At 69.6% G+C, this 55,097-nt stretch carries 51 protein-coding genes and 1 pseudogene (1 of these 52 running past the window's edge); 21 read left to right on the top strand and 31 right to left on the bottom strand.

Annotated features, from left to right (window positions below; genetic code table 11):
* The 5 genes in view from KAK06_RS12670 to KAK06_RS12650 are tightly spaced (at most 47 nt apart) and all read left to right on the top strand, a layout consistent with a single transcriptional unit that may run on beyond the window.
* A protein-coding gene (locus KAK06_RS12670) for an acyl--CoA ligase (RefSeq protein WP_210802477.1) crosses the window boundary here: on the top strand, positions 1-1,359 show its 3' portion. Its footprint begins 165 nt before the window's first position; only the last 1,359 of its 1,524 coding nucleotides appear in the window; the start codon falls outside the window, past its left edge; it ends in the stop codon at positions 1,357-1,359.
* Positions 1,360-1,406: 47 nt separating this feature from the next.
* Positions 1,407-2,417 carry a Bug family tripartite tricarboxylate transporter substrate binding protein gene (locus tag KAK06_RS12665; protein WP_210802476.1) on the top strand — a complete coding sequence of 337 codons (1,011 nt, stop codon included), beginning with the start codon at positions 1,407-1,409 and terminating at the stop codon, positions 2,415-2,417.
* Between the two features lie 40 nt (positions 2,418-2,457).
* Entirely contained in the window at positions 2,458-2,967 is a 510-nt protein-coding gene (locus tag KAK06_RS12660; RefSeq protein WP_210802475.1) for a tripartite tricarboxylate transporter TctB family protein, read from the top strand.
* Positions 2,968-2,976: 9 nt separating this feature from the next.
* The gene (locus KAK06_RS12655; protein ID WP_210802474.1) at positions 2,977-4,488 is read left to right on the top strand and encodes a tripartite tricarboxylate transporter permease; all 1,512 of its coding nucleotides are present in this window, start codon (positions 2,977-2,979) and stop codon (positions 4,486-4,488) included.
* A 10-nt stretch (positions 4,489-4,498) separates the two neighbouring features.
* Positions 4,499-5,509 (top strand): 2-dehydropantoate 2-reductase, encoded by a 1,011-nt coding sequence (locus KAK06_RS12650; RefSeq protein ID WP_210802473.1) that lies wholly within the window; start codon positions 4,499-4,501, stop codon positions 5,507-5,509.
* Here KAK06_RS12650 and KAK06_RS12645 read toward each other — a convergent pair whose 3' ends face one another.
* Positions 5,510-6,274 carry a fumarylacetoacetate hydrolase family protein gene (locus KAK06_RS12645; RefSeq protein ID WP_210802472.1) on the bottom strand — a complete coding sequence of 255 codons (765 nt, stop codon included), beginning with the start codon at positions 6,272-6,274 and terminating at the stop codon, positions 5,510-5,512.
* A 45-nt stretch (positions 6,275-6,319) separates the two neighbouring features.
* Complete coding sequence (locus KAK06_RS12640) at positions 6,320-8,506, bottom strand: prolyl oligopeptidase family serine peptidase (protein WP_210802471.1); 2,187 nt, start codon at positions 8,504-8,506, stop codon at positions 6,320-6,322.
* Between the two features lie 210 nt (positions 8,507-8,716).
* On the opposite strand from KAK06_RS12640, the gene KAK06_RS12635 reads away from it, so the two are divergent.
* Complete coding sequence (locus KAK06_RS12635) at positions 8,717-9,661, top strand: CysB family HTH-type transcriptional regulator (RefSeq protein WP_210802470.1); 945 nt, start codon at positions 8,717-8,719, stop codon at positions 9,659-9,661.
* A gap of 6 nt (positions 9,662-9,667) precedes the next feature.
* Here the strand turns inward: KAK06_RS12635 and KAK06_RS12630 are convergent, their stop codons facing one another.
* From KAK06_RS12630 to KAK06_RS12620, 3 genes are all read right to left on the bottom strand, one after another.
* Positions 9,668-10,363 carry a hypothetical protein gene (locus KAK06_RS12630; RefSeq protein WP_210802469.1) on the bottom strand — a complete coding sequence of 232 codons (696 nt, stop codon included), beginning with the start codon at positions 10,361-10,363 and terminating at the stop codon, positions 9,668-9,670.
* A 61-nt stretch (positions 10,364-10,424) separates the two neighbouring features.
* A complete protein-coding gene (locus tag KAK06_RS12625) occupies positions 10,425-11,174 on the bottom strand; it encodes an MBL fold metallo-hydrolase (protein WP_210802468.1) in 750 nt (249 codons plus the stop codon).
* Positions 11,175-11,194: 20 nt separating this feature from the next.
* Complete coding sequence (locus KAK06_RS12620; RefSeq protein ID WP_210802467.1) at positions 11,195-12,484, bottom strand: O-acetylhomoserine aminocarboxypropyltransferase/cysteine synthase family protein; 1,290 nt, start codon at positions 12,482-12,484, stop codon at positions 11,195-11,197.
* A gap of 144 nt (positions 12,485-12,628) precedes the next feature.
* Here KAK06_RS12620 and KAK06_RS12615 point away from each other — a divergent pair, with 144 nt between their 5' ends.
* Positions 12,629-13,213 carry a nitroreductase family protein gene (locus KAK06_RS12615; protein WP_210802466.1) on the top strand — a complete coding sequence of 195 codons (585 nt, stop codon included), beginning with the start codon at positions 12,629-12,631 and terminating at the stop codon, positions 13,211-13,213.
* A 10-nt stretch (positions 13,214-13,223) separates the two neighbouring features.
* Positions 13,224-14,072: an alpha/beta fold hydrolase gene (locus KAK06_RS12610; RefSeq protein WP_210802465.1), complete on the top strand. Its 849-nt coding sequence runs from the start codon at positions 13,224-13,226 to the stop codon at positions 14,070-14,072.
* Here the strand turns inward: KAK06_RS12610 and KAK06_RS12605 are convergent, their stop codons facing one another.
* Both KAK06_RS12605 and KAK06_RS12600 read right to left on the bottom strand, forming a co-directional pair.
* Positions 14,073-14,834, bottom strand: coding sequence for an alpha/beta fold hydrolase (locus tag KAK06_RS12605; protein WP_210802464.1), 762 nt, complete (start codon positions 14,832-14,834; stop codon positions 14,073-14,075).
* The gene (locus KAK06_RS12600) at positions 14,831-15,856 is read right to left on the bottom strand and encodes a M14 family zinc carboxypeptidase (protein ID WP_210802463.1); all 1,026 of its coding nucleotides are present in this window, start codon (positions 15,854-15,856) and stop codon (positions 14,831-14,833) included. Before KAK06_RS12600 ends, KAK06_RS12605 begins: the two co-directional genes overlap by 4 nt.
* A 33-nt stretch (positions 15,857-15,889) precedes the next feature.
* On the opposite strand from KAK06_RS12600, the gene KAK06_RS24400 reads away from it, so the two are divergent.
* A complete protein-coding gene (locus KAK06_RS24400; protein ID WP_259373621.1) occupies positions 15,890-16,024 on the top strand; it encodes a hypothetical protein in 135 nt (44 codons plus the stop codon).
* A 159-nt stretch (positions 16,025-16,183) separates the two neighbouring features.
* Positions 16,184-16,951, top strand: a complete 768-nt coding sequence (locus tag KAK06_RS12595) for a hypothetical protein (RefSeq protein ID WP_210802462.1) — start codon at positions 16,184-16,186, stop codon at positions 16,949-16,951.
* A gap of 20 nt (positions 16,952-16,971) precedes the next feature.
* Here KAK06_RS12595 and KAK06_RS12585 read toward each other — a convergent pair.
* The 6 genes and pseudogenes from KAK06_RS12585 to KAK06_RS12560 all read right to left on the bottom strand — a co-directional run bounded on the left by KAK06_RS12585 (position 16,972) and on the right by KAK06_RS12560 (position 21,311).
* Positions 16,972-17,997, bottom strand: a pseudogene (locus tag KAK06_RS12585) (sulfate/molybdate ABC transporter ATP-binding protein).
* Between the two features lie 3 nt (positions 17,998-18,000).
* Entirely contained in the window at positions 18,001-18,900 is a 900-nt protein-coding gene (cysW, locus tag KAK06_RS12580) for a sulfate ABC transporter permease subunit CysW (protein WP_210802459.1), read from the bottom strand.
* Between the two features lies 1 nt (position 18,901).
* The gene (gene cysT, locus KAK06_RS12575; RefSeq protein WP_210802458.1) at positions 18,902-19,735 is read right to left on the bottom strand and encodes a sulfate ABC transporter permease subunit CysT; all 834 of its coding nucleotides are present in this window, start codon (positions 19,733-19,735) and stop codon (positions 18,902-18,904) included.
* 7 nt (positions 19,736-19,742) lie between these two features.
* A complete protein-coding gene (locus KAK06_RS12570) occupies positions 19,743-20,765 on the bottom strand; it encodes a sulfate ABC transporter substrate-binding protein (RefSeq protein ID WP_210802457.1) in 1,023 nt (340 codons plus the stop codon).
* Positions 20,766-20,775: 10 nt separating this feature from the next.
* On the bottom strand, positions 20,776-20,994 hold the full coding sequence (locus KAK06_RS12565; protein WP_210802456.1) for a TOBE domain-containing protein: 219 nt from the start codon (positions 20,992-20,994) through the stop codon (positions 20,776-20,778).
* Positions 20,995-21,029: 35 nt separating this feature from the next.
* Positions 21,030-21,311: a hypothetical protein gene (locus tag KAK06_RS12560; RefSeq protein WP_210802455.1), complete on the bottom strand. Its 282-nt coding sequence runs from the start codon at positions 21,309-21,311 to the stop codon at positions 21,030-21,032.
* A gap of 136 nt (positions 21,312-21,447) precedes the next feature.
* Here KAK06_RS12560 and KAK06_RS12555 point away from each other — a divergent pair, with 136 nt between their 5' ends.
* Both KAK06_RS12555 and KAK06_RS12550 read left to right on the top strand, forming a co-directional pair.
* On the top strand, positions 21,448-22,224 hold the full coding sequence (locus KAK06_RS12555; protein ID WP_210802454.1) for a metallophosphoesterase: 777 nt from the start codon (positions 21,448-21,450) through the stop codon (positions 22,222-22,224).
* A 100-nt stretch (positions 22,225-22,324) separates the two neighbouring features.
* Positions 22,325-22,747 (top strand): universal stress protein, encoded by a 423-nt coding sequence (locus KAK06_RS12550; RefSeq protein ID WP_210802453.1) that lies wholly within the window; start codon positions 22,325-22,327, stop codon positions 22,745-22,747.
* On the opposite strand, the gene KAK06_RS12545 is transcribed toward KAK06_RS12550, so the two are convergent.
* Positions 22,748-22,936, bottom strand: coding sequence for a hypothetical protein (locus tag KAK06_RS12545; RefSeq protein WP_210802452.1), 189 nt, complete (start codon positions 22,934-22,936; stop codon positions 22,748-22,750). It lies immediately after the preceding gene.
* Between the two features lie 214 nt (positions 22,937-23,150).
* Between KAK06_RS12545 and KAK06_RS12540 the strand changes: the two genes are divergently transcribed.
* Complete coding sequence (locus KAK06_RS12540; protein ID WP_210802451.1) at positions 23,151-24,482, top strand: D-amino acid dehydrogenase; 1,332 nt, start codon at positions 23,151-23,153, stop codon at positions 24,480-24,482.
* A 61-nt stretch (positions 24,483-24,543) separates the two neighbouring features.
* On the top strand, positions 24,544-25,827 hold the full coding sequence (locus KAK06_RS12535) for an Hsp70 family protein (protein ID WP_210802450.1): 1,284 nt from the start codon (positions 24,544-24,546) through the stop codon (positions 25,825-25,827).
* Between the two features lie 22 nt (positions 25,828-25,849).
* On the opposite strand, the gene KAK06_RS12530 is transcribed toward KAK06_RS12535, so the two are convergent.
* A complete protein-coding gene (locus tag KAK06_RS12530; protein ID WP_210802449.1) occupies positions 25,850-26,542 on the bottom strand; it encodes a YecA/YgfB family protein in 693 nt (230 codons plus the stop codon).
* Positions 26,543-26,754: 212 nt separating this feature from the next.
* Positions 26,755-27,738 carry a LysR family transcriptional regulator gene (locus KAK06_RS12525; protein WP_210802448.1) on the bottom strand — a complete coding sequence of 328 codons (984 nt, stop codon included), beginning with the start codon at positions 27,736-27,738 and terminating at the stop codon, positions 26,755-26,757.
* 127 nt (positions 27,739-27,865) lie between these two features.
* Here KAK06_RS12525 and KAK06_RS12520 point away from each other — a divergent pair, with 127 nt between their 5' ends.
* The 4 genes from KAK06_RS12520 to KAK06_RS12505 all read left to right on the top strand — a co-directional run bounded on the left by KAK06_RS12520 (position 27,866) and on the right by KAK06_RS12505 (position 33,096).
* Positions 27,866-29,389 (top strand): CoA-acylating methylmalonate-semialdehyde dehydrogenase, encoded by a 1,524-nt coding sequence (locus KAK06_RS12520; protein WP_210802447.1) that lies wholly within the window; start codon positions 27,866-27,868, stop codon positions 29,387-29,389.
* A 107-nt stretch (positions 29,390-29,496) separates the two neighbouring features.
* The gene (locus KAK06_RS12515) at positions 29,497-30,558 is read left to right on the top strand and encodes a LacI family DNA-binding transcriptional regulator (protein WP_247652831.1); all 1,062 of its coding nucleotides are present in this window, start codon (positions 29,497-29,499) and stop codon (positions 30,556-30,558) included.
* A 115-nt stretch (positions 30,559-30,673) separates the two neighbouring features.
* Positions 30,674-31,669, top strand: coding sequence for a sensor domain-containing diguanylate cyclase (locus KAK06_RS12510; protein WP_210802446.1), 996 nt, complete (start codon positions 30,674-30,676; stop codon positions 31,667-31,669).
* Positions 31,670-31,779: 110 nt separating this feature from the next.
* Positions 31,780-33,096, top strand: a complete 1,317-nt coding sequence (locus tag KAK06_RS12505) for an MFS transporter (protein ID WP_210802445.1) — start codon at positions 31,780-31,782, stop codon at positions 33,094-33,096.
* On the opposite strand, the gene KAK06_RS12500 is transcribed toward KAK06_RS12505, so the two are convergent.
* From KAK06_RS12500 to KAK06_RS12470, 7 genes are read right to left on the bottom strand one after another with little or no spacing between them, the layout of a single operon-like run.
* The gene (locus tag KAK06_RS12500; protein WP_210802444.1) at positions 33,097-33,732 is read right to left on the bottom strand and encodes a LysE family translocator; all 636 of its coding nucleotides are present in this window, start codon (positions 33,730-33,732) and stop codon (positions 33,097-33,099) included.
* 48 nt (positions 33,733-33,780) lie between these two features.
* The gene (locus tag KAK06_RS12495; RefSeq protein ID WP_247652830.1) at positions 33,781-34,851 is read right to left on the bottom strand and encodes a LacI family DNA-binding transcriptional regulator; all 1,071 of its coding nucleotides are present in this window, start codon (positions 34,849-34,851) and stop codon (positions 33,781-33,783) included.
* A 33-nt stretch (positions 34,852-34,884) separates the two neighbouring features.
* Positions 34,885-35,904, bottom strand: coding sequence for a UDP-glucose 4-epimerase GalE (gene galE / locus KAK06_RS12490; protein WP_210802443.1), 1,020 nt, complete (start codon positions 35,902-35,904; stop codon positions 34,885-34,887).
* A 9-nt stretch (positions 35,905-35,913) separates the two neighbouring features.
* The gene (gene galK, locus KAK06_RS12485; RefSeq protein ID WP_210802442.1) at positions 35,914-37,080 is read right to left on the bottom strand and encodes a galactokinase; all 1,167 of its coding nucleotides are present in this window, start codon (positions 37,078-37,080) and stop codon (positions 35,914-35,916) included.
* A complete protein-coding gene (locus KAK06_RS12480; RefSeq protein ID WP_210802441.1) occupies positions 37,077-38,126 on the bottom strand; it encodes a UDP-glucose--hexose-1-phosphate uridylyltransferase in 1,050 nt (349 codons plus the stop codon). Before KAK06_RS12480 ends, galK begins: the two co-directional genes overlap by 4 nt.
* Positions 38,127-38,129: 3 nt before the next feature.
* Positions 38,130-40,301: an alpha-galactosidase gene (locus KAK06_RS12475; RefSeq protein ID WP_210802440.1), complete on the bottom strand. Its 2,172-nt coding sequence runs from the start codon at positions 40,299-40,301 to the stop codon at positions 38,130-38,132.
* Positions 40,302-40,326: 25 nt separating this feature from the next.
* A complete protein-coding gene (locus tag KAK06_RS12470; RefSeq protein WP_210802439.1) occupies positions 40,327-41,478 on the bottom strand; it encodes an ABC transporter ATP-binding protein in 1,152 nt (383 codons plus the stop codon).
* Positions 41,479-41,648: 170 nt separating this feature from the next.
* On the opposite strand from KAK06_RS12470, the gene KAK06_RS12465 reads away from it, so the two are divergent.
* The 3 genes from KAK06_RS12465 to KAK06_RS12455 are packed head-to-tail and all read left to right on the top strand — an operon-like array spanning position 41,649 to position 44,793.
* Positions 41,649-42,563: a carbohydrate ABC transporter permease gene (locus KAK06_RS12465; RefSeq protein ID WP_247652829.1), complete on the top strand. Its 915-nt coding sequence runs from the start codon at positions 41,649-41,651 to the stop codon at positions 42,561-42,563.
* Positions 42,564-42,566: 3 nt separating this feature from the next.
* Entirely contained in the window at positions 42,567-43,463 is an 897-nt protein-coding gene (locus KAK06_RS12460; protein WP_210802437.1) for a carbohydrate ABC transporter permease, read from the top strand.
* Positions 43,464-43,470: 7 nt separating this feature from the next.
* Positions 43,471-44,793, top strand: coding sequence for an ABC transporter substrate-binding protein (locus tag KAK06_RS12455; protein ID WP_210802436.1), 1,323 nt, complete (start codon positions 43,471-43,473; stop codon positions 44,791-44,793).
* A gap of 1 nt (position 44,794) precedes the next feature.
* On the opposite strand, the gene KAK06_RS12450 is transcribed toward KAK06_RS12455, so the two are convergent.
* The 8 genes from KAK06_RS12450 to KAK06_RS12415 all read right to left on the bottom strand — a co-directional run.
* Positions 44,795-46,270: a glycoside hydrolase family 32 protein gene (locus KAK06_RS12450; RefSeq protein WP_210802435.1), complete on the bottom strand. Its 1,476-nt coding sequence runs from the start codon at positions 46,268-46,270 to the stop codon at positions 44,795-44,797.
* 70 nt (positions 46,271-46,340) lie between these two features.
* Positions 46,341-47,867, bottom strand: a complete 1,527-nt coding sequence (locus KAK06_RS12445; protein WP_210802434.1) for a tryptophan halogenase family protein — start codon at positions 47,865-47,867, stop codon at positions 46,341-46,343.
* A 154-nt stretch (positions 47,868-48,021) separates the two neighbouring features.
* Positions 48,022-50,562: a TonB-dependent receptor domain-containing protein gene (locus KAK06_RS12440; RefSeq protein ID WP_210802433.1), complete on the bottom strand. Its 2,541-nt coding sequence runs from the start codon at positions 50,560-50,562 to the stop codon at positions 48,022-48,024.
* A 215-nt stretch (positions 50,563-50,777) separates the two neighbouring features.
* Positions 50,778-52,238, bottom strand: coding sequence for a sucrose phosphorylase (gene gtfA, locus KAK06_RS12435; protein WP_210802432.1), 1,461 nt, complete (start codon positions 52,236-52,238; stop codon positions 50,778-50,780).
* A gap of 19 nt (positions 52,239-52,257) precedes the next feature.
* Positions 52,258-53,466: a tetratricopeptide repeat protein gene (locus KAK06_RS12430; RefSeq protein ID WP_210802431.1), complete on the bottom strand. Its 1,209-nt coding sequence runs from the start codon at positions 53,464-53,466 to the stop codon at positions 52,258-52,260.
* Positions 53,467-53,474: 8 nt separating this feature from the next.
* Positions 53,475-53,894: an ExbD/TolR family protein gene (locus KAK06_RS12425; RefSeq protein WP_210802430.1), complete on the bottom strand. Its 420-nt coding sequence runs from the start codon at positions 53,892-53,894 to the stop codon at positions 53,475-53,477.
* 12 nt (positions 53,895-53,906) lie between these two features.
* A complete protein-coding gene (locus KAK06_RS12420) occupies positions 53,907-54,338 on the bottom strand; it encodes an ExbD/TolR family protein (RefSeq protein ID WP_210802429.1) in 432 nt (143 codons plus the stop codon).
* A 10-nt stretch (positions 54,339-54,348) separates the two neighbouring features.
* Positions 54,349-55,097, bottom strand: a 749-nt coding sequence (locus tag KAK06_RS12415) for a MotA/TolQ/ExbB proton channel family protein (RefSeq protein WP_247652828.1), incomplete at its 5' end; no start/stop codon positions are given.

Here is a 55,097-nt window from a genome sequence, read left to right as displayed (position 1 = left end):
ATCGTGCTGGACAACGGCCCGGAGATGGCTACGTGCTTCATCGCCTGCGCCAGCGGCGTGGCCAGCGCGCCGCTGAACCCGGCCTACCGCGCCGACGAGTTCGAGTTCTACCTGTCCGACCTGAACGCCAAGGCGCTGATCGTGGCGCGCGGCAGCACCTCGCCCGCGGTGGAGGTGGCCGTCAAGCTGGGCGTGCCGGTGCTGGACATGATCAGCGACCCCGCCCAGCCCGCGGGCCTGTTCACACTGGAGCCGCGCGAGGCCCGCGCCGCCGCAGCCAGCGCCAACGGCGGCTATGCCCAGCCCGAGGACATCTCGATGGTGCTGCACACCTCGGGCACCACCTCGCGGCCCAAGATCGTGCCGCTGTCGCAGGGCAACCTGGCGGCGTCGGCGGTGCACATCGCGCGCACGCTGCAGTTCACGGCGCAGGACTGCGGCCTGAACATCATGCCGCTGTTCCACATCCACGGCCTGATCGCCGGCGTGCTGGCGCCGCTGTCGGCGGGCTCGCAGGTGTTCTGCACGCCGGGCTTCAATGCGCTTAAGTTCTTTGGCTGGATGGACGAGGCCAAGCCCACCTGGTACACCGCCGTGCCCACGATGCACCAGGCCATCCTGGGCCGCGCGTCGAAGAACGCCGACGTGATCGCGCGGCATCCGCTGCGCTTCCTGCGCTCGTCCTCGTCGTCGATCCCGCCGCAGGTGATCCGCGAGCTGGAAGACGTGTTCAAGGCGCCGCTGATCGAGGCCTACGGCATGACCGAGGCCACCCACCAGATGTGCTCCAACCCGCTGCCGCCCGCAGTGCGCAAGCCGGGCACAGTGGGCCCGGCGGGCGGCCCCGAGGTGGCCATCATGGCCCAGGACGGCACGCTGCTGGCCGCCGGCCAGACCGGCGAGATCGTCATCCGCGGCCCCAACGTCACTGCCGGCTACGAGAGCAACCCCACCGCCAATGCCGAGGCCTTTGTGGGCGGCTGGTTCCGCACCGGCGACCAGGGCGTGATGGACGCCGACGGCTATGTGTCGATCACCGGCCGGCTGAAGGAAATCATCAACCGCGGCGGCGAGAAGATCAGCCCGCGCGAGGTGGACGAGATCCTGATGGACCACCCCGCCGTGGCGCAGGTGGTGTGCTTTGGCATGCCGCACCCCAAGCTGGGCGAAGAGGTGGCCGCGGTGGTGGTGCTGCGCGAGGGCCACGAAGCCACCGAGCGTGACTTGCAGGCCTTCGTGGCCAGCCGCGCGGCCGATTTCAAGGTGCCCAAGAAGGTGCTGTTCATGGCCGAGATCCCCAAGGGCGCCACCGGCAAGCTGCAACGCATCGGCCTGGCCGCCAAGCTTGGCCTGGGCTGAGCGCTCTTGCTTCCCCCGGATTCGTTCTCCTACTTGAGAGAGGTTCCATGAAGACGACACGACAGACCTTGAAGCGGTGGCAGGCCGGCGCGGTGGCGCTGGCGGGTGCGTGCATCAGCCTGGCGGCGTCCGCCTGGGAGCCCAGCAAGCCGATTGAGTTCGTGGTGCCGGCGGGCACCGGGGGCGGCGCCGACCAGATGGCGCGCTTCATCCAGGGCGTGGCCGCCAAGAACAAGCTCACCACGCAGCCCATCGTGGTCGTCAACAAGTCCGGCGGCGCGGGCGCCGAGGGCTTTCTGGATGTGAAGAACGACAAGGGCAACCCGCACAAGATCGTCATCACGCTGTCCAACCTGTTCACCACCCCGCTGGCCACCGGCGTGCCCTTCAACTGGCGCGACCTGACGCCGGTGCAGATGCTGGCCCTCGACCAGTTCGTGCTGTGGGTCAACGAGGAGTCGCCGCACAAGACCGCCAAGGCCTACTTCGACGCGCTCAAGGCTGGCACGCCCAACCAGTTCAAGATGGGCGGCACCGGCTCGAAGCAGGAAGACCAGATCATCACCGTGATGATGGAAAAGGCCGCCGGCAAGAAGATGACCTACGTGCCCTTCAAGGGCGGCGGCGACGTGGCGGTGCAGCTGGTGGGCAAGCACATCGACTCCACGGTGAACAACCCGATTGAGGCCGAGTCGCACTGGCGCGCCGGCAAGCTGCGCGCGCTGTGCGTGTTCGACAAGGACAAGCTGCCCTACAACGACAAGGTCACCGCCACCCAGTCCTGGGGCGACCTGCCACCCTGCGCCAGCGCCGGCATCCCGGTGGAGTACGTGATGCTGCGCGGCATCTTCATGCCGCCGGGCGTCACCCCCGAGCAGACCAAGTACTACCTGGACCTGTTTGCCAAGGTGCGTGCGCTGCCCGAGTGGAAGGAGTTCATGAACAAGGGCGCCTTCCGCCAGACCGCGCTCAGCGGCCAGGCCTTCTTCGACTGGCTGGGCCAGAACGAGCAGATGCACCGGGTGCTGATGAAGGAAGCGGGCTTCCTGGCCCAGTGATCCCCAGCCGCCCGGCACTGCGCCGGGCCGAGGAGACAAGATGACGGACGCAACGGAGTCCGACGGCGAACGCGTCGTCGGCGTCCGCGGGCCGGAGGTCGGCGTGGCCGCGCTCCTGTTCGCCGTGGGCGCGCTGGTGGTGACCGACAGCCTGCGCGTGGGCATTGGCTGGGCCGACGATGGTCCGCGCTCAGGCTACTTCCCGTTCTACGTGGGCCTGCTGCTGATGGGCGCCAGCGCCTGGACCATGCTGCGCGGCTTGATGGGCAGGAGCCCGCTCAAGCCGGTGTTCGCCCGCCGCACCGAGCTGGGCCAGGTGCTGGCGGTGCTGCTGCCCATGGCGCTGTACGTGGGGCTGATCGCGGTGCTGGGCATCTATGTGGCCTCGTTGCTGCTGATCGCCTACTTCATGAAGCGCCATGGCGGCTACGGCTGGGCGCTCACGGTGGCGGTGGCGGCCGGCGTGCCTGTCGCCTTCTTCCTGCTCTTCGAGCGCTGGTTCCTCGTGCTGCTGCCCAAGGGCCCGCTCGAGGCGGCGCTGGGTTTCTGAGGCACGGCCATGGACGACTTCAGCAACCTGATGGGCGGCTTTGCGGTCGCCATGACCGGGCCCAACCTGCTGTACATGCTGGTGGGCATTCTGCTGGGCGTGCTGATCGGCGTGCTGCCGGGGCTGGGCGGCGCCAATGGCGTGGCCATCCTGCTGCCGCTGACCTTCAGCATGAACCCGACCTCGGCGATCATCATGCTGAGCTGCATCTACTGGGGTGCGCTGTTCGGCGGGGCGATCACCTCGATCCTGTTCAACATCCCGGGCGAGCCCTGGTCGGTGGCCACCACCTTTGATGGCTTCCCGATGGCCCAGCAGGGCCGCGCCGCGCAGGCGCTCACCGCGGCCTTCACCTCGTCCTTTGTGGGCGCCTTCTTTGCGGTGCTGCTGATCACCTTCCTGGCGCCCTGGCTGGCCAAGTTTGCGCTGAAGTTCGGACCGGCCGAGTTCTTTGCGGTGCAGTTGCTCACCTTCTGCAGCTTCGTGGGCATGAGCAAGGAGCCCCCGATGAAGACCATCGCCGCGATGATGCTGGGCTTCGCGCTGGCCGCGGTGGGCATGGACACGGTGACCGGCCAGCTGCGCATGACCTTTGGCGTGCCCGAGCTGCTCAAGGGCTTTGACTTCCTGATCGCGGTGATCGGCCTGTTCGGCATTGGCGAGATCCTGCTGACCATGGAAGAAGGCCTGGCCTTCAAGGGCAAGAGCGCGCGCATCAGCCCCAAGGTGGTGTGGCAGACCTGGGCCGAGATCGCCAAGCACTGGAAGGTCTTCCTGCGCTCCACCGCCATCGGCTGCTGGATGGGCATCACGCCGGGCGGCGCCACACCCGCGTCCTTCATGGGCTATGGCGTGGCGCAGCGCTTCTCTAAGAACCCGCAGCAGTTCGGCAAGGGCGCAATCGAGGGCGTGGTGGCGCCCGAGACCGCCGCGCACGCTGCCGGCACCTCGGCGCTGCTGCCGATGCTGACGCTGGGCATCCCCGGCTCGCCCACCGCCGCGGTGCTGCTGGGCGGTCTGCTGATCTGGGGCCTGCAGCCCGGGCCGATGCTGTTCGTCGAGCAAAAGGACTTTGTCTGGGGCCTGATCGCCAGCATGTACCTGGGCAACCTGGTGGGCCTGCTGGTGGTGCTGACCACCGTGCCCTGGTGGGCGGCGCTGCTGCGCATTCCGTTCTCGGTGATCGCGCCGGTGATCATCGTGATCTGCGCCATCGGCGCCTACACCGTGCACAGCTCGATGTTCGACGTGGTGCTGATGCTGGTGTTTGGCGTGCTGGGCTACTTCTTCAAGAAGCTGAAGTACCCGCTGGCGCCGCTGGTGCTGGCGCTGGTGCTGGGCGACATGGCCGAGGCCAGCTTTCGCCAGGCGATGCTGCTGTCGCAGGGCAGCCTCGGCATCTTCTGGTCCAACGGCCTGGTGGGCTCGATCGTGGCGCTGGCGCTGGCGATGCTGGTGTGGCCGCTGCTGAGCTTTGCGCGGCAGACGCTGCGGCGGCGAGAATTGCGCCCCGCGGCATGAGGACCCTGAGATGAAGATCGCTGTTGTCGGCGCCGGTGCGATCGGCGGCTACCTGGGCGCCAAGCTGGCCATGGCCGGCGAGGACGTCACCTTCATCGCCCGCAACCGCAACCTCGAGGCGATCCGCGCGAATGGCTTTCGCCTGATCCTGGAAGACGGCACCGAGGAACACGCCCCCACCGCCAAGGCCGTGCAATCGATGGCCGAGGCCGGCCCGCAGGACGCGGTGCTGCTGACGCTCAAGGCCCACCAGGTGCGCGACGTGCTGCCCGATCTGCGCGCGCTGTTCGGTCCGCAGACCATGGTGGTCACGATGATCAACGGCATCCCCTGGTGGTACTTCCACAAGCTGGGTGGCGCCTATGAAGGCCGGCAGCTGGAGAGTGTGGATCCGGGCGGCCTGATCGACACCCACATCGAGCGCGAGCGCCTGATCGGCAGCGTGGTCTACCCGGCCAGCGAGTTGGTCGAGCCCGGCGTGGTGCGGGTGATCGAGGGCAACCGCTTCACGCTGGGCGAGCTCGATGGCGAGCGCACGCCGCGCATCGAGGCGCTGTCGCAGGCGCTGATGCGCGCCGGCTTCAAGGCGCCGGTCAGCCGCGACATCCGCTCGGAGCTGTGGATCAAGCTGTGGGGCAACCTGAGCTTCAACCCGATCTCGGCGCTGACCCACGCCACGCTGGAGCAGATCTGCCGCTTCGAGCCCACGCGCGCGCTGGCCGCCGCGATGATGCGCGAGGCGCAAACCGTGGCCGAGGCGCTGGGCGTGCGCTTCAAGATCTCGTTGGAGCAGCGCATTGCCGGCGCCGAGGCGGTGGGCGCACACAAGACCTCGATGCTGCAAGACGTGGAGCAGGGCCGCGCGCTCGAGCTGGAGGCGCTGGTGGGCTCGGTGGTGGAGCTGGGCCGCATCACCGGCACGCCCACGCCCACGATCGAGGCCATCTACGCCACCACGCGCCTCCTGGCGCAGTCGCTGGCCACGCAGCGTGGCCGCCTGCAGCTGCAGCCGCTGGGCTGATCAGCCAAAGGTGTTGACCAGGCGGCCGATGCCGTCGATCTCCACCGCCACCTCGGTGCCCGGCTTCATCGGCAGCACGCCCAGCGAGGTGCCGCACAGGATCACGTCGCCCGGCTCCAGCGTCATGTCCTGCGACAGCCGGGCCACCAGCTCGTGCGGCGGAAAAATCATGTCGGCCAGCGGGTAGTTCTGCCGCTCGCGCCCGCCCACCAGCGTGCGCACCGACGCGCTGGCAGCGTCGAAGTCGGTCTCGATCACCGGCCCGAACACCCCAAAGCCATCAAAGCCCTTGGCCCGCGTCCACTGCGCAAAGGCCGGGTCGCGGTGCAGCAGCTCGATCGCCGTCAGGTCATTGGCGCAGGCGTAGCCGAAGATGTGCTCGCGCGCCTGCTCCGCCGTGACGCCGCGCGCCCGGCGCCCGATCACCACCGCCAGTTCGCCCTCATAGGCCACGCGCCCCACCTCGGGCGGCGGCGCAGCAATCGCCTGGCCATGCGCCGCATAGCTGTTGGGCGTCTTCACAAAGTACAGCGGCTCGGCGGGCACCGCCCAGCCGTTCTTCTCGGCCGCCGCACGGAAGTTGTTCCACAGCGCCAGCATCTTGCCGGGCCGGCAGGGCGTGAGCCACTGCAGATCCGTCAGCGGCAGGCGCTGGCCGGTGGGGCGGTGCTCGCCGAACAGCTCGCCCTCAAACACCAGCAGGGCATCACCATCGAGCGTGCCAAATAGCTCCTGGCCGTTCAGGCGGGCGCGCATCCACTTCATCGGTTCTTCTCCAGCGGTGGCTCTGGGTCTCAATGCGGGGTGGGGTCAGCGCAGCACGGGCCCCTGCACCTCGCCCATCTGCCACCACAGAAAGCTGAACATGTCGGCCACCTGCTGGTCGAACTGGTTGGCGGTGCTGCCGATGCCGTGGCCGGCCTGGGCGTCCAGGCGCAGCAGCACCGGCTTGCCGTTCGGATTGGCGGCCTGCAGGCGGGCGGCGGTCTTGCTGCTGTTCCACACCTCCACGCGCGGGTCGTTCAGGCCGTGGATCAGCAGCACCGCGGGGTAGGCCACGCCGTCCCGGATCTGGTGGTAGGTGCTCATCTCGAGCAGGGCCTTGAACTCGGCCGGGTCCTTGACGGTGCCGAACTCCGAGATGTTGGTGATGCCGTTGGCGGTGAACTCGGCGCGCACGTTGTCAAGGCTGCCCACCTCGTAGACGGCGGCCGCGAACAGCTCGGGCGCCTCTGTGGTGGCGCGGCCCACAAAGATGCCACCGGCGCTGCCCCCGCTGATGGCCAGCTTGGCGGGGCGGGTGATGCCCTGACCGATCAGGTACTTCGCCGCGGCGATGCCGTCCTTCCAGGTGTTGGGCTTGGTGGTCTTGAAGCCGGCGCGGTGCCAGGTGTCGCCAAAGGCGCCGCTGCCGCGCGCGTTGACGAAGGCCAGCACGCCGCCCTTTTCCAGCCAGGCCAGGTTGCGGCGGCCGTAGTGGGCTTCGATGGAGAAGCCGTAGGCGGCGTAGCCCTCCAGCAGCGTGGGGCGCTGGCCGTCCAGGGCCAGGTCGGCGCGGTGGACGATGGCCAGCGGCACTTGCACGCCGTCGTGGCTGGGCACCATCACCTCGCGCGCCACCAGGGCGGGCGCGCCCTTGGGCAGGCGCGCGGGCAGCAGGCCGGTGTCCAGCGGCGGGCCGTCGGCCTGGGTGCGCAGGATGCGCGGCGGCGCGGTCCATTCGCTGGTGCGCAGCCAGATGTCGTCGGCGCGGCCCAGGTCGGTCACGGCCTCGTGGTAGCCGCTCAGGCCGGGCGTGAGGGGTGCGGCCACGGTGCCGTCGGCGCCCACGCGCATCAGTTGCTGCGAGAAGCCTTGGCTCACGGTCACCAGCAGGCCGTCGGGGCGCGGCAGCAGGCGCTGGAGCACGCCCTGGTCCGGCGCGGTGACGGCGGTGCGGGCGTCGGCCAGGGTGTCGCCGCGCGCCAGATCGAGCGCCAGCCAGCGGCCGCGCGGGGCGTTCTTGCGGGTGCGCAGGTAGAGCCGGTCGCCGTCCAGCGCCAGGTCGGTGACCTGGTCAGCGGCGGTGACCAGGGCGCGCCAGCGCGCGCGCGGGCGGCCCAGGTCGGACAGCGGGGCCACGAAGATGCGGCCCTCGGGCACCGTGGTGTCGGTGGTGCGGGCCACCATGAAACGGCTGCCGGCCTGGAACTGCACGCCGGCCACGTCCAGCCGGTCGATGCCCAGGTCGTGGCGCAGCAGGCGGCCGAAGATGGGCTGCGGCTTGGCCTCGCCCAGGCGCTGCAGGTAGACCGTGCTGTCCAGGTAGAACTCGGTGGGGTCGGCAGAGGGCGGCAGGCGGCGCAGCTGGTTGTAGGTGAGGGCGCGGCTGTCGGGGGTCCAGTGGACCAGGGCCTCTTGTACGCGCGGCACCGGGCGGATGCGCTCGCGGGCGGTGTCGGTGTCGATGACGTGCAGCCAGGCGTCCTCGGAGCCGGCGGCCGACAGGCCGTAGGCCACCAGGCGGCCATCCCAGGACGGCATCATGTAGTTGATGGCGTGCGGCACGCCGCCCTTGCGGCGGGCAATGCTGTCGGGGTCGACCAGCACGCGCTCGGCGCCGCTGAGGCGGTCGCGCACCATCAGCTTGAACTGGCTGCTGCCCTCGGGGCGCTTGAGGTAGAACACGCGGCCGCCGCGCACACGCACCATGGCGCTGATGGCGTCGCCGCCGCTCTGGGTGAGCTCCGCGATGCGCGCGGCCAGGGCGTCGCGGCCGGCGATGGCGGCCAGGGTCTGGGTGGCGTACTCGCTCTGCGCCTTCAGCCAGGCCTGGGTGGCAGGGTTCTTCAGATCCTCCAGGTCGCGGTAGGGGTCGTGCACCGCCACGCCGTGGTAGGTGTCCACCACGTCGCGCACGGGGGCGGCGGGTGGGCGGGCGTCAGCCACGGTGCTCCCGGTGGCCAGCAGAAGCAGGGTGTAGCACGCGGCGCGGCTGAAGAGTGCAGTGCATGTCATGAGGCTCCCTTGTGCCGGGTCAGTGGCCCGGTCGGCCGACGATGCTAGGACAAGGCCCGTGCCGATGCATCACCTAGAACCCGCGACGCTGAGCGTGTCTGGTTATGCGCTGACGGTATAGCGATAGGCTGATTTCGTTGTTGGGATGCGCGCCAGAGCTTTTGATAATGCGCTTTCCGATGAACGCGCCCCGTCCAGGCGTTTGCCCGCATGAACTTTCAGCAGCTGCGCTCCGTGCGTGAAGCCCACCGCCGCGCCTTCAACCTGACCGATGTGGCCGCTGCGCTGCACACCTCGCAGCCCGGGGTGAGCCGGCAGATCCGCGAGCTGGAGGACGAGCTGGGCGTGGAGATCTTCGTGCGCGCCGGCAAGCGCCTGACCGGGCTGACGGCCGCCGGCGAGCGCGTGCTGCCCTGGGTGGAGAAGCTGCTGCTGGACGCCGAGAACCTGCAGCGCGCGGGCGATGATTTCCGCCTGGGCGATGCCGGCGTGCTGAGCATTGCCGCCACCCACTCGCAGGCGCGTTTTGCGCTGCCGTCGGCGGTGCATGATTTCCGCGCCACCCACCCGCAGGTGCAGCTGCAGATGCACCAGGGCTCGCCGGCCCAGGTGGCGCAGATGCTGCTGTCGGGCGTGGCCGACATCGGCATTGCGTCGCACTACCTGGCCGAGGCGCCCGAGCTGGCGGCCCTGCCCTGCTACCGCTGGAGCCACGCGGTGGTGGTGCCGCCGGGGCACGCGCTGCTGGACGCACCGCTGACGCTGGAGCGCCTGGCCGCCTACCCGGTGATCACCTACGAGGCCGGCTACACCGGCCGCGGCAGCATCGACGACGCCTTCACCCGTGCCGGTCTGCGGCCGCAGGTGGTGCTCAGCGCGATGGACGCCGACGTCATCAAGACCTATGTGGAGCTGGGCCTGGGCGTGGGCATCATCGCCGCGATCGCGTTTGATGAGCAGCGCGACACCCACCTGCGCGCCATCGACGCGCGCCAGCTGTTCGCGATCAACACCACGATGGTGGGCGTGCGCCGCGGCAGCCTGCTGCGCCGCTACGCCTATGACTTCATCACCGTCTTTGCGCCGCACCTGACGCGCGAGGTGGTGGAGCAGGCGCAGGCGGCGCCGGCGGGCGCCACGCCGGCGCCGCTGTGAGCCCGATCAGAGGCAGAAGCCGGCGGGCACGTCGCGCACGTAGGCGTCCACCGACAGCGTGCCGTTGGCTGCGGTGATCAGGTTCAGCCCGGTCTCCAGAAACACCGGCACGCTGATGCGGGTGGTGCCGTTGAGCTGGGTGAGCGGCACGCCGTTGACCGACACATTCAGCAGCCAGGTGCCGGCGTCAAACAGGTTGACGAACGCCTGGGTGCGGCCGGTGAGCGGGTTGCGCGCGCAGCCCGGCTGCACCACCGCATACGACTTGCCCGAGGCAGCGGTCTCAACATTGCCGGCCACGACATTGGCGCTGGTGTCAGGAATGCAGGCGTTGGGCTGGTTGGGGTAGGTCAGCGCAGCGTCAAAGGCAAAGGCGTCGTTGTTCTTCTTGTTGATCTTCACGCCCACGCTGTTCAGGCCGTTGGCCAGCCACACCGTGGCCGACGGCGCGGCGGCATCCACCCGCGCCACCCGCTGGCCATTGAGCAGCACCTTGGCGCTGGCGGTGGGCGCGGGCTGGTACAGGCCAGCCACCACCTGCGGCGCGTAGCCGCGCGTGGGGTGCAGTGCGCAGGCCCAGGCATCGGACGCAAAGGTCTTGCCGCTGGCGCCGATCTGGGTGCCAGCCGACGCGGCGAGCGGCGCCGCCAGCAGGGCGCCCAGCAGCAGGGCGAGGGCGGGGGTCGGGTGGCGGGCGGGCATGGCAGTCCTTTAAATGTGCAGGGCGCACATTATTAACGCACAGCGCCCGGCTGTCCAGCGCTCAGCCCTGCGGACTCTCCGTCATGCGGCCACAGTAGGCCTGCAGCTGGGTGGGCAGGTCATCGGGGCAGCGGCCGCAGTCGCGGTTGCCGGGCACGGCGTGGTCGATGAACTTCGGGTAAGGCAGGTTCAGCGCGGCCATCAGCGCCTCAAACTCAGCCGCGCTGCGGCCCTGGCCCAGGCGCGGGTTGCGCGCCTTTTCCTGGCCGATGGACGAGACCTGGCGGCCCTGGTAATCGTGGCCGGGGTAGACCAGGGTCTCATCGGGCAGGGTGAACAGGCGCTGGTGGATGCTGCGGTACAGATCGGCCGCACTGCCGCCCTGGAAATCGGTGCGGCCGCAGCCTTCGATCAGCAGGGCGTCACCGGTGAACAGCCGCCCAGCGCCTGCAAAAGCCAGGTGGTGCGCGGTGTGGCCGGGGGTGTGGATGGGCAGCAGGCTCAGCTCACCCAGGGTCAGCGGCACGCCGTCCTGCAGGCCCAGGTCGGCGCAGGGCAGCGCATCCAGCGCCGCCACCGCGATGCGCGAGCCCACCCGCTCCTTCAGGTGGCGCGCACCGGTGATGTGGTCGGCATGGATGTGGGTCTCGACGGTCCAGGCCAGCCGCAGCCCCAGTTGCTGCAGCAGTGCCAGGTCACGGTCGATGGCATTGACCACCGGGTCGATCAGCAGCGCCTGCCCGGTCTGCTCGCAGCCGAGCAGGTAGGTGTAGGTGCAAGACAGGGGCTCGAAGAGCTGGCGGAAGATCATGGTCGTCGGGTCCCGTGGCGTCAGACGGCGGCCAGCGCCTCGCCCAGATCGGCCAGCAGGTCGTCGATGTGCTCGATGCCGATCGACAGCCGCACCGTGTCTTCGCTCACCCCGGCCTTGACCAGTTCCTCCGGCCCCAGCTGGCGGTGCGTGGTGCTGGCCGGGTGGGTGGCCAGCGACTTGGCGTCGCCGATGTTGACCAGGCGGGTGAACAGCTGCAGCGCGTCCAGGAAGCGGGCACCGCGCTCGCGGCCGCCGCCGGCCGGGCCCTTCAGGCCGAAGGTCAGCAGGCCCGAGGCCTGGCCGGACAGGTACTTTTGCACCAGCGCGTGGTCGGGGTGATCGGGCAGGCCGGCGTAGTTGACCCAGTCGACCTTGGGGTGCTGCTGCAGGAACTTGGCCACTGCCAGCGCGTTGGCGCTGATGCGGTCCATGCGCAGCGCCAGTGTTTCCAGGCCCTGCAGGATCAGGAAGGCGTTGAACGGTGACAGCGCGGCACCGGTGTTGCGCAGCGGCACCACACGGGCGCGGCCGATGTAGGCGGCCGGGCCCAGGGCCTCGGTGTAGACCACGCCGTGGTAGCTCACATCCGGCGTGTTCAGGCGCGGGAAGCGCTCCTTGTGCTGCGCCCACGGGAACTTGCCCGAGTCGACGATCGCGCCCGCCAGGCTGTTGCCGTGGCCACCGCAGTACTTGGTCAGCGAGTGCACCACGATGTCGGCGCCATGCTCGAAGGGCCGGCACAGGTAGGGGCTGGGCACGGTGTTGTCGACGATCAGCGGCACGCCGTGGCGGTGGGCGATCTCGGCGATCTGGCCGATGTCGGTGATGTTGCCCTGCGGGTTGCCCAGCGACTCGACGAAGACCGCCTTGGTCTTGCCATCGATCAGCGCCTCGAAGCTGGCCGGGTCGCGGTAGTTGGCAAAGCGCGTGGCCACCCCGAACTGCGGCAGCGTGTGGGCCAGCAGGTTGTAGGTGCCGCCGTACAGCGCACTGGAGGCGACGATGTTGTCGCCGGCCTCGGTGATGGTCTGGATGGCGTAGGTCACCGCCGCCTGACCCGAGGCCAGCACCAGCGCGGCGATGCCGCCTTCCAGGGCCGCGATGCGCTGCTCCAGCACATCGTTGGTCGGGTTCATGATGCGGGTGTAGATGTTGCCCGGCACCTTCAGGTCGAACAGGTCGGCGCCGTGCTGGGCGCTGTCAAAGGCATAGGCCACGGTCTGGTAGATGGGCACCGCCACCGACTTGGTGGTGGGGTCGGGCGAGTAGCCGCCATGGACGGACACGGTCTCAAAGCGCCAGGTCATGCGTGAGTCTCCTCGGTGATGTTCGGATGGGACGGCGCGAAGGATAGGTCCGCCAGGGCGGCGCTGCCAAGCGACATCCCTGCATCAGCATCCTCGCCGCAACACCGCCACAATGGCGCGCTCGTCCACCTCACACCCACGCCCATGCCCCGCCAAGCCGCCCACCCCGTCGCCGAACTGTTCACCGCCCGCTGGTCGCCGCGCTCCTTCACCGGCGAGGCCATGCCCCAGGCCGACCTGGACACGCTGCTGGAGGCCGCCCGCTGGTCGCCGTCGGCGTCGAACATCCAGCCCTGGCGCTTCGTCTACGGCCACGCCGGCAGCGGCGCCTTCGCCGGCATCCTGGCCGGCCTGGTGCCCTTCAACCAGGGCTGGGCAAACAAGGCCTCGGTGCTGCTGGTCGTGGCCTCGAAGAAGACCTCGGTCGCCCCCGGCGCCACCGACGCCAAGCCCAACCCCTGGCACGCCTTTGATGCCGGCGCCGCCTGGATGAGCCTGGCGGTGCAGGCCCACCTGATGGGCTACATCACCCACGGCATGGGCGGCTTTGATGCTGCCGTGCTGAGCACCGCGCTGGGCCTGCCCGACGATGCACAGATCCACGCCGTGGTGGCCATCGGCAAGCGGGGCCCGAAGGAAGCCCTGCCCGAAGGCCTGAAGGCCCGCGAGGAGCCGAACGACCGCCTGCCGCTGTCGGCCATCGCTGCCGAGGGCCGCTGGACCTTCTGAGCGGTCGGCCATGCGCATCGAGATCGAACCCGGCGTCCGCCTCTTCGTCGACATCGAGGGCCCGGGCCTGGTACCTGATGGCCCGTCGATGCGCGAGAAGCCCACGCTGATCCTGCTGCACGGCGGCCCCGGCTACGACCACAGCGGCTTCAAGCCGGCCTTTTCGCGCCTGGCCGACGTGGCGCAGATCGTCTACTACGACCACCGCGGCCACGGCCGCAGCGACCGCCGGCCGGCCGACGAGTGGACGCTGGACACCTTCGCCGACGACGTGGTGCGGCTGAGCGATGCGCTGGGCCTCACCCGCCCCCTCGTGCTGGGCCAGAGCTTTGGCGGCTTCGTCGCCCAGCGCTATCTGGCGCGGCACCCGGGCCATGCCGCCAAGGTGATCCTCTCCAGCACCTCGCCGCACCTGGGGCTGGCGCGCAAGCTGGCGATGTTCGAGCGCCTGGGCGGCGCGGCAGCGCGCGCGGTGGCCGAGGCCTTCTGGCGCCAGCCCTCCGAGGCCACCTGGGCGCCCTACCGCCAGGTCTGCCTGCCGCTGTACAACACCACGCCCGCGCGCAGCGACGAGGCGACACGCCGCATCGTCTTCAACGAGGCCATCCTGTTCGCTTCGGCCAGCGGCGAGCAGCAGAGCATGGACCTGCTGCCCGGTCTGGCGCGCGCGCAGTGCCCGGTGCTGGTGATGGCCGGCGCGCAGGACCCGGTGTGCCCGCTGGCCGACAGCCAGGACATCGCCGCGGCGCTGCCACCCGGCCTGGCCGAGCTGGCGGTGTTCGAGGGCTCCGGCCACGGCGCCTGGCGCGACGAACCCGATGCCGCCTTCGCTGCCCTGCGGCGCTTCATTCTGGCCTGATCAGGCACCGGCCGCCCAGCGCGCCACCGCCTGCGCCAGCCACTGCGGATCGTCCAGCGCCAGGTCGTGGCCAGCGCGGGGGTGCTCCCACAGCGGGCAGTCCCAATGCCGCGCCAGCGCGGCCGAGCAGGCGGGCGAGACCATCGCATCGCCCAGGCTGCACAGCACCAGCACCGGCATCGCCGGTCGGCCGGGCGGCAGGCGGTAGCGCGCCGCGGCCCACAGCTGGCGCAGCGCGTTGCCGCGGCTGACAGGCCGCTGGCGTTGGATCGCGGTCCAGTGGGCCAGCCACTCGGGCGGCAGCGGGCGGCGACCGCTGCTCAGGCCCAGCACCTGCGCCTCAGCGGCCGCGCTGCCCCAGCCCAGGGCCAGCGCCGGCAGCCGCGGCCAGTGGCCCGGGCGCAGACGGTGGTGCAGCGGGCTCAGGCCCGCCACGCTGCTGTTGACCAGCACCGCCGTCTGCACCTCGCTCGGATGGCGCAGCAGCCAGTCGGCGGCCACCATGCCGCCCATCGACAGCCCGAGCAGACCCAGCGGCCCGGTCGCGCCGGCGGCCTGGGCCGCGGCGCGGCAGTGCGCGGTGATCGCCGCGATCGTGGGCGGACAGGCCTGCCGGTGCGCGGTGCCGGCGCCCGGCAGATCCACACACAGCAGGCGGGCGTGCGGCAGCGCGGCCTGCAGGGCCGGCACGAAATCGCCCCAGTGTGCGGCCTCGCGGGTCAGACCGCGCAACAGCACCCAGGTGCGCGGCGCGGGCGTCATGGGCGTGCCCCGTACCAATGCCGCCACGCGGCCTCGCGGGCGGCCTCGCGTGCCGGCGCTGCGGGCCGCCAGCGGTGCTGGCTGGCGGCGGCGCGCATCAGGTGATCGAGCAGCGCCAGATGGCGGCGCAGCACGCGCTGCTGGCGGTGGGCGATCAGCGGGTTGAAGATGCCGTGGCGGCTGAAGGCCTGGCGCGGGTTCTTCTTGACCCACAGCCAGGAGCCCATCTCCAGCGTCAGCGGGAGCAGCGTGGTGCCGGCCTGCTGCTGCGCGCGCAGGTACAGGTGGTCCCACAGGTCACCATGCGCCAGGTACTGCAGGCTTTGCGGCTCACAGCGGTAGCGGTGGTGCGGCAGCGCGCCGTCCAACAGCTGCGACAGCACGTGCAGCTCGGGCAGGTGCTCGATGGGGGTGGGCGTGTGGGCGTGCGGAAACCACAGCCGATCCTCCAGCCCAAAGCCCGAGTGGCAGTCGATGCTGATCGCCAGCGGCCGGCCGATCAGCTCGCGCTCGACCACGTTGCACAGCGCCTGCGCCTCGGGCTGCATCGGTGCGTCGGCCGGGCCGCGGTACCAGGGCAGGCGGGCGCTCATGCGCTGGCCGCCCACGCCCCAGGGCGCGCCGTGGCGGCAGTCCACCGGCGCGTTGCGCATCAGGTCCACGCCCGCCGGATTGGCGCGCGTGCCGTGCAGCAGGCCGCCCGGGTTGACCAGCGGCACCACCACCAGCCGCACGCGGCTCAGCAGGTCGTGCAGCGAGACATCCCAGGCCCAGCGCGCCAGCACAGCACGCAGGAAGGCCAGCACCACCTCGACGCCAATGCGCTCCAGGCCATGCACGCCGCCGAACACGCCGAAGGCCGGCAGCGCCGGGTCGCTGGGGCCGGCGCTGAAGCTCAGCACGGCACAGCGCCGGCCGCGCGCATCGATCTCGCACAGCGTCTGCACCTGCATCCCGGGCGGGCACTGGGCGGCCAGGCCGTCGATCTCGTCGAGCACCGAGGCGCCGCTGCGGCCTGCCATCAATCCGTCATCTCCTGTCGCCAGACTCGGCGCATGCACGATCTCACCCACCTCCGCGCCGCCCCTCGTACCAGCCTGGCCTGGTGGTTGCTGGCCCTGGCTGTCGGCGCGCTGGAATGCCTGGCTCTGGCGCGCAGCCGCCTGCAGGAATCGCGGCGCAGCCGCTGATCCTGGCCGGCCACGGTGACAAGGGTGTGACCGCCCGGCCGCAACTCCACCGATCTGTGGATGCGCTCCGCGCGACCCCTGGATAGCCTGTCAGCGCTCCTTGCCGACCGGATCTCGCTGGATCACGGCGGGAAGCAGCATCTGACCAGGAGTTCACGCATGTCCCACCGTTCTTGTCTGCGCCTGCTGGCCGCCGCCTCGGCCGCGGGCTGCCTCATGGGCCTGTCTGCGCCCGCGCAGGCCAACCCCTCCACCTACCGATACGGCAACGCCCAGACCTATGGCTGCGACGGAGTCGCCGACACCCAGCCCGAGGACTTCGACTTCGATCCGATCAAGGGCGAGCGAAAGAAACTCAAGCTTGCCGCGCTGGCGCCCAGCGGCAGCCAGGCCCTGGTGTCGGGAGGCATCGCGCTGGGACACCTGCCGCGGATGAACCTCAAGGCGTTGGCCGCCGAGATCCCGCCCGACTGCCGTGTCTCTGCGGCGAGCGCCGAAGGCATCGTCTTCTTCAAGGACGACATCGAGGTCAAGGCCGGCGATCTGCCGGCCGGCACGCCAGTGACCTACACCGCCAACGTCGACATCGCGCTCGACATGCCGCGCGAGGGCAACGGCTGCAACTCCGTGCCCTTTTTCCGCGCGTACCTCAACCTGTCGGGTCCCTTCACCATCTGGAGCCCGAGTGCGCCGTTCAACGGAACCTACCGCATGTCACTGACGAAGACGACGGTCGTGGGTGATACGCTGTCCCTGGACGTTGAAATCAGAGGCTACGTCGATGCGCTCCGCGTCCTGGGATCCAACACCTTCTGCGCCGAGAACACACTGCGCATGCTGGACAGTGCGCGCGTCTCGCTGACCACCGACGTGCCGGGCGCCAACACGACCAGCCTCAAGGGCGTGCGCTACGGCGCGGCGCGCTGAGCGCGCTGTTGACCAGCCTCTCAGATGGCCGAGGCCGGATCGACAGGCTGATCGCCAAAGCGCGTGATGCGCCGCGGCTTCAGGTGCACCCGGCTGCCGTCCTGCAGCGCGTGCTGCTGGCGCAGCGCGTGCCAGCGCTCGCGCGGCAGCTCGACATCCACATAGGCGCCGTCGTCGCGCAGGAACTAGACCCGCGTGTTCGGGCCCACGGTCAGCGCCTGCGAGAAGGTCACCGACCAGGTGCCGTCGTCGGCCGCGGGCACGATGTCCAGCTCATGCGGGCGCACGTAGCTGACGTCGTCCTGGGCGCGGCCGTGGAACAGGTTGACGTCGCCCAGGAACTTCAGCACGAAGGGCGTGGCCGGGTGGTCGTAGACCTCGTCGGGGCTGCCGACCTGCTCGATGCGGCCTTCGTTCATCACCACGATGCGGTCAGCCACTTCCATCGCCTCTTCCTGGTCGTGGGTGACGAAGACGCTGGTCACATGCACCTCGTCGTGCAGGCGGCGCAGCCAGCGGCGCAGTTCCTTGCGCACCTTGGCATCCAGCGCGCCGAAGGGCTCGTCGAGCAGCAGCACCTTGGGCTCCACCGCCAGTGCCCGCGCCAGGGCCACGCGCTGGCGCTGGCCGCCGGAGAGCTGGTGCGGGTAGCGGTCGGCCAGCCAGTCGAGCTGCACCAGCTTGAGCAGCTCGCTGACCTTGGCGCGGATCGCGCCATCGCTGGGCCGCGTCGCCTTGGGGCGCACGCGCAGGCCGAAGGCGATGTTTTCGAAGATCGTCATGTGGCCGAACAGCGCGTAGTGCTGGAAGACGAAGCCCACATGGCGCTCGCGCACATCCGAGAAGGTCGCGTCCTCACCGTGGAACAGCACCTGGCCGCTGTCGGGCTGCTCCAGGCCGGCGATCATGCGCAGCAGCGTGGTCTTGCCCGAGCCCGACGGGCCCAGCAGCGCGACCAGCTCACCCGAAGGAATGGTCAGGTTCAGGTGGTTGCACACCGCCAGCGGGCCGTAGTGCTTGACCAGGTTCTTGACTTCGATGGACATGGCTTATTCGCTCTCTTGATCTGCGCGGGCGGCGTGCTTGACCTGCTTGACGCGTTGTTCGACGATGTATTTCAGGACCAGGGTCACCAGGGCGAGGCCGGCCAGCAGCGAGGCCACGGCGAAGGCCGCCGCGAACTGGTACTCGTTGTAGAGGATCTCGATGTGCAGCGGCATGGTGTTGGTCTGGCCGCGGATGTGGCCTGAGACCACGCTGACCGCGCCGAACTCGCCCATCGCCCGCGCGTTGCACAGGATCACCCCGTACAGCAGGGCCCATTTGACGTTGGGCAGCGTGACGCGCCAGAAGATCTGCCAGCCGCTGGCGCCCAGCACCCGCGCGGCCTCTTCCTGTTCCTGGCCCTGGGCCTGCATCAGCGGAATCAGCTCACGGGCGATGAACGGGAAGGTCACGAAGACGGTGGCCAGCACGATGCCGGGCACCGCGAAGATCACCTTCAGGTCGTGGTCGCGCAGCCACTCGCCCAGCCAGCCCTGCAGGCCGAAGACCAGCACATAGATCAGGCCGGCGATCACCGGGCTGACCGAGAAGGGCAGGTCGATCAGGGTGAGCAGCAGGTTCTTGCCGCGGAACTCGAACTTGGCGATGGCCCAGGCCGCGGCGATGCCGAAGACCAGGTTCAGCGGCACCGAGATGCCGGCGGCGATCAGCGTGAGCTTGACCGCCGACAGCGCGTCGGGCTCGACGATCGCCGCCAGGTAGACCTCCCAGCCTTTCTTCAGCGCTTCGTGGAACACCGCGAACAGCGGCACGAACAGGAAGAAGGACAGGAAGGCCAGGGCGGTGAGGATCAGCGCGATCCGCACCCAGGCGGGTTCGCTGGTGGCGGACAGCGGGCTGCGCGGGGCGACCACGCCCGGTGAGGCAAGGACGGTGGTGTTCATCTCAGCGGCCCTGGCGCTGACGCGCCCACGATTGAATCATGTTGATGCCCAGCAGCAGCACGAAGGCGATCGTCAGCATCACCACCGCGATCGCGGTGGCGCCGGCGTAGTCGTATTGCTCGAGCTTGGTGATGATCAGCAGCGGCGTGATCTCGCTGACCATCGGCATGTTGCCGGCGATGAAGATCACCGAGCCGTACTCGCCCAGCGCCCGGGCAAAGGCCAGCGCGAAGCCGGTCAGCAGCGCCGGCGTCAGCGTGGGCAGGATCACCAGGCGGAAGGTCTGGCCACGGCTGGCGCCCAGCGTGGCGGCGGCTTCTTCCAGCTCCTTCTGCAGGTCCTCGAGCACCGGCTGCACCGTGCGCACGACGAAGGGCAGGCCGATGAAGGTCAGCGCCACGAAGACACCCGTGGGCGTGAAGGCCACCTTGAACGGCAGCCAACTGCCGATCCAGCCGTTCTCGGCATACAGCGCCGTCAGCGCGATGCCGGCCACGGCCGTTGGCAGCGCGAAGGGCAGGTCGACCAGCGCGTCGACCACGCGCTTGAACGGAAAGTGGTAGCGCACCAGCACCCAGGCCACCAGCAGCCCGAAGACCGCATTGATCAGGGCCGCCGCCAGCGAGGCGCCGAAGGTCAGCTGGTACGAGGCCACCACCCGCGGCGAGCTGACCGTGTCCCAGAAGCTGGCCCAGCTGAGGGTGAAGGTCTTCAGGAACACCGCCGACAGCGGCAGCAGCACGATCAGACCGAGGTAGAGCAGCGCGAAGCCCAGCGCCAGGTCGAAACCGGGCAAGACGGTGTGGCGCTTGAGCAGGGTGCGGGACAGCAGCACGGGGCACTCACTTGCGCAGGTAGATCGTGTCGAACACGCCACCGTCGGCGAAGTGCGTCTTCTGCGCCTTGGCCCAGCCGCCGAAGACCTCGTCGATCGTGAAGAGATTGATCTTCGGGAACTGCTTGGCGAACTTCTCGGCGACCTTGGGGTCGGTCGGTCGGTAGTAGTTTTCGCCGGCAATGCGCTGGCCGTCAGGCGTGTAGAGGTAGTCCAGGTAGGCCTTGGCCACCTCGCGGGTGCCGCGCTTGTCGACCACCTTGTCCACCACCGTCACCGGCGGCTCGGCCAGGATGCTGAGCGAGGGCACGATGATCTCGAACTTGTCCGGACCCAGTTCCTTGACCGCCAGGAAGGCCTCGTTCTCCCACGAGATGAAGACATCGCCGATGCCGCGCTCGACGAAGGTGGTGGTGGAGCCGCGCGCGCCGCTGTCGAGCACCGGCACGTTCTTGAAGAGGGCGGTGACGAAGTCCCGGGCCTTGGCCTCATTGCCGCCCGGCTGCTTCAGGGCATAGCCCCACGCGGCCAGGTAGTTCCAGCGCGCACCGCCCGAGGTCTTGGGGTTGGGCGTGATGACCGAGATGCCCGGCTTGACCAGGTCGCCCCAGTCCTTGATGCCCTTGGGGTTGCCCTTGCGCACCAGGAACACGATGGTCGAGGTGTAGGGGCTGCTGTTGTGCGCCAGGCGCTTTTGCCAGTCGGCGGGGATCAGCTTGCCCTTGTCGGCCAGCTCGTCGATGTCATAGGCCAGCGCCAGCGTGACCACGTCGGCCTCCAGGCCGTCGATCACCGAGCGGGCCTGCTTGCCCGAGCCGCCGTGCGACTGCTTGATGGTGACGGTGTCACCGGTCTTGGCCTTCCACTGGGCGGCGAAGGCCTTGTTGAAGTCCTGGTACAGCTCACGCGTCGGGTCATACGAGACATTGAGCAGCGTGATGTCCTTGGCGTGCGCGGCGCCGGCCAGGCTCAGCAGCAGGGCGGCGCCGATGGCGCTGATGGCGCCCAGGCGAAAGGGGAGGCGATGCATGGTGTTCCTGTTACAAGGTGGCGATCGAGACCTCGGTGGACTTGACCAGGGCCACCACGTCGCGGCCGACCTGCAGGCCCAGCTCATGCACCGAGCGGGTGGTGATGACCGAGGTGACGACCAGGCCGGACGGCGTTTCCACGTCGACTTCGGAGACGACCGGGCCTTCGATGATTTCGCGGACCTTGCCGCGGAACTGGTTGCGTGCGTTGACGGCGAGGATGCTCATTGGGGTGACCTGTGTGAGGTGAGACAGAGGGGACATCAGTCGGCGATGCGGAACGGGACCCGCTGGTCGACCTGCTGGCGTGGCAGGGCCGGCGGCACGCGCACCTGCAGTGGCACGCGCTGGTCAAAGGCGTCGGTGATCCAGGCGCAGCCGTTGCTGAGCAGTTCGTTGACCACGGTCTGCGTGTCGCCGCGGTAGCCGGCCACGCGCAGCTGGGCCGCCATGGCGTGCAGGCGGGGGATGTCACGGGCCTCGACGGCCTGGCGCAGCGCCTGCCCGGTGAACGGCAGTTCAAGGTGATGTGCGGTGATGCTCATGACGGGGACCTCGTTGGCGGGGTGGTGTGGGGGAATGATCGGCGCCGCCCCGCCCCTGGACAACGAAGGCCTTCGCGATTGCTTGCTCGCGCAGCGCATAAGCGAGCCGTGCTGTGCGCTCTGCGATGATCTGGCGATGCGCCTGCAACTGCTATCTGACCTGCACCTGGAAACCGAGCCCTGGGAGCCCCAGGCCGCCCCCGGCGCCGAGCTGCTGGTGCTGGCGGGCGACATCGACAGCGCCTGGCAGGGTCTGTCACGCTTTGCCGACTGGCCGGTGCCGGTGCTGATGGTGGCTGGCAACCACGAGTACGACGGGCGTGACGTGGACGAAGCGCTGCCGGCGCTGCGCGCGCAGGCGGCGGCGCTGGGCATCCAGTTGCTGGAGCGCGAGTCGCTGCTGCTGACGGGCGACGATGGCCGCCGCATCCGCGTGCTGGGCACGACGCGCTGGAGCGATTTCGATGTCTTCGGCGCCGCACAGCGCGAGCGCGCCATGCGTGCCGGCGAGTACTTCGCGCGCGTGCAGCGCAGCACCCGCGCCGGCCAGATCTTCGACGCCGCCGCGGTGCGCGCCGAGGCCCAGGTCTGCCGCGACTGGCTGGAGCAGGCGCTGGCCGAGCCGGCCCAGGGCCGCTGGGACGCGACCCTGGTCATCACCCACTTCGCGCCCAGCCTGCGCAGCGCCGACCCGCGCTACGGCCGCCAGCCCGGCACGGCCAGCTTCTGCAATGACGACGAGGACCTGGTCACCCGCGCCGACCTGTGGCTGCACGGCCATGTGCACTGCCGCCATGCCTATGCGCTGCCGCGGCCGGGCCGGGCGCCAGCGCGGGTGGTCTGTCAGGCGCGCGGCCTGGTGTCCAAGGGCGAGGACGAGGGCTGGGATGCGCTGCGCCTGATCGAGGTCTGAGCACCGCCCTGACGAGGCTCAGCATGTGGCAATTGCGCATGCGCTCCACTGCGGCTGCGTGCGACACTGACCCCATCGATTCCACCGCGGAGTACCCCCCATGAAGATCCTCGTCGCCGTCGATGGCAGTTCCTTTACCAAGCGCATGCTGGCCTACCTGGCGGCCCACGACGAGTGGCTGGTGCGCGGCAACAGCTTTACCGTCGTGAATGCCGTCAGCCCGGTGCCGCCGCGCGCGTCGGCCGTGCTGGACAAGGCCCTGCTCAAGGGCTACTACGACGACGAGGCCGAGAAGGTCTTCAAGCCCATCCGCGCCTTCTTCAAGCGCCAGAGCATCGAGGCCACCTACGTCTCCAAGGTGGGCTCGGCGGCCGAGGTCATCGCCGCCACCGCCGACAAGGGCGATTTCGACCTGCTGGTGATGGGCTCACACGGCCACTCGTCGCTGGGCAACCTGGTCATGGGCTCGGTGGCCACCAAGGTGATGGCCCACTGCAAGACGCCGGTCCTGCTGGTGCGCTGATCACGCCCGCGGCGGGGCCTGCACCTCGTCGGCCACCTGCCAGGGCATCGGCACCGGCACCTCGTCCAGCACATAGTCCAGGCCAAAGGCAGTGCCCAGGCCGGCTGCGTCGTCGTCGTCCTCGGCACGCGGTGCAGTGCTGCGCGCGAACAGGCGGTTCCACAGGCTGGGGCGGGCGGGGGCGGGCATGGGGTCTCCGGCGGGCTGGGTTCTTGGCCTTGACTTCGGCCGGCGGCGGTCGAAATCAAGCCCGAGGCACGGCCACCGGACATCTATTAGTCGCCCTAATGAATATTGATTTTGGCGAATTTCCCTTCATGAACTAGGCCCGGCTGCCGAGAATGCGCTCACTGCCCCGCGCTCCCCGTCGCGGAGGTCCACAACCCCCCACGAGGTGAGCGTCATGAAGTCGCAGTCGAACCAGCATGTGATCGTCCTTGGTGCCGGCATCATCGGCATCAGCACCGCCTGGTACCTGGCCCGCCAGGGCCACCGCGTCACGGTGGTCGACCGACAGGACGACGCCGCGCTGGAAACCAGCTTCGCCAACGGCGCGCAAATCTCGGTCAGCTTCTGCGAGCCCTGGGCCAATGCCGGCGCGCCGCTGAAGGTGGCCAAGTGGCTGCTGCGCGAGGACTCGCCGCTGCTGTTCCGCCCCCGCCTGGACCCGCACCAGTGGCGCTGGGGCCTGAAGTTCCTGACCCAGTGCACCGACGCGGCCTTCGCCCGCAACGTGCAGCAGCTGGTGGCGCTGGGCGCCTACAGCCATGAGTCGCTCAAGGCCCTGGTGGCCGAGACCGGCATCGCCTACCAGCGGCTGGAGCGCGGCATCCTGCACTTCTTCTCGTCGGCCGCCGACGCCGAGGCCGGCTTTGCCGCCGCCGAGCTGATGCGCCGCCACGGCGTGGACCGCAAGATCCTGACGCGCGAGGAGGTGCTGAAGGTCGAGCCCGCGCTGGCCACCTTCGGCCCCAACATCCAAGGCGGCACCTTCACCGCCAGCGATGAATCGGGCGACGCCCGCGTCTTCACCCAGGAGCTGGCGCGCCGCTGCGCCGAGCGCGGCGTGCAGTTCCTGTGGGGCCACGACGTGCTGGGCTTCGAGACCGCCGCCGGCCAGGTCAGCGGCGTGCGCGTGGCCGAGCGGGCCAATGGCCTGGCCCGCACGATCGACGGCGAGCAGGTGGTGGTGGCCATGGGCTCGTACAGCGCCCCGCTGCTGCGCCGCCTGGGCGTCAGCCTGGACATCTACCCGGCCAAGGGCTACTCGGCCACGCTCAAGCTCAAGCGCCCGCAGGACGCCAGCGTGGTCAGCCTGATGGACGACACCCGCAAGCTGGCGATCTCGCGCCTGGGCGACACCATCCGCATCGCCGGCACCGCCGAGCTCTCGGGCTACGACACCAGCCTGGACGGCCACACCGCCCGCGTGCGCTGCCAGGCCCTGGTGACCCGCTACGAGGAGCTGTTCCCCGGCGTGGCCGATACCACCGAAACCAACTTCTGGGCCGGCCTGCGCCCCAGCACGCCGACCAACATTCCCTACATCGGCCGCGCGCCCAAGTGGGGCAACCTGTGGCTCAACACCGGCCACGGCACGCTGGGCTGGACCCACGGCGCCGGCTCGGGCCGCGCGCTGGCCGAGCTGATCGCCGGCCGCCAGCCGCAGCTGGACTTCGGCTTCTGCGGTCCGGTCGAGACCGGCCGCCGCGCGCCGGTCACCGCCGCCGCCTGAGCCCGCTGCCGCCGCTGCGCGGCTCGCGTATCATCCGCGCCCTTTTCCTGACGGGCGCGGCATGACGCATTCCTTCTGCGCGATCGACTTCGGCACCTCCAACTCGGCCATCGCCGTGCCCGCCGCCGACGGCCGCATGGGCTTGGTGCCGGTGGAAGACGGCCAGCCGACCATGCCCACCGCGGTGTTCTACGCGCTGGAGGGCCTGGCCGCCCACGAGGAGCCGCGCCGCCTGTTCGGCCGCGCCGCGCTGGCCGCCTATGTGGAGGGCCAGGAAGGCCGGCTGATGCGCTCGATGAAGAGCGTGCTGGGCTCGGCGCTGATGGACCAGGCCACCGACGTGGGCGCTGGCCGCGCGGTGCGTTATGCCGACGTGATCGGCGGCTACCTGCGCCACCTGAAGTCGCTGGCCGAGGCGCAGGTGGGCGCACCGCTGCGCCGTGCGGTGCTGGGCCGGCCGGTCTACTTCGTCGACGACGACCCCGAGCGCGACGCCCAGGCCCAGGCCGCGCTGGAGGCCGCGGCGCGCAGCGTGGGCTTCGACGAGGTGGCCTTCCAGTTCGAGCCCATCGCCGCCGCGCTGGACTACGAGGCCACGGTGGACCATGAGCAGCTGGTGCTGGTGGCCGACATCGGCGGCGGCACCTCGGACTTCTCGGTGGTGCGGGTGGGGCCGGCGCGGCGCGGCCGCACCGAGCGCGCCGACGACATCCTGGCCAGCCACGGCGTGCACGTGGCCGGCACCGATTTCGACCGCCATGTGGAGCTGGCTGCCATCCTGCCGCTGGCCGGCTACAAGGCGCGCGGCCCCAAGCCGGTGGAGCGCGAGGTGCCCAGCAAGGTCTACTTCGACCTGGCCACCTGGCACCTGATCAACACCGTCTACCTGCCGCAGCGGGTGATGGAGCTGCGCCGCATGAAGACCTTCTACGCCGACTGGGGCCTGCATGCGCGGCTGATGGCCATCATCGACCAGCGCCTGGGCCACGGCCTGATGGCGGCGGCCGAGGCGGCCAAGATCGCGGTGGCCGAGGGGCAGGCGGCGCCGATCGATCTGGATGCGGTGGAGCCCGGCCTGGCCAGCCATCTGGACGAGGCGCAGGCGCTGGACGCGCTGGAAACCGACCTCGAGCGCATCGTGCAGGCCGGGCTGGAGACGGTGCGCCGGGCGGGCGTGGCGCCGGCGGCGATCGAGGCGGTTTACCTGACCGGCGGCTCCACCGGCCTGGCGCCGCTCAGCACCCGCATCGCTGCACCGTATGTGAGCGCCCGCTGCGTGCGGGGCGACCGGCTGGCCAGCGTGGCCCAGGGTCTGGGCCTGCACGCGGCGCGGGTATTTGGCTGATCAGCGGCTGATCAGCGGCTGATCAACGACGGCCGCGCGGTGGGCCGGAGCGGGGCTTGCCGCCACCGCCACCCGGTCGCCGCGGCGTGCGCGCGCCAGCGCGCGCAGCGCTCTGGCCGTGCTGCGGCCGGCTCACGTCGGCAATCAGCAGGCTGGAGCTGACCAGCGCCTCCACCGCATCGGCCAGATCGGCCGGCGGCTCCAGCTCCTCGATCAGCGCCAGCAGCTCGTCGGCGTCTTCCAGATCCTCGGGGTCGAAGCTGCGGTACAGCACGGCCAGCGGCTCCAGCAGCTCGGCGCTGTCGATGCGGGTGAGCGCCGGGAAATGCTCCATCGCGATGGCAAAGCCGGCCACCCAGGGCAGCACGGTCTCCAGCGGGTCGGCCTCGTCATCGAGCTCGAAGACCCAGGGGTCGAACCACTGGCGGTGGTGGATGGCGCGGTTGAGCTCGGCGTGGCGGCGGCGCAGCAGTGCGGCGATCGGCTCGGGGTCGATGTCGCAGGGCGGTACCCGGCCGTCAGCATCCAGCACGTAACGCAGCCAGTCGGGCTCGGCCACCGGCCTGGGCTGCAGCAGCACGCCGACCAGGTAGCCGTCGGCCATGCCCAGGTCCAGAGGCTCCAGGATGTCGGGCAGCTCGTCCAGGCGGCGCTCCAGTTCGGCCATCTCGGCGTCGGTCAGGGGCGGGCGCGGATCGGCAAAGGGAGAGGACATGGCGGGATTGTCGCCGCGGCGACCGTCAGTGGGCCGACTTTCAGAGCCGGCACAAGCGCGCAAAGCCGTGGTAACGGCGACACATGTCCCTTAAGTTGGGGGATTGGCACCACGGCAGGGCTGCTACATTGGTTTTCAAGCGCTGCTTCAGTGCATGCGCACCGGTCCCAACGACGTCCTCCTGGAGGACTTGCCGACCTGGCCCGCAAGGGTCAGGTCGTTTTTTTTGCCCGCGCCGCACCGGTCTGGGGCGCCGCCGCCGGGCCGAAGCCGTGCGCCAGCACCTCGCGCAGCCAGGCCACCAGGACCTGCACGCCGCGCGGCACCTGGGCGGTGTGCGGCCGGATCGCCCACAGCCGCTCGGCAAAGGCGCCCACCGGCCGCCAGCCGGGCAGCACCGGCCGCAGCCGGCCAGCGGCGAGCGCCGCCTGGGCGCTGAAGTCCGGCAGCAGCGCGATGCCCAGGTCGCCCAGCGCCGCCTCGCGCAGCGCCTCGGAGTTGTTGGCGGCCAGTGGCCCGCCCACCGCCACGCGGTGGCGCGCGCCGCCCTGGCGCGCTTCGAGCTGCCAGACCGGCGTGGCGCCGGGGCGCGGGTAGTACAGGCAGTCATGCGCGCTCAGGTCCAGCGGGTGCGCGGGCGCGCCGCGCGCGCGCAGGTAGGCGGGGCTGGCCACCAGCACCGAGCGGGTCTCGCACAGCGGCCAGGCCACATGGGTGTCGGGCGGCGCGTGGGTGTGGCGGATCGCCAGGTCAAAGCCCTCCTGTGCCAGCGAGGCCAGGCGGTCGGCCAGGTCCAGCTCCAGCCGCAGCTCGGGGTAGCGGCGCAGGAAATCGGGCAGGCGCGGCAGCAGCTGCTGGCGGGCCAGGGCCACCGGTGCGGTGACCCGCAACAGGCCGCGCGGCGCGCCGGCCAGGTCGCGCACGCTGGCCAGCGCGGCGTCGATCTCGGCAAAGGCGCTGCGGCTGCGGTCCACCAGCTGCTGGCCGGCTTCGGTCAGGCGCACGCTGCGGGTGGTGCGGCGCACCAGCGGCACGCCGGCCTGGGCTTCCAGCTCGGCCACGCGCTGGCTCATCAAGGCCTTGGACCAGCCCAGGCGCTGCGCGGCGGCGGTGAAGCTGCCGGCCTCGCCCAGCACGGTCAACGCATGCAGGTGGGCCCAGGGCGGGTGGCGAGGGGCGTTGTCGGTGCTGGTCATTGGTGCGAGTGTGGTGGCCTTGATTGTTCACTATGGCGAACAATGAATCCAGCGTGCCGGTCTTCTGCGCAAGGGCTCAGTTGCCTAGACTGGCGCGCATCGCAAGGCCTGCCCGACGGAGACCCCCATGGCCCTCGCCCCCGTGTCCTACACCGCCCGCGCCGACATCGGCCACTTCATCGCCGGCCAGGCCGTGAACGGCCAGGGTGAGCGCCGCCAGGCCGTCTACAACCCGGCCACCGGCGAGGTGGCGCGCCACGTGCGCCTGGCGGCCGAGGCCGATGTGCATGCCGCGGTGGCCGCCGCTGCCACCGCCTTCCCCGCCTGGGCCGAGACCCCGCCGCTGCGCCGCGCCCGCATCCTGAATGCCTTCCTGGGCCTGCTGAACCAGCACAAGGACACGCTGGCGGCGATGATCACCGCCGAGCACGGCAAGGTCTTCACCGATGCGCAGGGCGAGGTCACGCGCGGCATCGAGATCGTCGAGTTCGCCTGCGGCGCGCCGCAGCTGCTCAAGAGCGACTTCACCGACCAGGTGGGCACCGGCATCGACAACTGGACGCTGCGACAGCCGCTGGGCGTGGTGGCCGGCATCACGCCGTTCAACTTCCCCTGCATGGTCCCGATGTGGATGTTCCCGGTGGCCCTGGCCTGCGGCAACACCTTCGTCCTCAAGCCCAGCGAGCGCGACCCCAGCCCCAGCCTGTTCATCGCCGAGCTGCTGAAGCAGGCCGGCCTGCCCGACGGCGTGTTCAACGTGGTGCAGGGCGACAAGCTGGCGGTCGACGCGCTGCTGAACCACCCTGAGGTAAAGGCCGTCAGCTTCGTCGGCTCCACCCCCATCGCCCAATACATCTACGAGACCGGTGCGAAGAACGGCAAGCGCGTGCAGGCCCTGGGCGGCGCCAAGAATCACATGGTGGTGATGCCCGATGCCGATGTCGAGCAGGCGGTGGACGCGCTGATCGGCGCCGCCTACGGCTCGGCCGGCGAGCGCTGCATGGCGATCAGTGTGGCGGTGCTGGTGGGCGACGTGGCCGACAAGATCGTCCCCAAGCTGGCCGAGCGCGCCAAGGCGCTGAAGGTCATGAACGGCCTGGAGCTGGCCGCCGAGATGGGCCCGATCGTCACCCGCGAGGCACGTGACCGCATCGAGGGCTATGTGGCGCTGGGCGTGGAAGAAGGCGCGCAGCTGGTGGTCGATGGCCGCGGTCTGACCGTGCCCGGCCATGAGACCGGCTTCTGGACCGGCGGCACGCTGTTCGACCACGTCACGCCGCAGATGCGCATCTACCAGGAGGAGATCTTCGGCCCGGTGCTGGCCTGCGTGCGGGTGAAGGACTTTGCCGAGGCGCTGCAGCTGGTCAACGAGCATGTCTACGGCAACGGCGTGGCCTGCTTCACCAGCGACGGGAACATCGCGCGCGAGTTCGGCCGCCGCGTGCAGGCCGGCATGGTGGGCATCAACGTGCCCATCCCGGTGCCGATGGCCTGGCATGGCTTCGGTGGCTGGAAGAAGAGCCTGTTCGGCGACATGCACGCCTACGGCGAAGAGGGCGTGCGCTTCTACACCAAGCAGAAGTCGATCATGCAGCGCTGGCCGGCCAGCATCGCCAAGGGCGCCGAGTTCGTCATGCCCACGGCCAAGTGAGGCGCCCGCCCGGTGAAACCGGGTGACGATGATTGCTTGGGTGCGATTACCATGCACGGCAGCGCCGCCCGCCCATGACGCGGGTGGCGGTGTCTTCGCCGTCATCCATGCCGCGTTCCAAGTCCGCACCGTCCTCGCCTGCCGCGCCCCCTGCCGCCGGCAAGGCCTCCCGCCTGCAAATGGCCGACATCGCCCGCCTGGCCGGGGTGTCGGTGTCCACCGTGTCGCGCGCCCTGGCCGGCAGCACGCTGGTCAACGAGGCCACCCGCCTGCGCGTGGCCGAGCTGGCGCGTTCGCTGAACTACACGATCAACGTGGGCGCGCAGAACCTGCGCCTGAAGCAGAACCGCACGATCGCGGTGGTCGTGCCGCATGACCCGGCGACGCGGCAACATCTGTCCGACCCGTTCTTCCTGAGCCTGATCGGCAGCCTGGCCGACGCGCTGACCGACCGCGGCTACGAGATGCTGGTGTCGCGCGTCGATGTCCACCGCCTGGACCAGGCGGCACAAAGTTACGAGGCAGGCCGGGCGGCCGGCATCGTGCTGATCGGCCAATGGCACCACCATGCACAGCTCAACGAGCTGGCGGTGCGCGGTGTGCCGCTGGTGGTGTGGGGCGCGCAGCTGCCCGGGCAGGCCTATGCCACCGTGGGCAGCGACAACGTGGCCGGCGGCCAGCAGTTGACGCGCCACCTGATCGAGCGCGGGGCGCAGCGCATCGTCTTCATGGGCGACACCGCGCTGGAGGAAATCGGCCAGCGCCACCGCGGCTACCTGCAGGCCCTGGCCGAAGCGGGTCGCACCGCGGATGCCCGGCTGACCCGCGAGGTGCCATTCGAAGCGGCGGCCATCGAGCAAGCGGTGGAGACGCTGCTCTCCGACGGCACCGACTTTGACGCCCTGTTCTGCGCCTCGGACCTGATGGCCATGACCGCGATCGGAGCGCTGCAGCGCTTGGGCCGGCGCGTGCCGCAGCAGGTGCGCGTGGGCGGCTACGACGACATCGCGCTGGCCGCCCACTACCACCCCAGCCTGACCACGGTGCGCCAGCCGATCGAGGCGGCCGGCGAACAGCTGGTGGCCGCGCTGCTGGAGCAGCTGGAAGGCGCCCGGCCGGCCTCGCGCCAGCTGCTGACCGAGCTGGTGTTGCGCGACAGCAGCGCCTGAGCGTCAGCGGCCCCGGCGGTTGCCGCCGTCGGCCTGGCCCTGAATAATCGACGGCGTCGGCGGGCGCCCCTGAGCCGCGCCGAGTTCACCGGTCCAAGCCAGGGAGGGACGGACCATGCCATCGCGGTCCACGCTGCTCGAAGTCATCCACCTGCACAGCGCCGTGGCGCAGCTGGGTCTGGACCTGGACGCGCTGATGGTCCTGGTGGTCCAGCGCTCGGCCGAGCTGGTCGGCGCCGACGGCGCAGCGATCGAGTTGCTCGACGGCCCGCAACTGGTCTACCGCGCCGTGACCGGCCTGGCCGAGAGCCAGTTGGGCATGCCGGTGAGCGCGCATCAGAGCCTGTCGGGCCGCTGCATGGCCGAGCAGCGCGTGCTGCTGTCGCACGACACCGACCGCGACGATCGGGTGGACCGCGCCGCCTGCACCCGGGTCGGTTTGCGCTCGATGCTGGTGGTGCCGCTGCGCCACGGCGATGGCGTGGTGGGCGTGCTGAAAGTCATGTCGCGCCGCACACGCGCCTTTGAGATCGCCGACGGCCGCACGCTGGAGCTGCTCAGCGAGGTGGTCGGTGGCGCGATGTACTGGGCCGGTCGCTACGGCAGCGACCGCCTGTACCACCGCGCCACCCACGACGACCTGACCGGCCTGGCCAACCGCTGGCTGTTCTTCGACCGCCTGCGGGTGCTGCTGGCCCAGGGCCGCCGCGAGGCGCCGCCGGTGGCGGTGCTGGCCATCGACGTGGATGGCCTCAAGCCGATCAACGACACCCATGGCCACCTGGTGGGCGACGCGGCGCTGGTGGAGTTCGGCCGCCGCCTGCAAGCCGCCGCGCGCGAGGCCGACACCGTGGCCCGGCTGGGCGGCGACGAGTTCGGTGTGATCCTGTGCGGCGCCAGCGAACCCGGCAGCCTGTCGGCCACCATCCAACGCCTGCAGGCCCGGCTGGACGGCGACGTCCTGGCGCGCGGGGTACCGCTGTGGCTGGGTGGCAGCATCGGCGGTGCGGCAACGCCCGAGGACGGTCTCGACGCCGCCACCCTGCTGCAGGCGGCGGACCGCCGCATGTACGAGGCCAAGCGGCAGCGGCGCGGGCTCGTGGCGTCGTAGCGCCCGTCCCTCCGGGAAAACCGGCATTGCAATCGATTGCGATGCGATGCGACGATCGCGGCATCGCATCGACACCCGGGGGCCGCAGGCCGCCCGACGCCACCGCCACCATGAGCGCCGCCAAGCCCATCCTCTCGCCCCGCCAGATCGTCCAGATGAACGTGGGCTTCCTGGGCCTGCAGTTCAGCTTTGGCCTGCAGCAGGGCAACATGAGCCCGATCTACGGCATCCTCGGGGCCGACGAATCGGCGCTGCCGCTGCTGTACCTGGCCGGGCCGGTCACCGGCCTGCTGGTGCAGCCCATCGTCGGTGCGATGAGCGACCGCACGCTGTCGCCGCGCGGCCGGCGCACGCCCTATTTCCTGATCGGCGCGATCCTGTGCTCGCTGAGCCTGTTCGCCATGCCCTACAGCTCGGCGCTGTGGATGGCGGCGGCGCTGCTGTGGATCCTGGACGCGGCCAACAACATCACGATGGAGCCCTACCGCGCCTACGTCAGCGACCGGCTCGACCCCTCGCAGCACGCCCAGGGCTTCCTCACCCAGAGCGCCTTCACCGGGCTGGCTCAAACCTTGAGCTACCTGTCACCCTCGATCCTGGTCTGGCTGGGCATGAACCGCGACGCGCTGGACGCCAATGGCATCCCGGTGATCACCAAGCTGTCCTTCCTGATCGGCGCCGTGCTGTCCTTCGTGACCATCTGGTACAGCATCCGCCGCGTCCCTGAACTGCCCCTGACCGACGACCAACGCGCCGAGATCGCCGCACTGAAGACCGGCCTGGGCGCCACGCTGCGCGAGATCTGGGACGCGATCCGCGACATGCCCACCGCGATGCGCCAGCTGGCGGTGATGAAGCTGTTCCAGTGGTACGCCATGGTCTGCTACTGGCAGTACGTGATCCACGCGGTGGCGCGCTCGGTGTTCGACACCACCGACCCCAACAGCGCCGCCTTCCGCGAGGCCTCGCTGGCCTACGGCCAGGCCGGTGCGTTCTACAACCTGATCGCCTGCGTGGCGGCCTTTGCGATGGTGCCGTTCACGCGCCGCCTGGGCGCCGGCAAGGTGCACGCCTTCTGCCTGGCCGCCGGCGGTGTGGGCATGCTGCTGCTGCCGGGCCTGCACGACCGCTGGATGATCTTCCTGCCGATGATCGGCGTGGGCCTGGCCTGGGGCAGCATCATGGGCAATCCGTACGTGATGCTGGCCAGCAGCATCCCGCCGCAGCGCACCGGGGTCTACATGGGCATCTTCAACATGATGATCGTGATCCCCATGCTGATCCAGAGCGCCACCCTGCCCTTCATCTACCGCAGCTGGCTGGGCGGCGATCCGCGCAACGTGGTGATGCTGGGCGGTGCGCTGCTGCTGTGCGCGGCCGTGGCCACGCTGTTCGTGCGCGTGCCGCGCGAGGTGCCGGCGCGCTGATCAGACAGCGCGCTCGCTCATCAGCAGCTTCACGCCGAAGCCGATGAAGAGCAGCCCGGCCACGCGGTCCAACCAGTGCAGGCGGCGCTGCACCGCGGGGTGACCCGCCATCCAGGCCGCGGCCCAGGCCCAGCCCAGGTTCACCGGCAGGCTGCCCAGGTTGAAGATCACGCCCAGCGCCAGGAACACCGCCGTCTTGTTGGCGGCATCGGGTGCGATGAACTGCGGCAGGAAGGCCAGGAAGAAGATCACCACCTTCGGGTTGAGCACGTTGGTGGTGAAGCCGCGGCGGAAGGCGCCGGCCAGGTCTGCGGACACCGCAGCGCCCGCCAGTGGCGTCGCCTGGCCGCCGCGCTGCAGCAGCGCCCGGGCGCCCATCCAGAACAGGTAGGCCGCGCCCGCCCACTTCAGCACGCCAAAGGCCAGCGCCGAGCCGGCCAGCAGCACGCCCAGGCCCAGCGCCGCGCCCAGCACATGGACGAAGCAGCCGGCCACCACGCCCAGCGCCGCCGCCACGCCCACCCGCCGGCCGCCGCGCAGCGCGTGGCTGACGATGCACAGCACGTCGGGGCCGGGCGTCAGGTTCAGCAGCCAGCCGGCCCCGATGAAGAGCAGCAGGGTGTGGGTGTCGGGCATGGCGGCAGTATCGGCGATGCCTGCAGCGTCAAGCGGGTCAGGTAGCGCTCAGGCGCGCGTCTCATCTGCACGCGGTCCGACGGATTCCCGGACCACCACCGGTCCGCCAATCTTGGTCACCGCGCGCGGAGGCCGCTCGCCGGCGGCCAACGACAACAGCAGCTCGACAGCCGTGCGCCCCATTTCCTCATTGGGCAGCACCAGGGTCGTGAGCGGCGGGTGGGTGTGGCGGGAGATTTCCTGGTCGTCGTAGCCGATCACGGACACCTGCGCGGGTACGCGCAGCCCGAGGTGCTTCAGGGCTTCAAGCGCACCCAGGGCCATCAGGTCATTGGCACAGAAGATGGCACTGGGCGGGCGCGGAAGGGCCATCAATGCCAACGTGTGCTCATAGCCACTGCCCGACATCCAGTCGCCTTCTCGAACCAGTTGCGGTTCGAAGGGCAGGTCGGCCGTGGCCAGCGCGCGGCGGTAGCCCTTGAGGCGGTCCTGCGCCGCCTCCATCCAGGGCTCACCGTTGATGAAGGCGATCCGCGTGTGGCCCTGGGCGATCAGGTGCTCGGTGGCGGCATGCCCACCTGCCACTTCGCTGGGCAGCACGGCAGGAAGGCGACGTTGGTCGTCATGGCAGTTCAGGAGTACCAGTGGTCGCGTCAGCAATGCCTCCGGCACCTCGACCTGGCGGGTGAAGATGGTGGAATAGACAACGCCCAACAGCCCAGGCTGACTGAGCAGCGCGGTGATGGTCGCGTTCTCCTGCTCGGCGTTATTGCGTGTCACCGCGACCTGGAGCACATACCCTTGCTCCCAGGCGGCATCGCGCGCCCCATCCAGGCTCACCACCGGATGGGGGCTGGTCGAGATTTCGTCGACCAGATAGCCGATCACCGCCTGCTGTTTGGCTTGGACCGCGATCACACTGGGATCACGGTGCGGCAACCGGTAGCCCAGCGCCATCGCCTCCTGAAGCACTCGGGCGCGCGTATCCGCCGACAGCCGAGCGCCCGTCGCGTTGTTGAGCACCATGGACACCGTGGACTGCGAGACGCCTGCAGCCTTGGCGACATCCGTCATGGTCGGTCGTCGTGTCTTCGGTTTGGACAGGCGGCTGGAGTTCATGACAGACAGGCGGCGGGGGACAGCGCGATTGTCTCAGGGTGACAAATAGCCGTGGGGATTGCCGCTCTGCCAGCGCCAGGCGTCGGCGCACATCTGATCCAGGCTGCGCGTGGCCCGCCAGCCCAGCAGCTCGCGCGCAAGGGTGGCGTCGGCGTAGTAGCTGGGCAAGTCGCCGGGGCGGCGGTCCACTGTTCTGTACGGGATGGGCTTGCCGGCGGCTTTCTCGAAGGCCCGCACCAGGTCGAGCACGCTGTAGCCCACGCCGGTGCCCAGGTTGACGGTGACCGACCGGCCTTGCTCCAGCAGGTAGCGCAGCGCGGCCACATGGCCTTCGGCCAGGTCCATCACATGCAGGTAGTCGCGCACACCGGTGCCGTCGGGCGTGTCGTAGTCGCCGCCAAAGACCGACAGAAAGGGCCGCCGGCCCACCGCCACCTGCTGCACATAGGGCATCAGGTTGTTGGGCACGCCGCGCGGGTCCTCGCCGATGCGGCCGCTCTCGTGCGCGCCCACCGGGTTGAAGTAGCGCAGCCAGGCGATGTTCCAAGCAGGATCGGCAGCTTCCAGATCGCGCAGGATCTGCTCGCCCATCAGCTTGGTGCGGCCATACACATTCATCGCGTCCAGCGGATGCGCCTCGGTGTAGGGCAGAAACTGCGGCGTGCCGTAGACGGTGGCGCTGGAGCTGAAGACGATGGTCTTGACGCCCGCGCGGCCCATGGCCTGGCAGGTGGTGATTAGGCCGCCCAGGTTGTTGGCGTAGTACTTCAGCGGCTCGGCGGTCGATTCACCCACCGCCTTGAAGGCGGCGAAGTGCACCACCGCGTCGATCGCCTGTGCGGCGAAGACCCGGTCCAGCGCGGCGCCATCGGTCACGCTGGCCTGCACGAAGACCGGCGCCTGTCCGCCCAGTTCGGCGAGCCGACGCAGCACCTCGGGTGAGCTGTTGGAGAAGTCATCCAGCCCCACCACCTCGAAGCCGGCGGACCACAGGGCGAGCCAGGTGTGGGAGGCGATGTAGCCGGTGGCACCGGTGAGCAGGACGCGTGGCATGGTCCGGGCTCAGCGGGGCAGCGGGCCGGCGCCATCTACGGCGCGGGTGACCCAGATGCGAGGCGGATCGCCGTCAGGGCTGCGGTAGCCTGCCTCGACGGCGGCAGCCACACGCTCGGTCTGGTCGGTCGGCATCAGGGCGACGCAGCAGCCGCCAAAGCCACCGCCTGTCATGCGTGCGCCGCCCTGCGGCCCGATCTCGGCCTGAAGCAAGGTCACCAGGTCATCGATGGCGGGTACCGTGATCTCGAAATCATCTCGCATCGACACATGCGATTCGGCCATCAGACGTCCCATGGTCACCAGGTCGCCGCGGGTCAGCGCCTCATGGGCGGCCAGCGTGCGTGCGTTTTCTGTGATCACATGGCGGGCGCGCCGGAACACGACATCATCCAAGTGCCACCCAGCGGCCACCAGCTGGGTCAGGGAAGCGTCCCGCAGGTGGCTGACGCCCAGATGCCGTGCGGCTTGTTCGCACTGCTGCCGACGTTCGTTGTAGGCACTCTCGACCAGGCCGCGGCGGACGCGTGAGTGCACGATCATCACCGCCATATCGTCGGGCAGCGGAGCTGGGCGGGCCTCCAGGCTGCGGCAGTCGATCAGCAGCGCGTGGTCGGCGCGGCCGCAGGCCGAGATCAGCTGGTCCATGATGCCGCACTGGCAGCCGACGTAGTCGTTCTCGGCGGCCTGTGCCAGCTGCGCCAGCCGCGTGGGCGAGGGCACGGGCGAGTCCAGCAGCGACTTGAGCGCCTGCAGCACCGCCACTTCCAGCGCCGCCGAGGAGGACAGCCCGGCGCCCTGCGGCACGTCGCCGGCGATGGCCAGGTTGGCGCCGGCCAGCGGCAGGCCTTCCCGCACGGCCATCTGTACCGCACCGCGGACGTAGTCGGCCCAGGCCGAGCGGGGACCGGCATGGGCAATGGTCTCACCGAGCGTGAACTCGTCGCCGGCATGGTTCAGGTCGGCGGCAATGACGCGCACCCGGCCGTCGCGGCGCGGGCCGATGGCGACCACGGTGTGGAAGTCGATCGCGCAGGGCAGCACGAAGCCGTCGTTGTAGTCGGTGTGCTCGCCGATCAGGTTGACGCGGCCGGGGGCCTGCACCAGGGTCTGGGGCGGGGCATCGAAAGCGCCGATGTAGCTGGCGATGGCGCGCTGGATCAGGGGACTGCTCATGACTGCTCGCGCTCGCGGTAGTGGGTGGCGGGCAGGGCGCGCAGTCGGGCGGCGGCCTGCTCGGGCGTCAGGTCGCGCTGTGCCTCGGCCAGCATCTCGAAGCCGACCATGAACTTGCGCACCGTGGCCGAACGCAGCAGCGGCGGGTAGAAGTGCGCGTGCAGCTGCCAGTGGGCTGTGTCGCCGTCGCCGAAGGGCGCACCGTGCCAGCCCATCGAGTACGGGAAGCTGCACTGGAACAGGTTGTCGTAGCGGGCAGTCAGTTCGCGCACGGCGGCGGCCAGGTCCTCGCGCTGCAGATCGGTCAGATCCGGCAGGCGCTGCACCGCGAAGCGCGGCAGCAGCAGGGTTTCGAAGGGCCAGGTGGCCCAGTAGGGCACGATGGCCAGCCAGTGGGCGTTGCTGACCACCACGCGCTCACCGCCCGCCTCGCGCAGCGCCACGTCCAGCAGCAGCGGGCGGCCGTGGGCGGCGCGGTAGGCGAGCTGTTCGCGGTCCTCGGTGGCGGCCTCGTTGGGCAGGAAGTCGCAGGCCCAGACCTGGCCATGCGGATGCGGGTTGGAGCAGCCCATGGCCGCGCCCTTGTTCTCGAACACCTGCACCCAGCGCCAGCGCTGGCCCAGCTCGGCGCTCTGTGCGCACCAGGTGTCGACCACCGCGCGCACCTCGGCGTGCGCCAGCTCGGGCAGCGTGCGGCCGTGGTCGGGCGAGAAGCAGATGACCCGGCTGGTGCCGCGCGCCACCTGGGTGCTGAACAGTGGATCGGCCGCCTCGGGGGCGTCCGGGGCGTCGGCCATCATCGCGGCAAAGTCATTGGTGAAGACGAAGGGGCCGCGGTAGTCGGGGTTGCGCTCGCCGGTGACACGGGCGTTGCCGGCGCACAGGTAGCAGCCGGGGTCGTGGGCGGGCGCGCGGCGCTCGTCGGCGGCCTCCTGGGCGCCCTGCCAGGGGCGCTTGGCGCGGTGCGGCGACACCAGCACCCACTGGCCGGTCAGCGGGTTGCGGCGCCGGTGCGAGTGCTCGGCGGGATCAAAGGCCTCGGACATGGCTCAGAGCTTGTGCAGGTGGACGATGAAGCCGGTCTCGGCCAAGCTGCGCGGCAAGGGCAGGCCACCGTGCCGCAGCCAGTCGCCGTCCAGCACCACGCCTTCGGGCGTGCGCAGGGTGTCGAAGAAGGGCGCGCTGCCGCAGTAGAGCTGGCCCTCGGGCAGGCCGTCGGGCGTGACCACGCGCAGTCGGTAGCGCGCGCCGGCCTCCAGCATCGACAGCTTGGCCGTGCGCTGATAGCGGTGGCCGCTGGGCGCCGTGCGCAGGCTGATGAAGAGGAAGTCGTCGCCCCCGGGTTGGCCGTGGACCTGCCAGACCACATGGTCGCCGGCTTCGCCCAGCCAGGTGCGGCTGGCATGGATGTGGTCGCGCCACTGCTTGTACAGCGCGATCCAGCCGCACAGCTGCTGGCGGGTGTCGGCGTCCAGGTGGCGCACGTCCAGCTCCACGCCCAGGTGGCCGCTGAGGGCCACAGCGCCGCGGTAGGCCATGGCCTGGCTGCGGCCGGTGGAGTGCGCCGGCGCGGTGCCGATGTGGGCGCCCATCACCTCGGGCGGGAAGAACTGCAGGAAGTGGCGCTGGATCGACACCCGCGAGCCGGCATCGATGCAGTCGCTGGTCCAGACGCGGTGGGTGTGGCGCAGCACGCCGAAGTCGATGCGGCCGCCGCCGCCGGAGCAGCTCTCGATCTCCAGCGCCGGGTGCTGGTCCAGCAGGCGCTGCATCAGTGCGTAGGCGGCATCCACCTGCACATGCCAGCCGGGCCGGCCATCGGCCAGACCGGCCGCGGCCAGGTCGCGGTTGTGGTCCCACTTGATGTAGCTGATCGGCAGCGTGGACAGCAGCGCGTCGATCTTCTCGAACAGGTACTGCGACACCTCGGGCCGCGAGATGTCGAGCACCAGCTGGTGGCGCGCGGTGAGCATGGGACGGCCGTGAAGCTGCAGCGCCCAGTCGGGGTGGGCCCGGTGCAGCTCGCTGTCTGGGTTGACCATCTCGGGCTCGAACCACAGGCCGAAGGCCATGCCGCGCGCCACGACATGGTGCGCCAGCGGCGCCAGGCCGTCGGGGTACTTGCTGGGGTCGGCCCACCAGTCGCCCAGGCCGGCGCGGTCGTGGTGGCGGCCGAGGAACCAGCCGTCGTCCAGCACGAAGCGCTCGACGCCTACCTCCGCAGCGGCATCGGCCAGCGCCATCAGGTCCGGCAGCTGGTGGTTGAAGTACAGGCCCTCCCAGGTGTTGAGGTGCACCGGCCGCGGCTTCATGCGCCCGCCCTTCCAGGGCAGGCGGCGGCGCAGTTCGGCGTGGAAATTGGCGGCCAGGCCATTCAGGCCGGCGGTGGACAGGCTGGCCACCACCTCGGGCGTGCTCAGCGACGCGCCGGGGGCGAGGAGCACCTCACCGGGCGCCAACCACTCGCCCAGCTGCCACTGGTAGCTGCCGTCGTGCAGCCACTCGATGCTCTGCTGGTGGTTGCCCGACCAGGCCAGGTGGGCGCCGAAGACCAGGCCCTGGTGCTCGGTGGCGCCGGGGGTGGTGACCACCGCGCCTGGCCAGTTGTCGTGGCTGGTGCGGCCGCGCCGGCTCTCGCGACGCCAGGTGCTGCGCGACAGCGCATCCGCTTGCAGCAGGAACTCGTGGTTGTGCTGGCCGGCGAAGCTGCGCACCGCATTCGCCTCGGCCGGCAGGGGCAGCGTGGCGGCGGCCAGCCACTGAATCTCCAGGGGTGCATCACCCAGGTTGCTCAGCGTGGTCTGCACGCGCAGCACGTCGTGCGCATCGAGCGACAGCGTCAGCCGCGCCTGCAGGCGCGCGGTGTCGTCGTGCAGCAGCAGCTCCAGCGCGCGGCTCGGCTCGCGCCAGTGCACCTCAGCTCGCTGGAAGGCCAGCGAGAAATCGCGCCCGTCGCGGTGCGCCAGCAGCGCGCTCTGGCCGAACCAGCCTACGCCGAAACCCGGCATCACGGTGAGCGGCTGGTCATGGTCGAGCATGAAGGACGGCAGTGGTCGGCTCTCGCGCAGGGGCAAGCCGGGCGTGCTGCCGTCGGCCAGGCGCGGCCCCCAGTAGCGCCACAAAGGACCTTCGTCGGTGTGGTGCTCAATCACCAGGGAGCTGTCGCGGCCATGCAGGACGAGGAACTCGGCCGGGCTGTTGGGCAGGGCGGTGTAGGTCATGGCGGGGGTCTTTGGCGTGAGGGACTCAGGCGGTCAGGGCCAGGGACTGGTCGGCGATGTCGACACGGCGTTCCAGCGCCCAGCCGTCGGCGTCGAAGAGGTGCAGGTGGCTGGCTGGCAGCGACATCGCCACCCGCTGGCCCGGCTCGGCGCAGGCACGGCCGTCGACCCGCAAGACCCAGGGCAAGCCGGGGGTGCCGCTGTCGAGGTAGAGGCAGGTGCTGTCACCCAGGCGCTCCTGCCACAGCACTTCGCGCACCAGGTGCTGGGTGCCGGCGCCGGCCTCGGCGTGCTCGGGCCGGATGCCCACCTGCACCTCGGCGCCAGGCGTCAGGCGCTGCGCATCGGCGGCCACCGTCAGCTCGGTGCCGCAGCGCAGGCGCACCCGGGCCTCGGCCGGTCCGGCCGACAGCAGCGTACCGGGCAGGAAGTTCATTTTGGGTGAGCCGATGAAGCCGGCGACGAAGACGCTGCGCGGGTGGTGGTAGAGCTGTAGCGGCGTGCCGAACTGGGCCACGCTGCCGTGCCGGGCGACGGCCTCCCCGGCGTGCAGCAGCAGGATGCGGTCGGCCAGGGTCATGGCCTCGACCTGGTCGTGGGTGACGTAGATCGTGCTGGCCTGGCCGAAGCTGCGGTGCAGGCGAGCGATCTCGAAGCGGGTCTGGGCGCGCAGCGCGGCGTCCAGGTTGGACAGCGGCTCGTCGAACAGGAACACGCCCGGCTCGCGCACGATGGCACGGCCGATGGCCACGCGCTGGCGCTGGCCACCCGAGAGGGCCTTGGGCTTGCGGTCAAGGTAGGGCTGCAGTTGCAGCACACGTGCTGCCTCCTGCACCTTGGCGTCGATCACGGCCTTGTCGACCTTGGCCAGCGTCAGGCCGAAGGCCAGGTTCTCGTAGACAGTCAGGTGCGGGAACAGTGCGTAGCTCTGGAAGACCATGGCCACGCCGCGCCGCGCCGGAGCCACGTCGTTCATCTCGCGGCCACCGATCAGCAGACGGCCGCTGCTCAGCCGTTCCAGACCAGCGATGCTGCGCAGCAGGGTGGACTTGCCGCAGCCCGACGGCCCGACGAACACGCAGAACTCGCCATCGGCCACGGCCAGGTTGACGTCGCGCAGCACCGTCACGGCGTTGCCGTAGGACTTGTGGGCGGATTGGAGTTCGACGCTGGCCATGGGGAGGTGGAGGGCTGGGAACGGGACCGGATTGTCGCGTTGATAATATTATCAATCACTGGTGATAACCCGCAGCCGTCGCGCGCTCACGCACCCGATAGGGCATAGAGCGGGTTCGCTGCGGGTTGTCCCTCATGATTGCTGAAGTGAATGCTAATAACATTAGCGCCATGACGGACCATGAAGCCCCCGCCCAAGCGGCCTGGCGCACCGCGCTGCCCGGTCGCGAAGCCTGGACGGCCTGGGCCATGATTGCGCCCGCGCTGCTGGGCTTTGTGCTGTTCTACGCGCTGCCGGCGCTGCGCGCGGTGGAAATCAGCTTCACCGACTGGAACCTGCTGCGTCCGCCACGTGACGTGGGCTGGGCCAATTACCAGCGCCTGTGGCACGACGAACGCTTCTGGCAGGGCATGAAGCTCTCGCTGGGCTACGCGCTGATGAACATCCCGCTGCAAACTATGCTGGGCCTGGGCCTGGCCGTGGCGATGGACCGGCTCACGCGCTCGCTGTTCGTCAAGTCTGTGGTGCTGCTGCCCTACCTGCTCAGCAACGTGCTGGTGGCGCTGGTCTGGCTGTGGATGCTGGACCCGGCGCTGGGCGCGGTCAACGCGCTGATCGAGCAGCTGGGTGGCGAGCGCCAGCCCTTCTTCTCGGGGGCCGACCAGGCCCTGGCCACAGTGGCGGCGGTCAACGTCTGGCGCCACATGGGCCTGGTGGCGATGCTCTTTCTGGCCGGGCTGCAGAACATTCCGCGCACGCTCTACGAGGCCGCGGCGATGGAGGGCGCCAGCGAGTGGCAGATGTTCCGCCGCATCACGCTGCCGCTGCTGCGGCCGGTGATGGTCTTTGTGCTGGTGACCAGCGTGACCGGCTCGCTGCAGATCTTCGACACCGTGGCCGTGACCACCAAGGGCGGTCCACAGGATGCCACGCGGGTCATCGTGCACTACATCGTCCAGAACGCCTTCGGCTTCCTGAAGATGGGCTATGCCTCGGCGATGTCGATGGTGCTGTGCGCGGTGATGCTGCTCTACACGGTGCTGCAGATGCGCCTGATGCGCGCCGACCAGAACGACCTGGCCTGAACCATGGACCACGCCTCCCCGAACCCGCCGCCCGGCCTTGGCCGCCTGCTGGCCTGGGCTGCGCTGGCTGCCATGCTGGTGCTGACCGTGGCGCCGCTGCTGGTGATGCTCAAGACCGCTGTCGAGCATCCGCAGGCGCTGTACGCGCATGCGGCCGACTGGTGGCCCAGTGAGCCGACGGGGGTCAACTTCGTGCGCGTCGCCGGCGGCCTGGATGCCGAGCAGAGCCTGGCGCTGGGCGGCTCAGGTGCCGAGGTCAACTTTGTCCGCGCCCTGCTGAACTCGCTGCTGTTCACGGCGCTGGTGGTGATCCTGCAGACCACCAACAGTGCAATGGCGGCCTATGCCTTCGCACGGCTGGAGTTCCCCGGACGCCGTCTGATCTTCGGCGCCTTCATCGGCTCGATGATGCTGCCCGGCGTGGTGCTGTTCATCCCCAACTTCATCCTGATCCGCGACCTGGGCTGGCTGGGGACAATGGCCGGCATGGTGGCGCCCTTCGCGCTGATGTCAGGCTTCTCGATCTTCTTTCTGCGGCAGTTCTTCCTGTCGGTGCCGCGTGACCTGGAGGAGGCGGCCCTGCTGGATGGGGCCTCGCACTTCTACATCTTCCGCCGCATCGTGCTGCCGCTGTCCACCACCCCGCTGGCCACCATCGCCATGCTCACCGGCATCGGCGCCTGGAACGAGTTCTTCTGGCCCTTTGTGGTGTCGCCGGGCGAGGACATGCAGGTGCTGCCGGTGGCGCTGCAGGCCTTCAAGTCACAGACCCCGCAGGGCCAGATCGACTGGTCCGGCCTGATGGCCGCCAGCACGATCACCGTGCTGCCGACGTTGCTGCTGCTGATGGTCTTCGGGCGGCGGGTGGTCGAGTCGGTGCAGTTCAGTGGTGGCCGGTGAGGACGTGATGATGCGCGCAAGCAAGACCTTGGCCGCACTGGCCGCTGCGCTGCTCGCGGCCGGGGCCAGCCACGCCGCCGCGGCGCCGGTGCAGTTGCGCCACCTGCTGTGGGACGCCAGCCAGCGCCCGATGTACCAGCAGTGCGCGCGCGACTTCGAGCGCCTGCATCCCGGTGTGCAGGTGCGGGTGCAGCAGCAAGGTTGGGACGACTACTGGAGCAGCCTGTCCACCGGCTTCATTGCCAACACCGCGCCCGACGTCTTCGCCAACCACCTGAGCAAGTTTCCCGAGCAGGTCGACAACGGCGTGCTGCTCGACATTGCGCCGCTGGCACAGCGTGACCGCGTCGATCCTGCCGCGTACCTGCCAGGCCTGTACGACAACTGGTCGCGCCAGGGTCGACAGTACGCGCTGCCGGCCGATTGGGATACCGTGGCGCTGCTGGTCAACCTGGACATGACACGCCGCGCTGGCATCGCCGATGAGGCCCTGCAGCGGCTGGACTGGAACCCCCGCGATGGCGGCAGCTTCGGCCGCCTGATCGCCCGCCTGACCCGCGACGAGGCCGATCGCGACGCACTGGACCCCGCCTTCGACAAGCGCCGCGTCAAGGTCTTCGGCTACCAGACACCGGCGGCCGGCGGCATGATGGGCCAGACCGAGTGGAGCCATTTCGCCGTCTCCAATGGCTGGCGCTTCCAGGATGCGCCCTGGTCGCAGGTCCTGCACTACGATGACCCGCGACTGGCCGAAACGCTGGACTGGCTGGCCGCACTGCCTCGGCGCGGCGTCTCGGCCACACCGCAGCAGCTCGGTCGCCTCGGCGCCGAGACCCTGTTCACGATGGGCCGCGTGGCCGTGGTGCCCATCGGCGCCTGGATGACCGGGCAGATGGCCCGCCAGCTGAAGTTCCCCCACGCCTGGGTGCCGCTGCCGGTCGGTCCCGGCGGGCAGCGCACCAGCATGATGGGCGGCATCGGCCACGTCATCTGGAAGGGCACCCGTCATCCTGAGCAGGCCTGGCAGTGGGTGCGCTACCTGGGCTCACCCGCTTGCCAGCAGGTGGTGGCGCAGGCCGGCGTCGTCTACCCGGCGATTCGCGGCCTGGCCGAGGTGGCGCTGCAGGCGCAGAGTCGCCTGGGTGCCGACGCGCGGGTCTTTCTGGCCACCGCGCAAGGCAAAACCTTCGCCCCGCCGATCGTCGCCAACGCAGCCGAGATCAACGAGGTGCTGGACTCGGCGATGCAGCGCATCCTCTTCAGCGGCGAGCCCGCCGGCCCGCTGCTGCGCGAGGCCAACCGCCAGGCGCGGGCGCTGGCGGCACGCTGACTCAGCGCGGGTCGCGCAGCGCTTGCAGTCGCAGGCCGTCCAGCGCCATCGGCGCATCGACCTGAAGCTGCGCCAGCTGCCAGGGCTGACGGTTGAAATGCAGGCTGGTCATCACGCTCAGGCCGTCGTCGGCGAAGAGTTCCGCCACACCGCGGTCGAACCACAGTGCCACGTGGCTGGCGCCGCCATCGACCAGGCGCGGGGCGCTGTGGCGGGTGGCGAAGCTGGGGTGGAAATCCACCTCGCCGCTGGCGCGGCGGTCGATCCACCAGCGCTGCGCCCGGGCGTCGTAGCCCAGGTGCAGGCGATCGCCCAGCCCGTTGCCCAGGCTCAGCGTGAAGCCCTGCAGGGCCGAGGTCGACAAGGTCAGCAGGAAGCAGCCGTCGGTGTCTGCCAGCGCGGCCGACAGGTCCAGCGGCGCGTCCAGCCGCTGTGCGCCCAGCTCCAGCACCGGGGCCTGCACCAGGGCCAGCAGCTCGCGCGCCGGCTGCGACGCCAGCAGCAGCTGTCCGCCTGCGCCGCTGCGCAGCACCAGCTCGCGCGGCAGCGTCATCGCGCCGCGCCAGGGCGCGGTGGGCACCTGGGTGGCGTACTGCCAGTTGCTCATCCAGCCGATAAACAGCGCTCGGTCATCGACACCCGACCAGGTGACGCCCGCGTAGTTGTCGGGCCCGAAGTCCAGCCAGCGCACCTGGGTGTCGTCCGGTGTGAAGCGGTGGCCATCGAACTGGCCGATGAAATACTGGGTGGCCGAGCCCCCGTTGGGACCGCCCGGTGTCAGACTGACCAGAAGCACCCAGCGCGTGCGGCCGTCGGGTCCGGGAAGCGGAAACATGTCCGGGCATTCCCAGACGCCGCCATGGGCCCCGAGACCGGCGCCGAACTCGCTCTCCAGAGTCCAGTGCCTGAGATCGTCAGCGCTGTAGAAGCAGATGCGGTCGCCACAGGCCAGCGCCATCAGCCAGCGCTGCCGTTCAGGCAGCCAGCGCAGCTTGGGGTCGCGGAAGTCCTTGCGGCCTGGGTTGGGCAGCACCGGGTTGCCGGCGTAGGGGGTCCAGTTCAGGCCGCCGTCGAGGCTGAAGGCCAGGCTCTGCCGTTCGTGGGTGATGCCGCCGGCGCGGTCGGCGTCCATCGCATGGTGGGTGAAGGCGGCCACCAGCGGCTGACTGCCAGCCGGGCCGAGGCCGCTGCGGTTGTCGGCGTCGACCACCGCGCTGCCCGAGAAGACCATGCCCAGTTCATCGGGCGCCAGCGCCACCGGCTGCTCCTGCCAGCGTAGCAGGTCGGTGCTGGTGGCGTGGCCCCAGTGCATCGGCCCCCACACGGCGCTGTGCGGGTGGTACTGGTAGAACAGGTGGTACACGCCCTGGTGGAAGACCAGACCGTTGGGATCATTCATCCACATCGCCCGCGGCGTGTAGTGGAAGGCGGGGCGCCATTGCAGCGTGGCCGCGGGCGCTTGGGCAAAGCTGTACATGGCGGTCAGGGCGAGCCCAAAAAAAGCGGGGAGCGTATCGCTCCCCAGAACTCTCGTCGCAAGAGAGGCATCAAACGTTGACGGGCCGCGCAGCGCAGTGCTCGGCCACGAAGTGATCGTGACCTGGCAGGGACTCGGCGGTCTGGGCCATGGCCTGACGCTGGCGCTCCAGCATGGCGTCGGCATCGACCGTGCGCAGATCAACCAGCGGGTCGTGGCCCTCGGGTTCGTTGAACTGGCCCATGTGTACGGCCAGCCAGCTCTGCGGGCCGAACAGGTCATTGCCCCGGCTGACCAGCCGACCGCTGCGGCGGAAGTGATCGATCTTCCATTGCAGCGACTCGGGCACGGCCATCTCGCGGCAGGCACGCCACATCGGCTCGGGGCGGTCGTTGAGCTTGTAGTGCAGGATGATGAAATCGCGGATGCGCTCGAACTCTTCGATGCCGATGCGGTTGAACTCGTCGCGCGTGAGGGCGTCCATCCGCCGGTCGGGGAACAGCGCCAGCAGGCGCGAGATGCCTGACTGGATCAGGTGCAGGCTGGTCGACTCGAGCGGCTCCATGAAACCGCTGGCCAGGCCGAGGGCCACGACATTGCGGTTCCAGAACAGGCTCCGCCGACCGGTGGTGAAGCGCAACAAGCGCGGCTCCGCCAGCGCCTGGCCGTCGAGCCGGGACATCAGCGTGGCGGCAGCCTCGTCGTCGGAGATGAACCGGCTGCAGTAGACATGACCGTTGCCGGTGCGGTGCTGCAGCGGGATGCGCCACTGCCAGCCGGCGGCGTGGGCAGTCGAGCGGGTATAGGGCGTGAAGCCGCCTGGCACCGAGGCGCAGGGCACGGCCAGCGCGCGGTCGCAGGGCAACCAGTGGGTCCAGTCCTCGTAGCCGGTGTGCAGCGCCTCTTCGATCAGCAGTCCGCGGAAGCCCGAGCAGTCGATGAACAGGTCGCCAGCCAGCACCTGGCCATCGACCAGCTGCACCGAGGCCACATGGCCGTTCTCGGGCTGCAGCGTGACCTGCTCGATCTTGCCCTCGACCCGCCGCACGCCGCGCGCCTCGGACAGCTCACGCAGGTAGCGCGCATACAGGCCAGCGTCAAAGTGGTAGGCGTAGTCGAAGCTCGACATCACTGAGCGCGGGTCGCCCACCGGGCGGGCGAAGCGGTTGCGCCGCGCAATGGCCCAGGCCATCGAGTATTCGTCGATCGGCGGCAGCTGCAGGCGCTGGCGCGAGCGCAGCCAGTACTGGTGCAGAGGCGCCAGATCAAACGCCAGGCCGTGCGGTCCGAAGGGGTGGAAGTAGCTGTGTCCGCTGCGCCCCCAGTCGACAAACTGGATGCCCAGCTTGTAGCTGCCCTGGGTGCGCCGCATGAACTCGGCCTCGTCGATGCCCAGCACCTGATTGAAGGTGCGGATCGGCGGGATCGTGGCCTCGCCCACGCCGACCGTGCCGATCTCGTCGGACTCGACCAGCGTGATGCGGCAGCGCCGGGTGTCGACCGCCTTGGACAGGGCGGCGGCGGCCATCCAGCCGGCCGAGCCGCCGCCGACGATCACGATGTCTCGCAGCGCCTGGGGGTTCTGGAGGTCGTTCATGGCTGGACAGGGAATGTGCGGGGGTCCGATTCTGTATCGTGGCCGGCCTGTCGCGAAAGCCCACCGGGGCGCTCGCGACAGGCCGGCGGCGCTGCGGGCCGGACAGGGGCCGAAGCCCACTGTCCTGCGCTGCAACGCTGCCGGCGCAGCGCCGTCAGAAGGCGTAGCGCAGCGTCACGCTGGCGGTGCGACCGGCCTCGGGACGCAGCTCGACGATCTGCTGACCGTTGAGGTTGCTCGGGCCGCCGACGCCGCCCGACGAGGCCACCTTGTTGAACAGGTTGCTGACGTTCAGGTTGATCGACGTGTTGTCGCTCAGCTGGTAGCTGGCGAAGGCGTTGAAGATCGCGCGGCCAGCGACCTGGGCGGTGTCGAAGTCGTTGTTCCACACTGCGGTCTGGCCCCACATCGTGCCGCCCACGGTGAGCTGCCCAAAGGTGTAGCGCGGCGACAGGCTGTAGATCCACTTCGGCTGGCCACCCGGGGTCTTGCCCACCGTGCTGTTGCCGGTGGCGTCGCCCACCAGGTCCTTGGTCACGGTCTGGTCTGTGTACACAGCGTTGGCGTTCAGGCCGAAATTGCCCCAGCTCAGCGCCGACTCCAACTCCAGGCCATTGGCCTTGAAGCCCTTGACATTGAGCTTCGGACCGACGGTGCGCGTCTGGTCGTAGTCGTACTCTTCGGTGGTGGTCTGGAACAGCGTGGCGAACAGGCCGAAGTTGCCGCCGTCGAACTTGCCGCGGTACTTGACGCCCAGCTCCTTCTGCTTGACCGTCGCCACGGCGTACTGCTCAAGTCCGGCGGTCAGCGCGCCGGTCTTGGCGTCGACGAAAGGCGAGAACAGCAGACGGTCGGCGATCGCGCGGCCACCCTTGCTGACGCGGGCGAACACGCTCAGGTCCTTGGTGGCGCGGTAGTTGGCACCCAGCGAGTACGAGGTGTAGCTGGTGTCGTAGTTGATCGGGCTGCGGTTGACGTTGTCCACCAGGTAGACGTTCTTCTCGGCGCCACTGATCGTGCCATTGCCGTCGACGTCGAAGCCGCCAGTGACCTGCTTGCCGCCGGCGTAGCTGCCGCGGGCCTTGAAGTTGTCGCGGCGCAGCGCGCCTTCGAAGTCGAAGTCACCCGACTCCAGGTTCAGCGCCAGGTAGGGCGCGGTGTTGGAGTAGTGCGCGTCGATGTCGCGGGCGCAGCAGCCGCCCCACTGGTTGTTGTAGCCGGTCAGGCCTGCGGTGGTCAGCGCATTGCCGGCACCATCGTAGATGTCGATCAGCGCACCGTTATGGCCAATCTCCATCACACGCTCGCTGATCTGCCACTGCTGCACGATGTCCTGCTTGGACATGTACAGACCGGCCTTGGCGTTGAGCTTGCTGCCCGAGAGGTCGAAGTTGCGGCTGACACTCAGGTCATTCGCGAAGTGGCCCATGTCGGGCGACTGCTGGTTGATCGCCGCGCCTTGCGAGACCAGTCCGGTCTTCAGGTTGGCGGTGGTCACGGTTTGGCCGGCCAGCGCGCCGTTGAAGTACTTGGCCGAGGCGCCACCGAGGTTGCCGAGCACACCGGCCAGGGTGTTGGTGCTCCAGAACTGGGTCTGGAACGAGCTGGAGGTGCTGCTGATCTTGAAGCGGTCCTCCACCGTCCAGCCGCCCACCTCGTTCTTGAACTCCAGCCCGACGGCCTTGGAGCTGACGGTGATGCCGTTCGAGATGTTGGCCACACCGGCACGACCGGTGAACAGGTCGGCGGTGGGCATGGTCTGGTTGTAGATCGACAGCTGCGATTCGGTGCGGATGTCGAAGTTCTTCAGCGCGCTCATGCCGGACACCGAGGTGCCGCTCACGCTGGCGACGGCCGGCATGCCGGTGTAGGTCGGGGCGTTCTCGTCCAGCACCTTGAAGTAGCCGCGGACATAGCCCTTGCCACCGTTGAAGGTCTTGGTGATGTTGCCCTTGAGCTGGTAGCCGTGCAGCGAGCTGGTGTCGGACTTGCGCGGACCTTCGCCATCGCGGAAGTAGCCGCCGATGTGGTAGGTCAGGTCGCTGGCCAGACGGCCACCGTAGTCGGCGTCGACGCGCGTCTCGTTGTAGTTCAGGCCACGGGTCAGGGCCACCGAGCCGCCGGGCTCATTGCCGGTCTTGCTGATGTAGTTGATGACGGCGCCCGGGGCCTGCGATGCCAGCGTGGCGGCCGAGCCGCCGCGCAGGGTCTGGATGCGGTCGACGTTGTTGTCGAAACGGATGAAGTAGTCGTTGTTGCCGAAGTTCATGTCGCCGAACTCGACGACCGGCAGACCGTCCTCCTGGAACTGCACGAACTTGGCGCCGCCGGAGGCGATCGGCAGACCGCGCACCGCGATGTTGGAGTTGCCGCCGGGACCGGCCGAGCTTTCGGCGCGGATGCCGGGAATCAGCTTCAGGACTTCGGCTTCGGAGCGTGCGCCCAGGTTGGTCACCTGTTCCTGGTCAACGTCGGTCACCGAGACCGAGCTGCGCATCTTGGACTTGGCCTGGGACGTGCCGGTCACGACCACGCGGTCCAGGCCGACCGCGTCGGCCTTGGCGTCAGCGCTGACGGCGTCCGCCGGCTTGGCGTCCTGAGCATGGGCCGGCAGGGCCAGCATCGCCGCGAAGGACGAGGTGGCCAACAGCGCGGCGATCTGGTTCAGGCGCGGGGCCTGGGGGTGCTTTTTCATGAGGTCTCCTCGCGGGAAAGGGGCAGTGGCGGTGGAAAGGAGCCGGCTCGGGTGCTCAACTGGCCGGCTTGGTCGGAAATCTAGAGGGTTTGCAAATAATTAGCAATCGATTGCAACACAGGGAAAACCCGAAAAATGCGTCAGATATGCAACGCCGGCTGGTGTCTCGTGTGGGATGTCGGGCAATCGTCTGTGCAATCGATGCGCAGTCGCGTTCACGCTGCTGCCAATTCGGCCTCACTGTGGGCGATGCGATGCTCCCGCGCGCGCAGATCCAGGTGCAGCTCGGCCCAGTGCTCGCCGTCGCTCCAGCGCAGCTTCAGCTCGTGGGCCTCGCCGGTCAGCAGCTCGAAGCGGCCGTTGAACGCCGGGTGGCTGTTGCGCAGGCGGATCAGCTCGCACAGGCGCTGCACCACCGGGCGCTGCAGCTGGGCGTCGATCTCGGCCTCGGTGTAGTGATGGCGGTTGATGTCGCGGCCCACGCCGCTGCGCGCGAGCAGCGCCATGTCGTTGTGGCCGGCCAGCAGGCCGACGTAGTAGACCTGGGGCACGCCGGGCAGGAAGAACTGCAGCGCGCGCGCGGCCAGGTAGGCCTCGTCGTCGCGGCCCAGCGCGTCGTAGAAAGTGCAGTTGACCTGGTAGAGGTCCAGGTTCGACGCGGCGGCGCCGGTGGCCTGGCGGCTCTGGCCGGCGCTGTTGTCGTGCATCCACTCGACCAGCGCGTCCAGCTCGGCCGGCGGCACCAGGCCGGGGCTGCCGGCGCGGTCGGCGGCGTCGGCACCGATGTCGATGATGCCGATGCCGTCGTGGGTGTCCAGCACCGTCAGCGCGTTGGTGGGGCGCACCGCGATCCACTGCTTCAAGGCGTCGCTGCGGCCGGTCATCAGCGCATGCAGCGCCAGCGGCGGCAGCGCGAAGTCATAGACCCAGTCCACCCGCGCAGCAATCTCGATCTGCTTGCGGTAGTAGCTGTGGATCTCGACCAGCACCTCGATGCCCAGCGCCTTGGCCTCAGCCGCGAAGCGGTCGATGAAGGCGAAGGTCTCGGGCATCATGAAGCAGCTGTCGCCGGCCTTTTTGATCGCGTAGCCCACCGCATCGAGCCGCACCATGCGGATGCCGGCCTCGGACAGCGAGCGCAGGATGCCGCTGAGGTAGTCCTGGCCCAGCGGGTGGGTGACGTCGATGTCGACCTGCTTGGACGTGAAGGTGGTCCACAGGATGCGCTTCTCGCCGTTGGCCAGTACCGCATAGGTCAGCGGCAGGCCGGGGCGCGGGCGGTAGACCTTGAGCAGTGCCTCTTCGGTGGCGCCCTGCGGGAACACGCGGTCCAGGGTCAGGAACAGGCCGTCGTATGTCGAGGCGCTGCCGTGGGCCGAGAAGTCCTTGAACTGCGGCGAGTCCGAAGACATGTGGTTGACGATGACGTCCGCCATCACCTCGACGTCGCCGGTCAGGTCGGCGATGTCCGACCAGGCGCCCAGGCGCGGATCCACCCGCGTGTGGTCGATCGGGTCGAAGCCGGCGTCCGAGCCGTCGATCGGGAAGTAGAAGGGCAGCAGGTGCACGCCGCCGAACAGCCCCTGCAGCGGGCCGCGCAGCAGTTGCTGCAGCGTGCGCACGTCGCCGCCGCCGAGGCGGTCGACATAGGTGATGAGCTGAACCTGGTTTTTCATGCGTGGAAGGGGTGGTGGGTCAGCGAACCAGCAGCCACAGCCGGGCCAGGTCGGCGGCGCCGTCGGTGGTGGTGATGGCCTTGAACTGGGATTCGGCAGCCGGGCGCTGGCCAGCGGCCAGCAGCGCCGCGCCGTAGCGCAGGCGCGCGTCGTCGGGGTGCTTCTGCACGCCCTTGGCCAGGCCTTCGGCCATCAGCGCCAGGCCTTTGTCGGCCTGGCCATAGGTCAGCAGGGCCTGGCCCATGGCCACCAGCGGGGCGCCGTCGCGCGCCTTGCGGGCGGAGTCTTCCGAGGCGGCCAGGGCCGACTTGTCGTCGGCCACCGCCTTGTCGGCGCCGGTCTTCAGGCGCTGGTGACGCTCGGCCTGCGCGCCCTTGCCGAGCACGCCCTTGGCATAGCCTTCGTCGACCACCGCCTGCGCCTCGCCGGGCACACCGGCCTGCAGCGCCAGCTGGGCCAGGTCCAGGTATTCGCTGGCGTCTTCCAGCGCGCCCACGCGGCGTGCCAGGCGCAGCGCATCGACCTGCAGGCGGTCAGCAAATCCTGTTCTGCGCGAGATGCGCGAGACCAGATCCGCCCAGTACTCGGTGCGCGGGTGGTGGGTGACCAAGCGCTCCAGCGCCTGGGTGTAGCCGGCCTCGTCGCCGGTCTTCATCAGGCTGAAGGCCAGCAGCTTGAGCTGCTCCTCGCTGGGGGTGCGGCCGGCGGCCTCGTCGGCGCTGATCAGCGGCAGCACCTCGCGCGCGGTGGCGGCCAGGTCGTTGCTGGCGTACAGCGCCTGGACCAGGGCCACGCGCACCGCGGGCTCGGTGCCGCCCTCGGCGAAGTAGCGGCGCGCCCAGGTCACCGCGGCCTGCGGCTGCTGGTTGCGCACGGCCAGGGCCGACAGCGTCTTCAGCACCGCCAGCAGGTCGGCACCGGCCAGTCGGCCACTGGTCACGGCGGCCTCGAAGGCTTGCTGGGCCAGCGGCGAGTCGCCGGCCTGCAGCGCGGCCGAGCCCTTCATGCGGTCGGTGATGAAGACCTCGTAGGGGGTGCGGCCGGGCACGGCCTCGGCCTCCTTGACGCGGGCCAGCGCGTCGGCGGACTTGCCGGCCTTGATCGCGTCCTGCGCGGCCTGCAGCGGCTTGGCCACCTCGGGGCGCAGCACCTCCTTGTCCTGCGCGTGCGCGTTGCTGCAGACGAGCAAGGCCGCCAGCGTGGCGGCGCGAAGCATCGGGCTGGTCATGCGCGTCCTCACATGAACTGTTCGTTGCCGACGATGCCGATCTTGGTGACGCCCAGGCGCTGCGCCTCGGCCATCACCATCGCGACATGCTTGTAGGTCACCAGCTTGTTCGGACGCAGGTGCACCTCGGGCTGGTCGGGCAGCTGGGCGATGCGGTAGAGCTTGGCCTGCAGCTCGCCGCGACCCGGCACCGTCTCGCCGTTCCAGGTGATCGTGCCGTCGAAGTCCACGTCGATGCGGATGATCTCCGGCGGCGTGGGCGGCGGCGCGCTCTGGCTGTTGACCGGCATGTTCATCTTCACCGCGTGCGTCTGCACCGGGATGGTGATGATGAACATGATCAGCAGCACCAGCATCACGTCGATTAGCGGCGTGGTGTTCATGTCCACCATCATGTCGTCGTCGGACGACCCCACACTCATGGCCATGGGCGTGTCTCCTCAGGATCCGTTGGGCGGCGGCTCGGTGACGAAGGCCACCTTGGCGATGCCGGCGCGCTGGCAGGCCACGATCAGCTTGCCGATCGATTCGTAGCGCACCCCTTCGTCGCCGCGGATGTGGACCTCGGGCTGCGGCTCCTTGACCGACTCTTTCTTCAGCGCCTCGACCAGCGCCTGGTTGTCGGGCATCAGCTTGGTGTTCCAGTAGACGTCGCCGTCCCTGGACACGCCCAGCAGGATGTTCTCCGGCTTGGTCACGGTCACCACGTTGCGCTCCTTGGGCAGCGACAACTGGATCGACTGGGTGATCGCCGGCACGGTGATCAGGAAGATGATCAACAGCACCAGCATCACGTCCACCAGCGGCGTGGTGTTGATGCTGGAGTTCATTTGCTCTTCGCCGTCTTCGGCGGAGCCAACGCTCATGGCCATGGCAGTGACCTCAGCGCTTGCCCGACAGCAGCACGTTGTGCAGGTCGCCCGAGAAGGCGCGGACCTTTTCCATCACGCTCTTGTTGCGGCGGATCAGCCAGTTGTAGCCCATCACCGCGGGCACGGCCACGGCCAGGCCGAAGGCGGTCATGATCAGCGCCTCGCCCACCGGGCCGGCGACCTTGTCGATCGAGGCCTGGCCGGCGATGCCGATGGCGGTCAGCGCGTGGTAGATGCCCCAGACGGTACCGAACAGACCCACGAACGGCGCGGTGGAGCCCACCGTGGCCAGGAAGGCCAGGCCGTCCTGCAGGCGGCTGTTGATGTTGTCGCTGGCGCGCTGCACGCTCATGCCGATCCAGGTGTTCAGGTCGATGTTCTCGACCAGCGTGCCCTCGTGGTGTTCACTGGCCTTGAGGCCCTGCTCGGCGATGTAGCGGAAGGCGGTGCCTTCGGCCAGGGTTTCAGCGCCCTTGCGGATCGAGCCGGCCTTCCAGAAGGTGTCGGCGGCGGCCTGGGCGCTCTTGAGCATCTTGTGCTGCTCGACCAGCTTGGTGATCAGGATGTACCAGCTGCCCATCGACATGATGACCATGATCACGGCCGTGCCTTTGGTGACGAAGTCACCGTCGCGCCACATGGCTTCCAGGCCGTAGGGGTTCTCGACGGCTTCCTTCTTGACCTCAGGGGTGATGGCGGGCGCGGCGGCCTCGGCCACCGGTGCGGACGCGCCTTCCGGCGCGGAAGCTTGGGCGAAGG

The sequence above is a fragment of the Ideonella aquatica genome (genome assembly GCF_018069755.1).
Classification (GTDB): Bacteria; Pseudomonadota; Gammaproteobacteria; order Burkholderiales; family Burkholderiaceae_C; genus Ideonella; species Ideonella aquatica.
This window is presented reverse-complemented; position numbering and strand designations above follow the sequence as displayed.

Excerpts from the sequence above, each read along its gene's own strand:
- galE (WP_210802443.1), bottom strand. The coding sequence starts at position 35,904 with ATGCCACGCGTCCTGCTCACCGGTGCCACCGGCTACATCGCCTCCCAC.
- gtfA (WP_210802432.1), bottom strand. The coding sequence starts at position 52,238 with ATGAAAAACCAGGTTCAGCTCATCACCTATGTCGACCGCCTCGGCGGC.
- KAK06_RS12440 (WP_210802433.1), bottom strand. The coding sequence starts at position 50,562 with ATGAAAAAGCACCCCCAGGCCCCGCGCCTGAACCAGATCGCCGCGCTG.
- KAK06_RS12550 (WP_210802453.1), top strand. The coding sequence starts at position 22,325 with ATGAAGATCCTCGTCGCCGTCGATGGCAGTTCCTTTACCAAGCGCATG.
- KAK06_RS12560 (WP_210802455.1), bottom strand. The coding sequence starts at position 21,311 with ATGAGCATCACCGCACATCACCTTGAACTGCCGTTCACCGGGCAGGCG.
- KAK06_RS12520 (WP_210802447.1), top strand. The coding sequence starts at position 27,866 with ATGGCCCTCGCCCCCGTGTCCTACACCGCCCGCGCCGACATCGGCCAC.
- KAK06_RS12635 (WP_210802470.1), top strand. The coding sequence starts at position 8,717 with ATGAACTTTCAGCAGCTGCGCTCCGTGCGTGAAGCCCACCGCCGCGCC.
- KAK06_RS12420 (WP_210802429.1), bottom strand. The coding sequence starts at position 54,338 with ATGGCCATGAGCGTTGGCTCCGCCGAAGACGGCGAAGAGCAAATGAAC.
- KAK06_RS12445 (WP_210802434.1), bottom strand. The coding sequence starts at position 47,867 with ATGAACGACCTCCAGAACCCCCAGGCGCTGCGAGACATCGTGATCGTC.
- KAK06_RS12605 (WP_210802464.1), bottom strand. The coding sequence starts at position 14,834 with ATGACGCCCGCGCCGCGCACCTGGGTGCTGTTGCGCGGTCTGACCCGC.
- KAK06_RS12640 (WP_210802471.1), bottom strand. The coding sequence starts at position 8,506 with ATGACATGCACTGCACTCTTCAGCCGCGCCGCGTGCTACACCCTGCTT.
- galK (WP_210802442.1), bottom strand. The coding sequence starts at position 37,080 with ATGAGCAGTCCCCTGATCCAGCGCGCCATCGCCAGCTACATCGGCGCT.
- KAK06_RS12470 (WP_210802439.1), bottom strand. The coding sequence starts at position 41,478 with ATGGCCAGCGTCGAACTCCAATCCGCCCACAAGTCCTACGGCAACGCC.
- KAK06_RS12610 (WP_210802465.1), top strand. The coding sequence starts at position 13,224 with ATGCGCATCGAGATCGAACCCGGCGTCCGCCTCTTCGTCGACATCGAG.
- KAK06_RS12495 (WP_247652830.1), bottom strand. The coding sequence starts at position 34,851 with ATGAACTCCAGCCGCCTGTCCAAACCGAAGACACGACGACCGACCATG.
- KAK06_RS12480 (WP_210802441.1), bottom strand. The coding sequence starts at position 38,126 with ATGTCCGAGGCCTTTGATCCCGCCGAGCACTCGCACCGGCGCCGCAAC.
- KAK06_RS12525 (WP_210802448.1), bottom strand. The coding sequence starts at position 27,738 with ATGACCAGCACCGACAACGCCCCTCGCCACCCGCCCTGGGCCCACCTG.
- KAK06_RS12455 (WP_210802436.1), top strand. The coding sequence starts at position 43,471 with ATGATGCGCGCAAGCAAGACCTTGGCCGCACTGGCCGCTGCGCTGCTC.
- KAK06_RS12655 (WP_210802474.1), top strand. The coding sequence starts at position 2,977 with ATGGACGACTTCAGCAACCTGATGGGCGGCTTTGCGGTCGCCATGACC.
- KAK06_RS12620 (WP_210802467.1), bottom strand. The coding sequence starts at position 12,484 with ATGACCTGGCGCTTTGAGACCGTGTCCGTCCATGGCGGCTACTCGCCC.
- KAK06_RS12460 (WP_210802437.1), top strand. The coding sequence starts at position 42,567 with ATGGACCACGCCTCCCCGAACCCGCCGCCCGGCCTTGGCCGCCTGCTG.
- KAK06_RS12430 (WP_210802431.1), bottom strand. The coding sequence starts at position 53,466 with ATGACCAGCCCGATGCTTCGCGCCGCCACGCTGGCGGCCTTGCTCGTC.
- KAK06_RS12650 (WP_210802473.1), top strand. The coding sequence starts at position 4,499 with ATGAAGATCGCTGTTGTCGGCGCCGGTGCGATCGGCGGCTACCTGGGC.
- KAK06_RS12450 (WP_210802435.1), bottom strand. The coding sequence starts at position 46,270 with ATGTACAGCTTTGCCCAAGCGCCCGCGGCCACGCTGCAATGGCGCCCC.
- KAK06_RS12600 (WP_210802463.1), bottom strand. The coding sequence starts at position 15,856 with ATGGCAGGCCGCAGCGGCGCCTCGGTGCTCGACGAGATCGACGGCCTG.
- KAK06_RS12545 (WP_210802452.1), bottom strand. The coding sequence starts at position 22,936 with ATGCCCGCCCCCGCCCGCCCCAGCCTGTGGAACCGCCTGTTCGCGCGC.
- KAK06_RS12515 (WP_247652831.1), top strand. The coding sequence starts at position 29,497 with ATGCCGCGTTCCAAGTCCGCACCGTCCTCGCCTGCCGCGCCCCCTGCC.
- KAK06_RS12595 (WP_210802462.1), top strand. The coding sequence starts at position 16,184 with ATGTCCCACCGTTCTTGTCTGCGCCTGCTGGCCGCCGCCTCGGCCGCG.
- KAK06_RS12665 (WP_210802476.1), top strand. The coding sequence starts at position 1,407 with ATGAAGACGACACGACAGACCTTGAAGCGGTGGCAGGCCGGCGCGGTG.
- KAK06_RS12555 (WP_210802454.1), top strand. The coding sequence starts at position 21,448 with ATGCGCCTGCAACTGCTATCTGACCTGCACCTGGAAACCGAGCCCTGG.
- KAK06_RS12615 (WP_210802466.1), top strand. The coding sequence starts at position 12,629 with ATGCCCCGCCAAGCCGCCCACCCCGTCGCCGAACTGTTCACCGCCCGC.
- cysW (WP_210802459.1), bottom strand. The coding sequence starts at position 18,900 with ATGAACACCACCGTCCTTGCCTCACCGGGCGTGGTCGCCCCGCGCAGC.
- KAK06_RS12540 (WP_210802451.1), top strand. The coding sequence starts at position 23,151 with ATGAAGTCGCAGTCGAACCAGCATGTGATCGTCCTTGGTGCCGGCATC.
- KAK06_RS12645 (WP_210802472.1), bottom strand. The coding sequence starts at position 6,274 with ATGAAGTGGATGCGCGCCCGCCTGAACGGCCAGGAGCTATTTGGCACG.
- KAK06_RS12660 (WP_210802475.1), top strand. The coding sequence starts at position 2,458 with ATGACGGACGCAACGGAGTCCGACGGCGAACGCGTCGTCGGCGTCCGC.
- KAK06_RS12505 (WP_210802445.1), top strand. The coding sequence starts at position 31,780 with ATGAGCGCCGCCAAGCCCATCCTCTCGCCCCGCCAGATCGTCCAGATG.
- KAK06_RS12565 (WP_210802456.1), bottom strand. The coding sequence starts at position 20,994 with ATGAGCATCCTCGCCGTCAACGCACGCAACCAGTTCCGCGGCAAGGTC.
- KAK06_RS12625 (WP_210802468.1), bottom strand. The coding sequence starts at position 11,174 with ATGATCTTCCGCCAGCTCTTCGAGCCCCTGTCTTGCACCTACACCTAC.
- KAK06_RS12425 (WP_210802430.1), bottom strand. The coding sequence starts at position 53,894 with ATGGCCATGAGTGTGGGGTCGTCCGACGACGACATGATGGTGGACATG.
- KAK06_RS24400 (WP_259373621.1), top strand. The coding sequence starts at position 15,890 with ATGCACGATCTCACCCACCTCCGCGCCGCCCCTCGTACCAGCCTGGCC.
- KAK06_RS12530 (WP_210802449.1), bottom strand. The coding sequence starts at position 26,542 with ATGTCCTCTCCCTTTGCCGATCCGCGCCCGCCCCTGACCGACGCCGAG.
- KAK06_RS12570 (WP_210802457.1), bottom strand. The coding sequence starts at position 20,765 with ATGCATCGCCTCCCCTTTCGCCTGGGCGCCATCAGCGCCATCGGCGCC.
- KAK06_RS12510 (WP_210802446.1), top strand. The coding sequence starts at position 30,674 with ATGCCATCGCGGTCCACGCTGCTCGAAGTCATCCACCTGCACAGCGCC.
- KAK06_RS12535 (WP_210802450.1), top strand. The coding sequence starts at position 24,544 with ATGACGCATTCCTTCTGCGCGATCGACTTCGGCACCTCCAACTCGGCC.
- KAK06_RS12630 (WP_210802469.1), bottom strand. The coding sequence starts at position 10,363 with ATGCCCGCCCGCCACCCGACCCCCGCCCTCGCCCTGCTGCTGGGCGCC.
- KAK06_RS12465 (WP_247652829.1), top strand. The coding sequence starts at position 41,649 with ATGACGGACCATGAAGCCCCCGCCCAAGCGGCCTGGCGCACCGCGCTG.
- KAK06_RS12500 (WP_210802444.1), bottom strand. The coding sequence starts at position 33,732 with ATGCCCGACACCCACACCCTGCTGCTCTTCATCGGGGCCGGCTGGCTG.
- KAK06_RS12475 (WP_210802440.1), bottom strand. The coding sequence starts at position 40,301 with ATGACCTACACCGCCCTGCCCAACAGCCCGGCCGAGTTCCTCGTCCTG.